Raw genomic sequence first — 57,671 nt, 5'->3', positions numbered from 1 at the left:
TCGACATAATAGTAGTTTTAAACAATTACTGCTTTTAAACTCAGATCAAGGCTTTTTGCCTGATGAATTAATGCGCCGATACTAACATAATCAACACCGGTGGCTGCATAAGACTTGAGGTTATCAAGATTAATTCCACCACTTGCTTCGGTTTCAATAGTTCCATTAATTATTTTCAGGGCCGCTTCAATTTGTTCCGGTGTGAAATTATCCAACATAATTCTATCTACTTTACCGAAATTCACCACTTGCTCTACTTCCTCAATATTTCTGGTTTCTACTTCAATTTTTAGATGCGGATGATATTGTTGTACATAATCGTATGCTCTTTGAATAGCACTCTCAAGCCCTCCTGCATAATCGATATGATTATCTTTTAACATAATCATGTCGTACAATCCCATTCTGTGATTGACTCCTCCACCAATACGTACGGCTTCTTTTTCCAGTAACCTGAAGTTCGGAGTGGTTTTCCGTGTATCCAGAATCCGTGTTTTATAGCCTTCAATAGCTTTTACATACACATTCGTAAGCGTTGCAATTCCACTCATTCGCTGCATACAGTTCAGGGCAAGGCGCTCACATTGTAAGATGGTATGGATATGAGCTTCTACTTCAAAGGCAATTTCACCGTTTCTCATCACTTCTCCATCCATTTTATGCTGTATAAAACGGATAGAAGGATCGGTCATTTCAAAAATTCGTTTTGCCACCGAAACACCGGCAAGAATACCGTCCTGCTTTATTTTCAAAACAGCTTTTCCTTTCGCATCAGCCGGAATAGCAGATAAAGTGGAGTGGTCTCCATTACCAATATCTTCAGCTAAAGCCGATTGAATAAGATGATCTAATTGTTCCTGAAATGTTTGCATAAAACAAAGATAAGAAACCGGATAAAGAGAATGAAGAATTAATAATTAAGAGTTAAGAGTGGGAGAAATAGCCAGCATCGGTTAAATACCCCGCTCATCATTCTAAACTCTACATTTTCAATATCCTTAACTTCCTTCATCCCTAAATGGTTCAATTCGATTAACCAACTTAACTGAAATACGAAGAAAAATTACGAATAAGGGGGCAAGGGGTAAAATCAAAAGAGGCTGTTTCTTAACGAAACAACCTCTTCCGAATATCTCAATGGTAAACACTTTATTGCATCAATTCGAACCCGATTTCCTGTAACACCTGATCACCGGCTTTATTTTTCATAAAAAACTTAGCCCGGTAAGCCCCTATCGAGGTTTCAAGTGTACCCACACAAAACAAAGAGCCATCTTTATTCTCTCCTCTGTGTTTTACATCAAAAGACCTTACTTTATTAGAGTGGAAGAAATCTTTCAAAATCATTTCAGCCTGGCTTTTGCTGTAATTATCGCTTCTACCCGGTAGCGATACATCTACTCTTGCATCGAAATATTCAGAGAGTTTAGATGCATTACCTACTCGCATAGCCGAAATAACATCTTCGATTGAAATAGCTACCTGAAAAGAAAATAACCCTATCGAGATGGCCACCAAGGCCACCCCCAGCAACTTTTTCATGACTTTAACATTTTCTTTTCAAAGGCTAAAAACATGCCAAACTCCAATTCCAACACCTAAATAAATCCATTACATTTGTGTATCAATTAATAAACAATCCAATTCAGTTATGGCAGAAAATAAGGCGATTTTGATCATTATGGACGGTTGGGGATTAGGAAAAGTGCCTCAGGCAGATGCAATTAAGAATGCTCATACCCCTTTTGTTGATAGTTTATATACGAAGTATCCGAATACTACTTTAGTTACCTGTGGAGAAGCAGTGGGGTTACCTGACGGTCAGATGGGAAATAGTGAAGTAGGTCACCTTAACCTGGGAGCTGGAAGAATCGTTTATCAGGAATTGCAAAGAATCAATGTTGCTATCAGAGACGGTGAATTTCAGCAAAATGCACACTTGTTACAAAGTATTGAATACGCTAAGAATAACAATAAGCCGCTCCATCTGATGGGATTACTCAGTGATGGCGGTGTTCACTCACATATCAATCATCTGAAAGCGATTACAAGCCTTTGTGCACAAAAGGGCCTTACTAATGTATTTATACATGTTTTCACCGATGGCAGGGATACAGACCCTAAAAGCGGGTTAGGTTATGTAAAAGACTTAGAAAATCATTTACTGCTTACCACCGGTAAAATCGCTTCTATCACCGGAAGGTATTATGCAATGGACCGCGACAAACGTTGGGAACGGGTAAAACTTGCATACGATGCTATCGTAAACGGAGTAGGTACCCTGTCAACTGATCTTACCGCTTCTATTGAGGAAAATTACCGTCTTGCCGTTACCGACGAGTTTCTAAAACCGATCATTGCTGTAGATCATACCGGCCAGCCATTGGCTACACTGAAAGAAGGCGATGCATTGATTTGCTTTAACTTCAGAACAGACAGATGTCGTGAAATTTCGCAGGTATTAACACAGGAAGCATTTCCTGATTTTGGAATGAAACCGTTACTACTGCATTTCACCACAATGACCGATTACGATGAGAGTTTCAAAAATGTACATATCATTTTTGAAAATGATAACCTCAATAATACATTGGGTGAAGTACTGGCTCAGAACGGTAAAAAACAAATCCGTATAGCTGAAACAGAAAAGTATCCGCACGTATCTTTCTTTTTCAGCGGAGGCAGAGAAACGCCGTTTGAAGGAGAAAGCAGAATTCTGATAAACTCACCAAAAGTAAGTACTTATGACCTGAAGCCAGAAATGAGTGCTTTTGAAATTACGGATGCACTCATTCCTGAAATTGAAAATGAAACAGCAGATTTTATCTGCCTGAACTTTGCCAATGCTGACATGGTAGGCCATACAGGTATATGGGAAGCAGCCATCAAAGCAGTTCAAACAGTAGACACCTGTGTGGAACGAGTAGTAACTGCTGCCATCCAACATGGTTATACCGTATTTCTTACTGCTGATCATGGTAATGCAGACTATATGACGAATGGCGACGGTTCACCGAATACAGCACACACCCTTAATCTGGTTCCTTTGTTTTATATCAATAAAGCAGCATCCGGTACTATTAAACCTGGCAAACTCGGTGATATAGCTCCTTCCATTTTAACAGTAATGGGATTGCCTATTCCTAAAGAAATGACCGGAGAAATATTAGTAGGCTAATAATCAGTCAGTTAAATAACAACAATAGAATTAATTCAAAAGGGGCCCGAAAGGGCTCCTTTTTTAATGCCTTTTTCAGCTAAATGTCATGAATAATTTGTATATTTAAGAACAAGGCATATCTGCATGGATATACAAACCATCATACAAGGATGTTTACGTAATCAACCTGCTGCACAGAAAGAGCTGTATCATCTCTACAGTTCGAAAATGTTGTCGGTATGCTATAGATTTTCAATTAACCGACAGGATGCGGAAGATATGCTTCAGGAAGGTTTCATCCGCGTATTCAGTCAGATTCAAAGTTTTCAAAACAAAGGTTCTTTCGAGGGATGGGTTCGAAGAATTATTGTTCATACCTGTATCAATCATCTCAAGAAAAATAAAAAGTTCAACGACAATCTTCAGATTGAAGCTGCTTCTATGCGTTTAATGGTAGATGATGTTCCGTCTATTTTACAGGCCAAACAGGTTATCGACTGTATCAGAGTATTGCCGATAGGTTACAGAACCGTATTGAATTTATTCGCTATTGAAGGATATAATCATAAAGAGATTGCTGCCATGTTGGATATAGAAGAGAGCACCAGCCGGTCACAATACACCCGCGCGAAGCAGTTGCTGGCAACGATCCTTGAAAAAAGAAATATCATTATTCAAACTAAGAAAAACGGGCAATCACTTAATGTGGCTGTTTCGTCATAAAATTTGATTATGAAAGATGCATCAGGGATTTAACCAAAACGAATTTGAAAACTTTTTAAAAGAACATGCTGATGAGCATCGAATGTATCCTTCCGACAACGTTTGGAAGGGCATTTATCGCCATGTTCATTTGAAAGGCAAATGGCAATTGGGAATTCTGATACTTCTTTTTATTTCCACTATTATAGCTTTTAAACTCCAGACTCACAACCATCCATTCGGAAACAGAATTGTATCTAATCAGTTAGCTGAATATCATCCAAGCATCGGAGGCTGGGAAAATCTTTTTAATAAAACCTCCATCGCCCAATTTATAGAACAGGATTATCGTGATAAACTCCGTGAAGTAAACGCCGAATTGCAGCAACGTAAAGACGCTGCTATTGCAAGGTCTAAAGCCACTTCATCGGGAGAACCGCTGGCCGGTATTTACCTGTCAGGCAATAATACCCCTTATTCAGAAGAAAACATTTCTATACAACAATCGTTAACAACAACTTCCACCAAAATATTAGCGGTAGAAACAGCCGTTGAAAAGAATGTACTATCGCTTAAGAAAGCAGCGATTGTAAACACGCAAGAGCAATTTACCGGCAATAAAATAGCACAGCAGCGAATTGAACCGGTAGTATTAACAGACAAAGAACTGAAAGAAATTACAAAGAAGAATCGCAAAAACAGAATCAGCTGGCAATTATCCGCCATGCCTACCACCTCTTTCAGAAAACTATCAGAGCATAGCAGTAATCGCGGCTATATTCTGAATAACTTTCCCTTCCTGAATAACAATCCGGAGAAACTGGTGAGTCACAGACCGGCTATCGGACTTGAATTAGGCGTACACATGCTGTATAAACTGAACGATCAATTCAGAATCAGAACTGGCCTTCAGGTTAATTATAGTAAATATGATATTAATGCTTACAGCACCGGGCAGGTAGAACCGGTAAGAATATACCTGGAAGGTGCTCCCAGCAGAACTTATTACAGCTATTCAAGTTTACGAAACTTTGGAGGCGAAAAACCTGAACGGGTAACCAACCAATATTTTCAGTTAGCCATCCCGATCGGACTTGAATTTACTTTCTTAAAAAGAGATAATTTCGCTGTTACCGCAGCAGGTTCAATACAACCGAACTATCTGTTAAATGCAAACAGCTATCTCATATCTACCGATTTCAGAAACTACGCCAAAGCACCGGATCTTTTAAGAAAGTTCAATGCTTCAACCAGTGGTGAAGTTTTCGTTTCGTATGAAACAGGATCTACGCGCTGGCAGGTAGGACCGGTAGTACGTTACCAGCTCAACTCTTCATTTATCAAAGAATATCCTATTCGTGAGCACATCATCGAATATGGTTTTAAAATTGCTGTTACTAATATAATCCCATAACTAACTTTGCATTGATAAAGTGTTTTTTTAACTTTAATGGACATAACCATTAAAAATGAAACGATTTATTTATTTAGCCCTTTTGTTATCGTTTATAGCCTGTAAAAATCAACCGGAGAATACAGAAGAAAACAACGAATACCTGCGATTTGAAGATGCACTACAAAGCGATGTAGCACATTTAATGCAATACGGTTCTAATATTTTATATAAAAAATGGGAAAACCAGGTGCTTACTGACAGTATGTTTATTGACACCACCGGTTTTATCGACAAAATAAAAGACCTTTGGCTCGAAGAAATGCAAGCTGAAAACTTTGCTAAACTATTTCAGGAAGTGCCTGTTGTAGATGAAGCAAGCAATCAGATTCACTTTCACTATCTTGCCAAAATCAAAAACTCCAAACTTGCTGAAGTAAAAGTGATTACTGCTCCTAATAAACAACAGGAATATGTTATTACCACTGTAATGTTTGAAATATCAGATGCAGACAAAACACAGAAGGTGATGTGGAAACTGCAGGAGATGATTCAAATTATCACTCAATACAAAAATGGAGATGGAAAAGTGACTGTAGAAGAATTGATTTGGGAACCGTCCTTATTTTTTGAGTAAACAATATGCAACCTTTAGATTTTCAAAATATTCAATCAACCATTCCGACGCATCCCGGAATTTATAAATATTACAACCAGGAGAATGAATTGATTTATGTAGGTAAAGCTAAAAACCTGCGTAAAAGGGTGAGCTCTTACTTCAACAAAACTTTTACTAATTATAAAACACACGAATTAGTAAAACGGATTCACCATATCGAATTTACCATTGTAGACACCGAACAGGATGCATTTTTACTGGAAAATTCGCTGATTAAACAATATCAGCCAAAATATAACATCAATCTTAAAGACGATAAAACTTATCCGTTTATAGTCATTAAGAATGAACATTTCCCAAGAGTATTTTTAACCCGGAATAAAATTCCCGATGGTTCTGAATACCTTGGCCCTTTTACGAGTGTGGGAAATGTAAGGGAAATGATCAACTTCATCAAACAGCAGATTCCGCTGAGAACCTGTAAACTGAATTTGAGTCCGGCTAATATTGCCAAAAAGAAGTATAAAGTCTGTTTAGAATATCATCTGGGCAACTGTAAAGGCCCTTGCGAATCATTGCAAACGGAAGAGGATTATAAAGAAGGACTCTTACAAATCAGAAATATTCTGAAAGGAAACTTACAGCCGGTAATTCATCACTTCAGGCAGGAAATTCAGGAAGCTGTTCAGGATTTAAAATTTGAACGCGCCGCTATTATTCAGAAGAAAATTGATCAGCTGGAAAACTATCAGGCTAAGTCGATAGTAGTTTCCAACAGAAGCCTTACTGCAGACGTATTTTCATTATTGAGGGAAGGTGACCTGGCTTATGTAAACTATCTGATGGTTCAAAACGGTACGATTGTACAAACCCACACCAGCCCATTAGAAACCCATTTAGATGAGTCTGACGAAGAAGTATTAAGCTTCGCCATTGCACAGTTAAGAACTACATTTAATAGCCTGGCAAGAGAAATTATCATTCCTTTTGAAATCGAGTATGCGGAAGAAGGAATAGAACTTACAGTGCCAAAAGGCGGTGACAAAAAAAAATTACTTGATTTGTCACTGAAGAATGTGAACTACTTTATCAATGAAATAAAGAAAAAGAAAATACTATTACTGGAAGGAAAAGATGACTTTCAGATTAAACAAATTTTGTATCAACTACAGCGCGACCTGCAGTTACCGGAAGTGCCGGTACACATAGAGTGTTTTGATAACTCAAACTTTCAGGGCGCGTTTCCGGTTTCTGCGATGGTTTGTTTTAAGAACGGAATTCCCAGTAAAAAAGATTATCGACATTTTAATGTTAAAACAGTAGAAGGCATTAATGACTTTGCGACCATGAAAGAGGTCGTTTACAGAAGGTATAAACGTTTAAAAGATGAAAATGAGCCCTTTCCTCAGTTGGTGATAATTGACGGAGGTAAAGGACAGCTGGGGGCTGCACTGGAAGCGATCAGAGAGTTGGAACTAATAGGTGAAATGACCATTGTCGGACTGGCAAAAAACGAAGAGGAGATATTTTTTCCAGGCGATAAGGAATCATTAAAACTGGACTATAGAAGTGAGAGCCTGAAGCTGATCAGAAGGATCCGTGATGAAGTACACCGTTTTGGGATTACGTTTCACCGTCAGAAAAGAAGTAAAGGAACTTTCAGAAATGAGCTGGAAGAGATCAGCGGAATCGGTGATAAAACAGCGACAGAGTTATTGAAGCGCTTTAAATCGGTTAAAGGAGTACGTGAAGCCACAAAAGAGGCATTGATTGAACTGATAGGGTTATCGAAAGCTTCTATTGTATATGATCACTTTCATGGGGAAAAAAAATAAGGGGCCAGATAGAAATCCGGCCCCGCTTTTAAAATCCAATATCCTATGAAAAACCGATGTAAAAATAACGTTTTAAACAAATTAAACAATACCTGCTACTGGGTATTTTGAGCTAATTTACTTGACATAAATCAATAAAATATAATTAACTAACAATCTGATGTTTACACATAAAAAAAGCCCGCTATATAGCGGGCTTTTAATGTTATATTTTTTAACGGGATTAATATTCCCATAAATCCTGTTCGTAATTAAAGATTTTCTCTTTGATATTTTCGCCTTCTAAAAGAGCGAGAATCGGATCCTTCACATAGCTTCTGATGAAAAGGTCGTTCGGGTTGTTGATAGTAGATTTGATAATTCTGCTAGCGAACATACGTGATTCAAACAGTTCTTCCCAGGTCATTCTTGCACCATAGTTCATACCATTATAAACTTCGTGGCGGGAGAATTCGTTTCTTAAATCAGGGTAGTATACCCAGAACAGCGGAAGAACATCACGGAACGAGCCATCTTCGTTGTAAACTGATTTTAAAGGAGCAATTCCTAAAATTCTAACGTGCATTCTGGACGATTCTTTGTCGAAGATCCAGTCTTCTTTTACCCAATAACGTTCAACTTTATCAGGATCGAAGTCGTCGGTGATAGTGGTATCACGCATTAAACCCAGTGAGCCGTCAGGATCATTAGCATAATCCGGAATCTGGATGCTACGAGGTTTGGAAGTGAGGCTTTCTGCTACTTCTGCTAAAGTTAAAGGAGTAGTAAAGCGGTCATCTACCGGTGAGAAAGCGGTAATACCATTGTTTTTAATAGCATTCAACAGGATGTTGATGAAACGTTGGTTACCTAAATCACTATCAGCTTTATAAACGAATGGAAGATTCATTTTTTCGTGCACATCGATTTCGCGCCAGATTCTTTGCATATAAACGGCATCGTCTTCACGGATGTGTTCATAAGCCAAAGGCACGCGGTCTTTAACGAGGTTGCGTTCGATAGCGTTATCGTTGCGCAAAGATCGTTTGATCTCCGGAATAACTAAACCGGAAGTATCTGCAGTTTGCGCCTGCGCAAAACCAAAGCCCATCAAAAGAGCTGTTGTACACAAACTGTTTCTTATCATTCGATTAAACATTGCTATGTCTTTTAAATGCTATTAGAATTATTTTAATGTGAAGATGATACCAGGCAGTGTTCTGTTTCTGCCATCAGGACCAACTACCACAATTTCTTCGATGAAAACTTTTGAACCCGGACCGGTGCGGCTGATTAAGTTAGCTGCATTACCGCTCCAACGGTTACCCTGGTTTTGAGCTTCTGCGTACAACTGTACCGGGCCACCCTGAACACCAACTTTGTAGCTTACCACTTTAAAAGGTGCTTCAAAATCAGAATCTTCGAGACGGGCAATAACGGCACCCATTGCTTTGAACTCTGCAGAAGGCATATCACCACCTCTTTTACCGCCTACGAATACTGCAGGGTCAGGTAAAGTTTTGATACGCATCGGGAAAGAGTATGTTTTGCCGTTAGCGGTTACTTTAATTTCAGACAATCCCTGTTTCGAAGGAACTGCGATATAGCGATCACCTGAAACTTTCTTTAAAGTACCGTTATCGAACGCTACGCTTACTTTCTCGCTACCGGTGCTACCACCAGAGATGGTTAAAGGATTCTCCACACCAATATACAATACGTTCATTTTTTCTAAGAAAACTGACGCACCTGAAGGAACACCAACTGTGTAAACGATTTCTTTGTTTACAGGTACTTTAGTACCATCAGGTTTAGTATACATAATCGTTACCGGAACTTTATGAACACCCGGAGAACCTGCTTTAAACTTATAGTTAGCAGTACCGTCAGCATTCAGGTTTTGTTTAGCACCATTGATGGTGATTTCAGGCAATGCGGCCTTACTAAATGCTCCGATACCGGCAGTAATTTCAATTTCATCACCTTGTAGTGCGTAAGTAGTGGATGGTTGTGCAATTACTTTAAACTCATCGTATACTACTTTTACCGAACCAACCTGAGCGTGACAATAATCTGCTACCATTGCTTCAGCATTTTTCAAGTCATTCTGAATTTTACTCAGAATAGTTACTGCAGCAACAGTAGGGGTCATTTTGAAATAGGTGGCAGTCCACCCTTTCGCATCATTGGAATAGTTATTGGCAGATTTAGATTGCGGTACATTCACATCAACCGGGAATGATTTGGTCATTTGTTCGATATCTTTCACGTATTGATTGTAGAAAGACTGGTTATCTTTGAATTCATTCGGATCAAAGATACTCATCATATCTGCCTTATATTTCACTAACTGATCGTATAATTCTGTACCTTTTCCCTGATTCTCCATGATCATAGTTGGAGTATTCAGGTCAGATTCTTTATAGCTTTCGGTACCGTCTTCATTGATACGTAAACCTGAACCTTTTTTCATTTCGGTTTTTAGTTCTTCCAGTTTAGCATATAAATCGTCGGTTAATTTTTTTGCAGCTTCAGCTTTAGGTGCCCATTCAGCTGCTTTAGCTTTTGTTTGAGGATCTTCTAATTTGGTTTTAAAAGATTCGTATGTCAACGCATTTTTTTCGTCGATGACGGTGTTAGAGTTATTGATCGCTTTGTCTACCGTTTTGAAAGCGTTCAATACTTCGGCAGATACATTCAGCGCCAACATTGCTGTTAACACTAAATACATCATATTGATCATCTTCTGCCTAGGTTCTTTAGGTAGAGCCATGTATTGTAAGATTTCTTAATGAACAATTTGGTTTTTCACAGTTTAGGTGGAAATGGATTATGAACGTCCTTGCATAGCGTTTAACATATTGCCATAAACAGTATTCAGGCTGGTTAAGTTTTTCGCTAGTTTAGCAATTTGTTCATGAGCTTGTTTAGCATCATCTACGCTGGTTTGCATAGCCTGAGATGCCTGTACAAGATTTCCATAGAAACTGTTCATTGCTTTCAAATGGTTGTTAGTGTCTTGTAATTCTAACTCATAAATAGCATTTAATGAGCCTAAGTTTTTACTTAACACCTGTACCTGCTCGTGGAACTGTTTAGTACTATCTGCAGCCTGGTTAAACTGGCCGATCGTATTTGCAGCGCCCTGATAGCTGGTTTTAAGGGTATCTAATGCCTGAGTAGCTTCTTTAGTTTTAGCAGAGTAGTCGCTGGTTGATTTTAATACATCACCAACATCAGAGATTTTCTCAACGGTAGTGCCTAACTTCTTGAAGCTGTCACTTAATTTAGTCAGGTTTGCAGGAGTAATATCTGCTTCCTGTAACATTTTATCCATTTTATCGAGCGCAGGGTTTCCACCGGCCTGTGCACCACTAATCATTTTAGGTAATGCTTCAGCTACAGATGCCATAGGATCTTCGTGCGGAGGAACGATTGCATAACAAATGAAGATGAACGCCTCTGTTAACAATCCGATTGTTAACATCAGGTTGGCTGCAGGTTGCGTGGTAATTTTCATCCACGCACCAACGATAACAACTGCTGCACCGAGACAAACGATAACATTTAATATTCTGTCGGTTCTTTTTGAGCTACCAGCCATAAATTAATTTTTTGTTGTTTAGATATTAGTTTTAAAAGGGCTAAGACGTTTTTTAAAGACGTTCGTTTTAGTTTTTCATATATAATTATTTACCCATTGGCGGTAAATCGATAACACAGCGGAAACCAATATAAGATTTAGCAGTATCCATGTATTCGTACGCACGTGCACTGGTTTGCAGCATAAATCCTGCATCTTTCCAGCTACCACCGCGAATTACTTTACGTTTCATACGTGGAGGGTCAGCTTTTGTAGCGTTGTAGCGAATATCCGGGTTCATATCATGCTGGAAGTTGTAAGCTCCTTCGTAGTAAAGAGAACTTGTCCACTCAGCAACGTTACCTGCCATACAATATAAACCGAAGTCATTAGGCCAGTAAGCATCTGCTTTTACAGTGTAGAAACCACCGTCTTCAGGATAGTTACCTCTGCCTGGTTTGAAGTTTGCCAATAAACAACCTTCTCTGTTTCTTAAATAATATCCACCCCAAGGGAACATAGACTGAGAACGGCCGCCTCTTGCAGCGTATTCCCACTCAGCTTCTGTTGGTAAACGGAAATCACTTTCTGTTACCTGATTTTTAGACTCTCTGAAAGAGTTCATATAGTTTGTTCTCCATTCTGCGAAAGCAGTAGCCTGCTTCCAGGTTACCCCAACAACCGGATAATTACCATAAGCGGGGTGAGCAAAATAGCGCTTGGTCATTGGCTCGTTGTAAGAATAAGAGAAGTCTCTCATCCACACTAACGTATCTGGATAAATAGCGATATCATCTTTTGAAATAAACTGAGAAGCAGATTTTCCGGCGTTTTCACGCTTAGAAGCTTCCTTCAGGTCGAAAGTTTCGGAGTGATAAATCAAAGCTGCTGCGTTAATTCCTTTTTTACCGAAAATGCGGCTTTCAGGAGACAACATCATTTGATCAACTTTCTCAATGGTAGACTTATCGTCCCATTTAATAGTTTTAGCTTTCGGCCAGTCAATTACAAAAACACCGTCCACTTCTTTACCATATTGTAATAAAGTGGCAGCAATGGAGTCTCTCACCCAGTAAACGAACTGGCGGTACTCATTATTCGTAATTTCTGTAGCGTCCATCCAAAATCCATTGATTGACACTTGTTTGTTGCGAGCAGTGTAGGCATAGTTTACATCTTCGTCGCTTGGTCCCATATGAAAGGTACCAGGTGGGATATACACCATGCCCGGAGGCTTGGCCATTTGATATCTGTTGCCTGGAGCCACCCCATGCAGTTGACCATCGTTAGGAAGGGTACTTCCTTTCGACGACTTGCCTAATTTACCACAACCTGTAGCAACTACCAGCATACAAAGTGTTGCTAAGACGGATAGGTTTTTCATAAACATTTTATTAAAGGGTATTGGGCAAAAATACTGTTTTACCAACTTCATCACAAGTTTAGAATTTATTAATAAAGCTATATTTCGTATTGCTTCTTCCTATTAGAACGGACATTAATCGAATATTATTGTATGAATATTCTCAAAATATTTTAGCCGATTCTAGTGTTTGAATGAAGCTATCCACTTGATTTACAGGTTTTTGGCATGAATAATCTTTACACAAATAAATATTTGATTTTTCTCCGCCCGGTTTACCTGCCAACAAAGGGTATGCCTCCACAGCTCCACTCGCCGACTGCATTACCCGATAAGGGATGCAATGTTCCAAAACAGACGCCCTCACCACTGCAAAATCCTCGCCAACAACCGCTATTTCGGCAACGCCGAAATACAGGCTCTGAATCAGATCGGCCCATACCCCAAACGAGGTAGGGTAACGGTTTGCCATTTGATGCATCAGCATCGCGTTGACATAAGCCTGTTCTCTCCAGGCTGAATGATCGAACAAAATACCAAGCGCATACAAGCACTCACTGATGACTGCATTTCCTGAAGGGGTTGCTCCGTCATATATCTCTTTTTTACGCACAATCACATCATTTTGATCTTTTGCGGTAAAAAAGAAAAAGCCGGTTTCAGGTTCAACAAAATCAGCTTGCAGTTTTTCAACGATCAACGAAGCCGTTTCGAGATATTTCAGGTTTCCTGAAACTTCCTGCAGTTTAATGAATGCTTTTGTTAAATAAGCGTAATCATCTAAAAAAGCAGTGAATTTTCTGGAACCGTCTTTATAAGTATGCCACCACTGGCCCTGATAAAAAAATGTTTTGAGCATCCAATCGGCATGTTTTTCTGCCAATTCGATATAATCTTTTCTGTTCAACGCTGCAGCTGCATTACTCAATGCCGTATTCATGAGTGCATTCCACCCCATTAATAATTTATCATCAATGGCGGGTTTGATACGATGCGAGCGATACGCATAAAGCTTTGCCTTCGCAATATCGAGCTGCCGGTAAAACTCATCCGGTTCCATTTCATACAATGCAGCAAAATCAGCATCGTCTTCTTTGATAGTGAGAATATTCTTCTCTTCCCAATTGCCTCTCTCGGTAACGCTGAAATATTCCATCCACATACCGGCCTCTGCTCCCAGTACTTCAAAAATCTCATTCGCATCCCATACATAAAACTTTCCTTCTACTCCTTCGCTGTCAGCATCTATTGCAGCATAATATCCGCCTTCGGGTGCTTTCATCTCTTTTTCTACGAATGCAATAGTTTCTTCTATAATTCTTTTGTAGGCGATATTCTTCGTAAGTTGATAAGCTGTTGAATAAGCATTAATCAATAATGCATTATCATATAACATCTTTTCAAAGTGCGGAACCAGCCATTCTTTGTCTGTACTATATCGTGCGAAACCACCTCCTACCTGGTCGTAAATTCCCCCTTTCATCATCTTATCCAAACTCAAACAAGCTTGTTTCAATGCTGTTTCATCTTTGGTAAAATGATGATAATGCAATAGGTACTGGATCGAAAATGTTTGGGGAAATTTGGGAGCCTGGCCGAAGCCACCTTCTTCATCGTCGGCTTGTGCAAGAATATTATTTGCCATGAGATCGATTTTTTCTTTTGAAAAAATAGCATCTGCAGCGGGCAGGTTGCTTCTTTGCATTAAACCGAAACTGTTCGCCTGTTGTAAATGTTGCGTTAATTGAGCTGCCTGGTGCAGTACATCTTCCTTTTTCTCCTGATAAGTTCTGTAAACTCCTTCTAATACCTGCGTCCAGGACGGGCGATTATAGATTGATTTAGGCGGGAAATAAGTACCTCCGTAAAAAGGTTGTTTTTGAGGAGTCAGGAATACATTCAAAGGCCATCCTCCTTGTCCGTTCATTGCCTGCAATGCATCCATATAAATATGGTCCAGATCAGGACGTTCTTCTCTATCAATTTTGATATTGACGAAATGCTCATTCATATATTGAGCAATGGCTTCGTCTTCGAAGCTTTCCCTTTCCATTACATGACACCAATGACAGGCAGCATAACCGATACTCACCAATATAGGTTTGTCTTCTGTTAATGCTTTTTGCAAAGCTTCTTCACCCCAAGGATACCAATCCACAGGATTTTTGGCATGCTGTAATAAGTATGGACTAGTTTCACCAATTAATCGGTTTGTAAAATCACCCATAAATCAATCATATCAAATAAACGCGAGTAGAAATGTTTCGATAAATATACTATTTTGGTGAAAACAGAAAGATGTTAGTAAATATACTATTAAGATATGATTTTTATTTGAGACAACAAAATTTCACAATTACTTCGCTTTGATCACTGTTCCCAGGAAATTATCCAGTGCGGCCACCATTGAAGGTACTTGTGGCTGAGGGGCTTTGATCTCGAGTGTTAAGCCCGATTCTTCCACCGCTTTTGCCGTATTACTTCCGAAGGCACCGATTTTTGTTCCATTTTGTTGAAAATCAGGCAAATTATCAAACAAGCTCTTTACTCCGCTCGGGGTAAAGAAACAAATTACATCGTAATTTTTGTCAGACAACAGTTCCTTCACATCAGTACTCACCGTACGATACATAAATGGAGTAGCGAACTCACAATTATGCGTCTTCAACCAGTTGATAATTTCATTATCCTGCTGGTTTTCAGAACAGGTGTACAGGAATTTTTCATTTTCCTTATGTTTACTGATTGCATCAAACATACTTTTGTTTGATCCGTCAGAACCATAAAACACCTTACGTTTTCTATAAAGGATAAACTTTTGAAGGTATAGGGCGACAGCCTCTGTAATACAGAAGTATTTTGTGTCTTGCGAAACCGTCACTTTCAACTCTTCACAAGTTCTGAAAAAATGGTCAATTGCATTTCGGCTCGTAAAGATCACAGCAGAGTAGCTAGAGATGTCAATTTTTTGCTTTCTGAATTCCTTTCCGGGAATTCCTTCCAATTGAATGAAAGGTTGAAAGTCTAATTCAACACTATACTTCCTCGCTAGTTCGAAATACGGCGATTTGTCAGATTCAGGTCTAGGCTGCGTAATCAAAACATGCTTAATTACACCTATCTCTTTTTTTCCCGCAATTGCTTTTTTAGCACCGTTTTTAACCATATTTTTTAAGTATGGATTTACAACAATTAATAACTTCTATCTACATAATCCAATAACACCTTTCCTATTACTAATAAGGGTGCTATTTCGAAGGCGCAAAGGTAAATAAAAAAATGGAAGCGACCCACCTTAATTTCGTTTCCTATTGATTTATAAGAAATTATAAATCTGTAGAGCAACAATATCAGGAAAATAAGGCTGATAATTGTTACCACCACCGGAATTAACGTAGGAATTGGAAAAGCCATCAGCACTATTACCGGAAGTAATATGATACCGATGATTTTGTTGACAAGGAAAATTATGAATATATAAATATCAGTAATAGCCGATATATTAAATATCCACCCGATTGTTTTGAGTAAGATATATTGGCCGATTATCAGCATTGCAATCATTGCGCAGTAATAAGCAATCAGGATCCACTCGTTTTCATCGGTAGCGATGTTATAGTATTCTGAAAGAAACAACAGAAACACGCCTCCTACAAATATAAACAAAATATTCAATAATAATGAAGGTAGCGGTGTATGTTGTAATTGATCTCTGATTTGCTGCGGGCGCAGATTCGAACGAAAAAACACATTGAACAACCAGGCTACATATTTTCCGAATATGAGTTTGATCAATCCATAAAACAATACTAATCCTGCAATTACATAGAAGTAAGCATCTTTATCATCACGCTGATATTCGTGCATGCTGATTTTGCTCGCTTTTTTTCCGAATGGAAATAGTGGATCTGTGCTTAATTGTTCTTTTAAGCGTTGATAATTTAACGTTACTTTGACAGGTTGCTCAACCATAATAGCAGCAATATCGATGCTGTCTTTGATAGCTTGTTTTTGTGCAGCGGTTAAAACGGGAACTGTTCTTTGAGGAGGGGACACCGGAACTGTTACCGCAGGAACAGTATCAGGTTGTATTTCCTGTGCCAAAACTAATTGGCCCAATGTGCTCAAAAAAAGTATTAGTATCCAGTTTTTCATCATGATTTTGCAAAAGTAAGTGCTTCTTACGATTCTTTACATTTCTAAAAATAATTAACGTATCCGAGGTGGATTTTAGCCTGCCGGATGTCAAAATTCTGGTCTTTTCTTTTACCTGCAGCCAACGCCATCTGTATAACACCGGCTCTTGTTTCGAGATAAATACCCATTCCACCGCTTAACATCTGATCTGAAAACACAGCGCCCACCTGTGCACTTTTTACCCAACCGGCATCAGTAAAGCCAAATAAATAAGCATTTCGACCTATCAGATACCTGTATTCAAAAGTAGCCACTGCATAACCAGACACATAAATGCTTTCTTCATCAAACCCTCTTAACAATTTAAATCCGCCGATCTGAAATAGCTCATTCCGGTAAATCTGTGGCGATTGATACCAACCGGCTTTTGTTGATAATTTAATCGTACTCGCTTTTCCTACCGGAAGATATTTATCTATGATGCCGGTTAATCGAAACTGATAAGATTTCAACTGTACGGTATCATATAAACTCGTATAATCAAAAGAAGGGTCTTTTATTTGTGCAATTGCAGCGTTTTGTTTCACTTGTTTTAATCCTGCACTTCCACTTAACATCCACCACATCCCTTTTCTGGGATTCCGGAGATAATCTGTTCCATTATATTCATGTGCCAGACCAATGTTTGTAGAGCGAACATCCAATTGAGGAGGCAATGCTTTCGTGGATTTGATCAGGTTGGTATCCAGGCCGATAATATTGGATGTGTTTTGTTGCACAAAAAAAGTACCGACCTGCCTTTTTCCCATTGCATATTTTAATCCTGCATTCAATTGAATGGTAAGAAAACTACTGTCTTTTTTAAAAAGCTGAAAGCCTGCGCTCACCCCCCAGTTGGTTTTAAATATGTAAGGCTGATCAAAAATTATTTGCAAGCGGGGTGATTTCGGCTGTAATTGCTGCCAGGTTAAACCGATAGATTCTCCACCGCCAAATTCGTTTTTAAGAAGAATATTAGCTTCACCGGTAATCAATAATTTCTGGCGTAATACTTCGTCTGTTGCCGGTAATAACCCGATCAGAAAATCAAACTGTGAAACCTTACGTTCTTTCAGGTTTAACTGCAGAATAGCACCGGTTCCTGTTAATTGTATCTGAGGAGGAGCTGCCTGTTCTATAAAGTCGAGCGTATTCAGTTTATTACTGATTTCACGCATTCTGGACGGTTGAAAAAGTGTTCCCTTTTCTATTTGCAGGTATTTAGAGATGAAATGATGATTCAATGTTGCCGGGCCAACATTAATAATACTGTCGAAGCTATACATGGGGCCCGCTTCTATTTTCAACGGCAGCACAGGATCTGGCAAAAGCTGAACGTTATGAAACTCTACTTTCGCAAATGGATAACCTAATTCGGATAAATAGTTCAGCAGGTGATTTTGAAAAGAATCCAGTTCAGTGACTGATACCGTTTTTGTTTTTTTCCACTGGTAATTTTTTAACAGGAGCTGAGCGATACTGTCTGGCTGCAATTGCAATTCATTATACTGTTTGCCTATCCAGCAGCCGGCGAATACAGTATCATTTTTAAGCACCCACTGATCTACCGAAGCCTCCCAATATCCTTTTGCCTGCAGCTGATTGACAAGCACTGGAAATTGCGCAATAACTGCATCAACGGTTTCAAAAGCTTTCGGAAATGACGTTATAATAGCCAATGCATCACCGGTAGCTTCAGCCTGAATCACTAAACGTGTTTGCGCCGCAACTTTCATCACCAACAGGCTAAATATGGTTATTATAAAAAACCTTTTCGTCATTTACGTGTTGTTACAAGATATTGCAATTTTACGAAATTCGTTTCGTGTGACTATAACGCCAGAAACAGTCCTTCACTTGTATCTTCCAGAACTTAATTCTTAAAACTGTAATTTTACACAAACTTACAACATCTCTCTATGGCAGGTATCTATTTACATATTCCCTTTTGCAAACAGGCTTGCCATTATTGCAACTTTCACTTTTCAACGTCTCTGAAACAGAAACCGGCATTTGTGGAAGCCTTGTTAAAAGAAATTGAGCTCAGAAAAGATTACCTGCAGCAGGAGGTAGTAAAAACGGTTTATTTCGGCGGCGGTACACCATCTTTATTATCAACGGAAGAGTTAACGGCTATTCTTGACCAACTTCATCGACACTTTACAATAACGGCAGACGCTGAAATCACTTTAGAAACCAATCCTGACAATATTCAACAGGGCCGGCTACAGGACTGGAAAAAACTAGGAATCAACCGATTAAGCATTGGCATTCAATCTTTTTTTGAAGAAGATCTGCAATGGATGAACCGTGCGCACAATGCTGCGGAAGCTTTGAAAGCGGTGGAACTGGCCCGGTCAACCGGCTTTGAAAACCTAACTGTAGATTTAATTTACGGAACACCGACTTTGAGTGAAGCGCATTGGAAATGGAATGTTGACCGGCTCATTGAATGGAAGATTCCTCATATATCCTGTTATGCCTTAACAGTTGAACCGAAAACCGCACTGGATCATCTTATTCATACTGGAAAATTCCCCAATGTTGATCCTCAAAAACAGGCTGATCATTTTCTTCTTTTAATGAAATGGCTAAAAACTGCCGGATACGAACACTATGAAATTTCGAATTTCGCTTTACCAGGGCACAGAAGCAAACACAACAGTGCTTACTGGCAGAGTGAACACTATATCGGGCTAGGGCCAAGTGCACATTCTTTTAATACAATCAGCAGACAATGGAATATAGCCAACAATGCTATTTATATAAAAGAAGTAAAAAACGGGGGCATCTATTGGGAAAAAGAAACGCTTACACATAAAGATGTAGCGAACGAATATATCATGACCGCTTTAAGAACAACGGAAGGTATTCACTATAAAAAGATAGCATCTTTGCTAACAACTGAAGAAATGAACTCATTCACACAGCTATTGTTAAGTTCTAAATGGAAACAATACTTTATTCAATCAACGGAGCGTATTGCCTTAACAGACGACGGCAAATTGTTTGCAGACGCAATTTCTTCTGATTTATTCTTTGAGTAGTAAGTACTAAAAAAGTATTAAGAAAAGATAAAACATAAATAAAAAGGAAGCCCGTAACAAGGCTCCCTTTTTATTTATATCAAGTGATTTTCAATATTCTTAAACCCGTACTTTGGCAATAATTTTTCAAACAATATCTGATAAATACTGTGCGCGATGGGCATACCGGCACCGATAGAATGATTGATTGTTTCAATTGCTTTAGCTGCATAATAACCTTCGGCCACCATATTCATTTCTAATTGAATTGCACTTACAGAGTAACCTTTTCCGATCATATTGCCGAAACTTCTGTTTCTGCTATGCAGTGAGTAACAGGTTACCAATAAGTCACCCATATATACCGAAGCCGTATAATTGTTATTTAGTTGAGCCTGTTCTTTCTTTTCTTTGTAGATATCCAGAAAGCGGCTCATTTCATTCGCACAGTTGGCGATGTAAACGCTTAAAAAATTATCCCCATATTCAAGTGCATGTGCGATGCCAGCTCCTAATGCATAAATATTTTTAAGAATAGCGGCATATTGTACACCATCAACATCGTGATTAATGACAGTAGAGATATATTCATTTTTAAAAAAAGAAGCTATTTCTTTTGTTTTTTCTTCACCAGTTCCGGAGAAGGTAAGGTAAGAAAGCCTCTCAGCTGCTACTTCTTCAGCATGGCAGGGTCCCATTAAAGTAAAATATTGCTCTGCCCGTACGTGGAAGTGTTCAGCGAGATAATGATTCAGCAACTGGTTGGAGGAAGGCATCAAACCTTTCATTGCAGAAAGGATGAGTTTATTATTAAAAGAGCTTTTATCCAGCATTTTTAATGCATCTTCCATATATGCCGAAGGAGTTGCAAGAATGATGACATCTGACGCATTCACCACTTGTTGAATATCGACATCAAGTTCAACGAGGCTGGTATCAAAATAAACCGAGCTAAGATAATTCGGGTTATGGTGGCGTTTTTTAATATGCTGCAAAACTTCTTCTTTTCTCACCCACCAGTGAATATTCAATTCGTTATCTGTAAGAATTTTTGCAATAGCCGTAGCCCAGGTTCCGTTTCCAATAATTCCAAATTTCATAATGCAGCATTTGTTCAAAAATATGGAATTGTGACGAATCGTCGTCAAATTAGTTGATTACTAATAGATTTCGTGTATGAGAAGACAAAATAGTGCTCATTAAAAAGAAAAAGGCTACCCTTTTCAGGAGCAGCCTTTTTCATGATATATTCGAAAGAAATCGGAAAAAAAATCGTTTATATCCGGTGCTTATTTACTTTTAAGCAACTCATCTTTCTTTACAACTTTTACTTTTCTACCATCTTCCAGTTCTTTACTTACTACAGAGTAAGGGCCGGAAACGATTTGCTCACCTACTTCCAATCCGCTTAATAATTCAAAATAGTTAATATCCTGAATACCTACTTTTACGGTTTTTCTTTTCACTACACCGTCAGCTCCTACCACAAACACTACTTCTTCATTTTTAGAAGCCTGCGCATCTACTTTTTGATTGGCATTATCAGTTACAGTGGTAGTATCAGTATTTTTCTTTTGTCTTGAAGTAACAGCGTTAATCGGAACGCTTAGCACATCATTTTTAACAGTAGTCTGGATATCAGCACTGGCATTCATACCCGGTCTGAAAGGGAACTTCTTAGGTTTAGAAGGATCTAACAAATCCTGATAGCTTTCAGGAATCATACGGATATGTACTTTATAGTTAGAAACATCATTTGTAGTAGTAGTGGCGGTAGCAATAGAAGCGCTCATACTGGTAGAAGCAATTTTTGTAACAATACCTTTAAACTTCCTGTTACTGTAAGCATCTACTTCGATTACTGCAGAGTCGCCCAGGGAGACTTTCGGAATATCATTTTCACCTACTTCTACCTGAAGTTCAATAGCACTCATGTCTGCGATTCTCATCATTTCGGTACCGGCCATCATAGAGGCACCTACTACGCGCTCACCTTTTTTAACACTCATTAAAGAGATGATACCACTCATAGGAGCAACAACGGTTGTTCTGCTTAAATCTTTATCTGCTCTTTCCAGGCTAGCCTGTGAGCTTAAGATACTGGCTTCATCGCTTTTAATTCTCTGCAAAAGAGCATCATAATTTGACTGTGCATTGTGTAAGCCGTTTTCAGCCTGATCAAACTCTGATCTTGAGATAACTTTATCGTCTAACAATTTCTTTTGACGATCATAAGTAATTTTAGCAAGGTCTAAAGCTGATTTCAAACTTACCAATTGAGCTTTTGTATTTTCTAACATCGCTCTGCTTTGGCTTACGACAGCTGCTGCCTGATTTCTCTGAGTAGAATAGATGTCAGCATATATTCTTACCAAAGGAGCTCCTTTACGAACAGAATCTCCTTCTTCATACATTAATTCAACGATTTCTCCTGAGATATCCGGAGATACCTTTACTTCAATTTCAGGATAAATTTTACCGCTCGCGTTCACGGTTTCAATGATGGTTCTTTTTTCAACTTTTTCAGTACTTACTTCCACGCCTTCGTCTTTACCGATCACGCCTGCAGACTTCAATGCGATTAGTATGATACATAACAAGATCAACGAAATGATCAGTATCCATATTTTTTTTCTCATTAGTATACTTTTAAAAAATGTTCTCGATTATAATTTAATACCGCTACCCTTATAAAACTCCAGCACTTTCATTTTAAATACGTAATCATACTGGGCAGTTAATTTATCAATAGTAGCTCTGAATAAGTTAGTTTGGTTAGTGATCAGTTCAAGTGTTTGCAACATTCCGTTTTCATATCTTTTAGAAGCGAAGTCATACACTTTTTGAGCTGCCTGAACAGATTTTTCAGATGCCTGATATTTTTGTAAAGCAGAATATGCTTCGGCGTAGGCTCTGTAAATAGTTTGTTTCAAATCGAGGTCATCAGCTTTTTGCTGTAACAAAGTATTTTCAAGGTTGAGTTGCTGACGTGATCTGTTAGCTCTTAATTGTCCGCCGCTGAAGATCGGTATACTCAAACTTAAACCGACGCTTTGACGGAAGTTCTGGTTTACCTGATCGAAATACCCTTGTTTTCTGGTAATCGGCACATTGGTAGTTGGGTTAAACGGAACCACATTGTATTCTGTACCCCCTACTGACACTCTTCCTATTGGGTTTACATTCGGAATAGAATTCACACCAATCACTTCGAATGCCTGGTTATTGGTACTGGATCCTAAAGAACCGAACATACTTACAGAAGGTAACATCTGAGCACGTGCTGCTTTCAAAGTTGATTTAGCTGCAGCCACTCTGAATTCGTTTACCTTTTGCAGCGGCATGGCCTCTCTTGCCAATGAGTATACGTATTCTGGTTGTAAGCTAAGAAGTGATTCAACCGGAATATTTGCAACATCCGGATTATCAATATCGAAAGGAATTGCAGCATCCATATTTAACAATGCTTTCAACTGCAATACCGATTGAATTTCCATCATTTCGGCAGAAACCAAAGTAGAACTGTCTCTCGCCAGCTGCGCTTCAAGTTCGGCAGCATTTAATTCAGGAACAGCTCCGGCTGCTACCAGTTTTCTGGTATTTTCCAGTTGTGCGGTCGTTAATTCAATCTGTACTTTACTGGCGTGTACCTGTTCTTTATTAACTAATGCCTGTAAATACGCCGCAGCCACATTCAGAGACACATCATTTTTAAGCTTTTCCACTGACTTCTGGGCGGCAGCAGCTTCAAATTTACTGGCGTCAATATTATTGTTGAGGGCAAACCAGTTAAAAAGATTTACACTCGATTGCAAAGAATAGCTACTGGTCCAGAACCCCTGGGTAATCAGGTTAAAGGTAGTAGGATCCTGGTTACGACCGGCGCTGTAACCGTAGTTTGCTCCGGCACTTAAACTTGGAAACCGGGATTCTTTTATCTGCTTTAAATTTACCCCAGCCATACGAGCCTGAATATCAGACTGTTTGATCGAGATATTGTTTTCCAATGCGTAGTCAACAGTTTGCTGTAATGACCAGGTATTCTGCGCGGAAGCTTGTATGCTCAAAACTGCGATAAAACCTGCAAAAGCGATTTTTTTGAATTTTTTCATGCTTCTTTTTATATACGTTGCAGCTCGTGCTGCAAAATTATTTCTACTTGGTTCTGGCGGCAGTGATTTTATCTAATGCCTGTGATATGTCTGCAATTAAATAAGAATCTTCTTCTAATCCAACATACATCCGTACCATTTTATGCTGGAGATTATTTTTATCAAAACTACCTTTGGGCAAAGAGGCACAAGATGGCATTACCAAGCTTTCATGACCTCCCCAACTCACTGCTATTAATATATGTCGCAGACTTTCACAAAATATTACTATTTCTTCGTCTGAATTTACATTTAATACAAAACTAAATAATCCACCGACACCTTTCATTTGTTTTTTTGCCAATAAATGCTGTGGATTCTCAATAGAAAACGGATATATGACTTTTTCAATAAGCGAATGAGACTCTAGATAAGTTCGTACAGATTGGGCTGTTTTTTCAACGCGTTCAAGTCGCATGGGCAAAGTTCTTAATCCTCTGATTAATAACCAAGCATTTTGTGGGGAAATCACGTTACCGGTGCATAACATTTCACTTTCAAATATCTTTTTTATCATTTCTTTAGTGCCACTGAGCACTCCGGCTACCACATCACTATGCCCGCCGATATATTTTGTAGCAGATTGAATGGAGATATCGATTCCTAATTTAACCGGCTGTTGGTAGAGGGGGGTAGAAAACGAGTTATCACAAATAGTTACAATTCCTTTTTTCTTTGCCAGTGTTGCTATAGCGGCCAGGTCCTGTACTTCACCGCTCCAGCCGTTGGGAGATTCCAAATAGATGATCGTAGTATTTGGCTGGATGGTTTCCTCAAAGTTTTCAATCCGGGTACCATCGATATAGGTGGTATTAACTCCAAATCTGGGTAGAATATGATTAAAAAGGTGTTTTGCCCAGGAGTATGGATTATTCACCGAAATAATATGATCACCCGTTTTAACATTTGCCATTACTGAATTATAGATGGCGGATGCTCCTGAGTTTAAAACCAGACAATCTTCTGCACCATCTAAAGCGGCTAATTTTTTTCGAAGAATATCTACTGTCGGGTTTAATCCCCTGGAATATAAGTAAGCACTGTACTCGTCTTCAAAAACTGCCGATAAATCGGATATTTTATTAAAGGCAAAATTACTTGTCTGAATAATCGGCGGCGCAACAGCATTGTAATACATCGAGCGCTCTTCACCTAGTTCATTAATTATGTAAGATATCGACTGATCCATCCACCACTAATTTTTCTTTTTAAAGGCTTGAGTTATAAAATAAAGTACAACAAAACCGGCTAACACAGCTAATCCGGTCATGGCTGTTTTTGTTTCACTGATCATAATGCTGATCGCAATAAATGCATAGGCTGCGATAAAAAGGGCAGGAATAAAGGGATAGAATTTCATCTTATAAATCCCTGGTGTTTCCTCATTCATTTTTCTTTTTCTCAGCAGGAAGATGGCACCGGCACTTAATGCCATTCCGAAACAATCCAGGAACATGGTAAATCCTAAAATCTTATCGAATGTTTTTGCATAAAATAATACTACCATGCAAATGGCTGTAAAAGTGGTCAGAGAAACGAAAAGTACTCCCCGTTTTTCCCATCTTTTCTTGAACACGGCAGGTAAAACGCCATCCTCGCTCATTGCAAACATTACCCTTGGGTTACTTAATAATACAACATTTACGTAAGCCAATACAGACAATACCAGCAAGCCGCTGAATATTATTCCTCCCTGTTCACCAAACATTTTAGAAATTACCACGGTGGCAATTTCACCGGTATTCTTAAGTTCATTAAATCCGACTACTTTATAATAGCTAAGGTTTACCAACATGTATAAAACAATAATGATGATAATACCTGAAACGATTCCTATCGGAATATTTTTCTTAGGGTTTTCTATCTCACTACCGAAGTTGATCGTTTGCTGATAACCGCCATAAGTAAAAGATACTGCCATCAGGGTAATTCCAAAAGACTTCACATAATCCATCCATCCCCACTCTCCGTTTTCTGCAAATTTTATAATAGGTTCTGAATCTGTAAATGTAGACGGCATAAATAAAGCACCAATCAGCATTAGTACCATTCCAAGCTTGATAATCATCAATACATTCTGTGTTTTCGAGCTCATGCGTAATCCAAAGAGATTGACTACATAAAAAAGCAAAACGGCAGCAATTGCAATAACAACTTTTACCGTATCTGAAGCTGGTTCATTAAATAATATTTTGCTGACATAACCACTTCCAATCAACGCTACACCTGCCAGCGAAGCCGCGTTTGAAACAAGTACAAGACAGTTTACAGAAAATGCTAAAGCCGGATGATAAGCGTAAGAAAAAATGCGGTAATAACCGCCTGTGATAGGATAGCGCGAGCCGATTTCTGCGTAAGTTAATGCCCCGCATAAGGCAATGATACCGGCAAAAATCCATGCGCCAAAATAAACCCCGGGAGTTAATGCATCTTTCGCAGCTACGGATGCAGTTCGGAAGATACCCATTCCGACCACCAACCCCACTACGATCATAGTCAAGTCAAATAAGCTTAGTTTAGAAGTCTTCATTCTGGGAAGATAATTAAACTTAGCTTAACTTTAATCAACTGCTTTAAAATAGATGTATGCTGAAGAGATTTTTTTTGACAGGTACTTTTTTCACCGTTTTCCTATCCTTTTCCTATAGTCAGGATAGTCTCCGTGTGCAAGAACTGGACTATGTTATAGTAGATATTTTTCATCCGAAAAAACAAACCAACAAGACTATTTTTCCTGCCCTACTCCCTACTGCACAAATCACCAATACCCTTAATATTATTCCGGGTGTGCGTATGGAGGAGAGATCGCCGGGCTCATACAGGATCAATCTTCGCGGTAGCAGCCAGCGGGCACCTTTCGGTATCAGAAATGTTAAGTTCTATCTCAATGGAATTCCATTTACAGAGCCGGGAGGTAATACTTACCTGAATCAGTTAAATATGCGATTTGTATCTGATATCAACGTTTTTAAAGGACCAGTACTATCAGAATACGGAGCCGGAACAGGTGGAGTTGTGAGTTTGCAAACCATCAAAAATGCACCTGATTACCTGCAGGCAGAGGGAGGCATAGGTAGTTTTGGAGAATGGAACAGCATATTATCAGCAAATCTGAGCAGTCAGGGTCAGCATCATTATATAGCTGTATCCAAAGAACAATCCAAAGGGTATCGTCATCATTCGTCAATGGAGAGGAGCAATTTTATATGGGTTCCCAGGTTTGACTTAGGGCAGCATCAGCTTTCTGCACTTGTTCTTTATTCAGATTTATGGTACCAGACACCGGGAGGCCTTACACTTACACAATATGAAACTGATAGAAAGGCATCAAGGCCGGTCGCCGGAATTTTTCCGGGTGCTGCTGATGCGCAGGCAGCTATTGACCAAAAAAATATTCTTCTGGGAATTACTCATCGTTATCTTATCAATACCAGCTGGAGTTTAACCTCTTCAGTATATACCAGCAAATTATCACTCGAAAATCCGACTTTCAGGAATTATGAAATCAGGCAGGAGCCACATTCCGGAACCCGAATAGCGCTGTTAGGGAATGTAAAAAGTATAAAAATTAATACAGGATTAGAGTATCAGGCCGGAAATTATCACATCCAGACATTTACCAATCAGAATGGCAGACCCGGTATACTCGAAACCAATGATCAGGTTAACAACAAAACCGGATTTATTTATGCAAATCTTCGGGTACCTGTTTCAACCCGGGTGGAGTTAGAAGGCGGATACAGTGCTAACTTTTACGAAACCGCTATCACGCGTCTCAGTAATCCCGGTACAGCCTCCTCCAAAACAGACTTACCGATAGAACATCTGCCTAAGTTCAGACTAAAGTATAATAACAATGAAAAGTCATTGGAGGTAAATCTTATTGCCTCAAAAGGCTACTCTCCTCCGAGCTCGAGTGAGGTATTGCCATCTAACACGGTCATCAACACTCTATTAAGACCAGAAATCGGTTGGAACTATGAATTACAGAGTTTATATAATATAAGTAGTAACATTTTTACTGAACTGAGTTTATATTATAAAGAATCGATGAATACCATTGTTCAAAGAAGAGATGAAGACAATGCCGATTACTTTATGAATGCCGGCAAAACCGCTCAAATAGGAATTGAAGGAGCTATTTCTTACAATCAGCCGCTGGGGAACGAAAATGAACTGGAAGTAAAGACTACCTTTAATTATGCCGATTTTACTTTTAAAGACTATAAAGTAGTGAACGACGATTTCTCTGATAAAAAAATGCCGGGCAATATGCGCTGGACAGTTCATGCATCCGGAACTTTCAAAATGCCCAGGTGGGCTGAAGTAACACTATCGTTCGGATACTATGACAGAATGTATCTGAATGACGCTAATACCTTTGCTTCAGCGCCTTACAGAATCATGAACCTTCAGGTATACCGTAAGCTTGATTTAGATAACCGTCAAAAACATCAAATACAGGTTCGTGCCGGTATCAATAATCTGTTAAATGATTTTTACAGTCTCGGATTTGATTTTAATGCTGCAGGCAACAGATTTTATAATGCTGCTCCCGGAATTAATTACTTTGGAAGTATTGCGTATCGTTTATCTTTATAATTATTTCAATGGCTAAGGATATAGCCGTATCAGTCAGAAAAATATGGCTATTCCGTTGATAGTTACCATTCCTTTTATCTAACTTTTATGAGAATAAATATACTTATCCTCTGTTTACTATTTAATCTGACCTTATTGGCTCAAGACAGCACTGTTACTAAAGAATTACAGGAAGCAGTCGTGACAACTACAAAGTTTGAGCAAAAACAGAGTTTGATTGGCAAATCTACAATTATCATCACCAAGGAAATGCTGGAGCGTTCTGCGGGTAGTACTGTTTTTGAAGTATTACATCAACAAGCTGGTATTTTTGTGGGAGGCAGTAACAATAATTTAGGAACGAATCAGGAGATATACCTGAGAGGAGCCGCAACCGGGAATACACTGATTCTGATTGACGGCATACCTGTATACGATGCCTCCATGATTAATGGAGCATCAGATCCGTTAATGCTTAACCTTGCATTAATTGAGCGAATAGAAGTAGTAAAAGGAAGCTTGTCTACTATCTATGGCAGTGATGCTGTTGCCGGAGTAGTAAACTTTATCACCAAAAAAACATCCGGTAGAAAAATTGAGAGCCACAGTTTCGTGAAAGCAGGGTCATACGGAACCATTCAACTGGGTTCTGCTCTTCAGGGTAAAATAAATAAAACATTCTATCAGATAGGATACCAACATATAAAGTCAGATGGTTTTTCAACCGCCTACGATAGTACACATTGCCGCACCTTTGATCGCGATGGTTTTGAGCAAAATGCTTTTGAAGCTCAGCTAAGTCATCAGGTAAATAATGACTTTAAGATAGGATTCATCGGAAAACTAAATTTCAATACACTCGATGCTGACAATGGAGCATTTACTGACGACCGTGATTATATAGTAAACCATCGCCATAAGCAATTGTTAATGTATGGTGACTGGAATAATAAATTAGGTAACAGTAAGTTTAACTTTCAATATCAGCAGTTAAACAGAACTTATAACGATGATTCTACTCACACGAGTGGTTTTGGAAAGTTTGCACACAATGAATATTTATCAAAGGTCTTTTTTGCAGAATGGTATCAGAATTTCAGAATTAATGATCGTCTTCAGCTCTTAGGAGGTGTTGATTTCCGTCATCATATTACCGATCAATCAACACTCAGTATTAGTGATTGGGGAAGCTTTCCTTCCAGAATCAATAAAGACAGTGCGCGCATTGATCAATTTGCAGTTTACTTGTCTGCGTTATGGACACCATTTACTAATCTGACAATTGAAATAGGTGGACGATACAATACATTTAACCGTTACGATGATGCCTGGACCTATTCGTTCAACCCAAGTTATAATTTTGCCAAACACTATAAAGTATTTGTGAATATTGGTTCTGCGTTTAAAACACCGTCGTTATATCATATTTATTCTCCCTACTACAATCCGGCAATCGGACTCAAACCCGAATCCTCATATAATCAGGAAATTGGTTTCGGATATGAAAAAGCGGGACTCAGAGTGCAGGCGGCTTTATTCCGGAGAAAAATAAACGATAATATCGTATTCAGTAATAATTATTACATGAACATCGATCAGCAAAAAGATCACGGTGTAGAACTCGAAGCGCAGTACAACACAGGAAAGTGGCGCTTGAATGCCAATTATACCCACCTCAATGGTAAGGTATCGAATAGTGACACTACCTATTTTAATCTGTTCAGAAGACCTAAAAATGCTATACACGCCAGTATAGGTTATCAGTTTACAGAGAAGTTGTTTATGCAAACGCAGTTAAATAGTATAGGTAACCGCTGGGAATATGTATATGGGGCAGACCCGGTTTTGATGAAACGTTATTTCACCATTAATTGGTCGGCACAATACCAGATTAACCGTTCTATCCGAACATTTATTGAACTTAAAAATCTTACCGACAGACACTATTTTGACATATTAGGCTATCAAACCAGAAGATTCAATTTCATGGCCGGCACTTTGTTTCGTTTATAAATATGAAATCTGCTATGGATTTGCTGTAGTAATGATAGAATTTTATACTTTCGTGCTCAATTAAACCTTTATGCTATGGAATGGTCAATAGATGCATTTCTTACAGTAACTTTCACCCTTTTTGCGATCATTGATATAATCGGTTCAATTCCTTTATTGATCACACTAAAAGAGAAAATGGGAGGGATCAACGAGCTGAAAGCCACTGTAATTTCGGGTGGTTTGATGATTGTGTTTCTCTTTACGGGTGATAAGTTCTTAAAAATACTAGGTTTAGATGTAAACTCATTTGCCGTTGCCGGCGCCATTGTGATTTTCATACTGGGACTGGAAATGATTCTCGGGATTGAGTTCTTTAAAGGCGACTCATCAGATCCCAAATCGGGCAGTCTGGTACCGATTGCATTTCCGTTGATTGCCGGTTCGGGAACATTAACTACTATAATCTCCTTACCTGCCAATTATAGTAAGCTGGTAATATTTTTAGGTATCCTGGCAAACCTTATTTTTGTATTTATCGTACTAAAATCGTTAAACAGAATTGCAAAATTATTAGGTCCGGGCGGATTAAGTGCTGTAAGAAAGTTTTTTGGTGTAATTTTGCTGGCTATTGCTGTAAAAATGTTCGCCACCAACGTGGGCGTTTTAATCAAATAATATTCTTGGCCTCGTAGTACAATGGATAGTATGAGAGTTTCCGGAGCTCCAGATCCAGGTTCGATTCCTGGCGAGGCCACTTTTAAAACCGGTCACCCACTTAAACTTCCGACAACCGGAATACCTCTCCCTGCCAAGATTGTTATTAATCACCCAATTTATAGTACTATTCTTCTTAATGTGAATAGTGTTACTACGTACAGGCTACCAGCTCAAAGGAATCTTTACTATTTCCAAAAAGATTCCACATGAAATCTCTCTGATGGAAAGTTTATTCAAAAAAGTCAAAACACTTACTTCATCCGACATTCTTATCATAATTTAATTTTTATAGATAGAAATATATACTAGATTTATTATCTAAATAATGGCTATGCAACAGAATATAGAACAGCTAATTCCGCACAGGGATCCTTTTTTGTTCGTTGATGAAGTTGAATCAGCAACTAAAGAAACCATTATCGGTTCAAAAACATTTGATGATAGCAACAGCTGGCTCAAGGGTAATTTTCCAGACTTCAGCTTCATACCCGGAACGATCATTATTGAATCTATGGCTCAATGCGGTGGAGCAGGAGTAAAATTGTTAGGTATTACAGATGGAATTTTCGGTTTAGTAAGTATAGACGACGCGCAAATATTTGAGGGCGTAACATTTGGACAAACCATAAAGTTTGTTATTAAGAATCTTCGATTAAGTGATAAAATCATCAAACAAGCCGGGGAAGCCTTCGTAGATAATAAAAAGGTTTTACAAGCCAGTTGGATGTGTGTCAAACTTTCTTCATAATCTCATTTTAAATAGTATAAAAAAAGTAGGGGCTGTCGCACCTACTTTTTTTATCACCTGTTGACAGCTTCAAACAAAAAATCATCTTCAATCCAAATTTCTACAGCTTTCGTATAATATATAGACACGTGCTTGCAAATGTCTATATCTATTTGTACAGATAGATCGATTCACCCGATGTGTTTACATAAGGATGAGTCAACTGGGGCTAATCGTATTAGCTCGTTAAAAACCGCTATGAGGGATTTATTCGAGTAAGCGGAATATAAATTCACAGTATAAAGGGTTACGATTACTAACACTATGGCAGGGGTGGGAAGGAAAATAGTGTTATCTAAAAAAATGATTAAAAGAGTAATAAAAAATAGCATAAACCTGGTAATATTCACTACGAGTTACGAAAGTGAGCGAAATTGCGTGCGTGTATATTTCAATCTAGAGAGAGATAATATTTACAGTTTTTCCAGCAGCTCAAATCATTTCTGAACTTTTTTGCTTAAAAGATGCAAAAAAATAGAAAGCTTCATAGAAGCTTTCTATTTTAATTGGTTGCCTAGAAAAGTTTTTGAATAGGATAGAAGACAATGTTCTATTTTAAAGAACCTGATAGTACTTTTAAACTACCATCAATTGGTTCTGCAATTTTCAGACCTAAAATTTTTGCAATCAAAGGATAAATATCCACATTTTCGAAGCTCTTCAATTTTACTCCTTCTTTAAAGGCTGGTCCCCATGCAACAAAAATTGCATGCATATCTTCTATTGTGGCCGGATAACCATGGTGTCCAATGCCCGGCTTACGATTTGAAAACACATAGGGCCATTCAGGAACCAATAAGATATCCCCTATTCTGCTAAACCTGTCGTCTTTGTCTGAATAATGATATACCTTTGGCATATCTTTCTTCAAATATGTTTTATAATGTTTCTCCTGCTTCTTTAACTGCTGATAAAGCGGTTGAATATCTTTTTTATCCTTTGCATGTATTACAGTCATGGTTCCGGAAGACGGAATCACAAATTTCGCTGTATCAATAACAGAAGGAATAGGAATAGGGTTCTCACGATCCACAGCTGTCATACCATGATCAGATACAAATACAAAATTCACAGGTAGTTTTGTAGACATCACCATATCATTTAATACCTGCAAAATACTATCTACTCTTTTTACTGCCTGTTTTGTTTCAATAGCATCAGGACCATATCTGTGTCCGGCATGATCAACATCAGATAAATAAAAAGTAATAAAATGCGGTCTTCTTTCTTCTGGCAGGGATAACCAATCTCTTACTACATCAATTCTCTTCCCCACATCCATTCTGTCGTTGAATTCATACCAATAAGTAGATTGTATTCCTTTAACCGGTGCTTCCGAACCTACCCAGAACAAGTTAGCACTAATCATACTTTGCTGCTCGGCTAATACCCATAAAGGAACACCACCATACCATTTACTATCCATCACCTTTTTTCTATTGCCCATTGAATATGTATCTCCATCAGCAGGATTATACATTGAATTATTCACTAAACCATGATGTGACGGATACAGGCCGGTAGCTATTGTATAGTGATTAGGAAAGGTAACAGTCGGAAATGAAGGAATCATTGATTTTGAAGTAACACCTTTTGAAATCATTTTTTCTAAAAAAGGAGCATCATATTTATGAATATAGTCATGACGAAATCCGTCGGCCGAAATCAAAATAACATAAGGCTGTTTGATTGAAGCAACACTATTTTTGGTAGCTTCATTTATTTTCTGCAAAGTATCCGGTAAATTGCCAACAGGTCTGGCAGATAAATTATTGCCGGCGAGAATAGCCTTATATACAAGTGCCGGCTGATCAGTAGATAACACATCAGCACCTTGTTTAAACAAATCACTATAAACCCTCTCACCACGGGCTAAAGCCTGTCGGTCAAGGTTGCCCATTGTTCCCAGGATACAAGAAATTTTCCTTTCATGTAATAGCGCATACACACTGCTATCAGGTGCGCTTGTTCCTACAAATGCAATCATATTTCGTTCGGGAATACCAGCACCGGTTAAACGTGCTAAATCCTCAGCTCCTCTTACAGAAACGGAAAGCATCAACGTTGAATCAATATTAAAGACTTCTATTGCCTGATTTGCATTATAAGTAATAATTACTGAATAAGCAGATGCCTTACACTTTTGAACCATTTCAATTACTTTACGGAAAGGCACTCCTCGTTTTACATCCAGGTTAAAAATAACTTTATCTTTTCCCCATCTTAGCACTTCTTCCAAAGTCGGAATTCTATAAGAAGTTACCTTTCCATCATTATCTTTCAAATAAAACTGCTTTAATTCAGCTAAAGTATAATCAGACACCAGGCCTGAACCAGTGGTCGTTCTATCTAAACGGTTATCATGCATCATCACTAATACTGAATCTTTTGACAAAGCAATATCCGTTTCAACAATCAATGGAAGGCTATTCATATTCTTTTCGAATGTTTCAATAGCATTTTCAGGGTACCCACTTACCGGCCCCCCTCTGTGAGCACTGATTAAAGGAGTTTTACCTGGTGCATAACTTAAAAAGCTCTTTAGCTCATTTACATCATTAAACTTTATCCCGGTTACATTTTGAGAAAAAGAAAATACATGTAAAATAATAAGGGATAAAAAAAGAGGAATATTTTTTTTCATAATTATGCAATTGAATTAATTCAACTTAGTAAAGTTGTAACAATATCATTCACTACAAAGATATCTTCCGGTAATGATGCTATTGATTCACTTTTTTATTAATAACTTTTTAGTAATTTATCTTTGATGATATTATATCCTCGTTTTAATAAAACTGGTTCGGATTATAACGAATTTGTTTCAAAAAAAAGGAGCGATATTTGATATAACTGGTATTAAAAATACGTAATTGTCATGTCAGAACTGAGTTCACTCTTTGTAAAGATCAAAATAACCAAAGAAAATCTTGAAAACTTTTTTACCCAAACACCTGAGAAATCAGCGCTTTCGGATGAGTGGATGAACTGGTGGAATAGTCGAAAAATGTACTCTCCTGAAAAACTGCAAAACATTCCTTTTTACAATACTACCAATAATCGCATTATTATTGAGGAATTAATAAATCATAAGCAAACGGGAACAGTTGAATATTTCGATCCGGCTTCCGAAACATGGATATTATCTACAGTCTTCTTCAGTGAAAACTATTATGAAATATTACCAATACTTTCATGGCTTGAGAAAATCACGCCCTTCTTAAAGGAACAGGAAAATGGATATGCTATGATTTATGATTATTATTGGGATGGTATTGATGTAATGGTATATGCTGACCTTGCTTTTAATTCGTTCAAACTATCTCCGATTACTAACACTTCTGAAATTAATGCAACAATTCTTAAAGAAGTAAACCATACACTCGAACGAACAATAGAAAAACTATCGAAAGAGTATAAAGATTAGAATATTTCAGCATAAAAATCTGCAGCGGAGTGTTTAACCTGTACTATAAACCAAAAAAATCTCACTGCAGTTTCTGCTATTTTCTAGATAAATCTGTAATTAATAGTGGATTATCCAGTTTCATGTTTTCTATGAACTTACCAATATAATCCTGCGAAAGATTTTCTTTAATAAGATCTGTTTCCTTTTGCGTAATACCCACCAATTGTATAAAAGATAATTCACCGTGTGGCGTCTCAATTTTTCCAAGCTCCGGATCTAAAGTTGTTACAAAACCAACAATCTGTGTATCGGTTTCTAATCTTATAGGCCCGTTAGCCGGTATAAACTGATTCTCCTCAAACCATCTCCCGCTACTATAAACATATCTTGCCAGATTATTAAAAACATGCATCGCCCAACCAGGATCACCATTGTCCCCAATAAATGGTTTTAACCGAAAAGTAAATTCAAAACCCCACTTACTGAATTCTCCCCCCGCTTTTTCGGGCGCATAATACAGCTCACTCATTCCATAACTCACCAGATGCAAATGTTCTGATTGCTGCTTACTATCATATACACTGATGCCGTCTATTGGATCAGTTCCACCGGCCATATAGTGAATTCCACAAAGCGGTCCATAATGTCTCGGTTCTATTCCCTGGTAAATATTGTTCAGTCTTTGATCAATAAAATCCCAACCTACCGCATCTTCTTCGCCAAACTTAATTTTGTATTGTTCCTCTGTCATCATTTTTAATAGTTTTAGGATAATGAATATTCACAAAAATTAATCCAATTAACTATTAACAGAATAACAAACGGTAAAATCAATCTGATGGCAAAGTATAAAAGAGCGGATATTAAATATCCGCTCTTTACTTTTACTTTATTCTGATTAATCCGGATACGGCCATAGTAGACATTGTACCGTCTTTTGTTCTCACATATACCCGAAGCGTATAGTTACTTGAAGCTGGAAGTATTCTCAACTGTAAATTCAGGTTACCTGAAAAAGAAGACGTATTCGGATAAGTAGAAGCAATCATTTCAGTCGTTACACTGTTGTTACGGGTTTGCGCGGAAGCAGCCTGCGTCCAGTTGTCAAAATGAATGCTGTCAACAAGCTGTCCTGAGTTAGTATACCAGGCAACATCTAAAACACCTGGTTCTGTTTTTGTTAAAGAGCCACCGAAAGTTACCTGGGCAACATCGGTCGGGTTGAAAGGATTTACCTGAGATAATAATCCAAGGCTGGTGATTTCGATTGTTGGAAGAGCTTCCTCCAATGTTTCTTTAATGAAATCATTATTCTTTGTGCAAGATGAAAACAATAATACTGTTATTGCACTTATCAATATATTAGCGCGCATAATCTCCATTTTAATTTTCAGAACTAAAAAATATAACGTACACCCAACTGCATGCTCCAGGTACTACCATAAATAGTTTGGTAAGGTTGTGTGAATAATTTACCACCTGTTTGTTGCATACGATATACAGGCTCACCATTTGCATTATACGATCTGAAAGCGATCGGTTGTGTAGTAGTGGTAGACTGTCTGATGCTCCAGTATTTATTTAATAAGTTACCAAAGTTCAGGAAGTCTGCTGTAAGTTGTAATGTATGACGGCCACCATTTTTACGTTTGATAAAGAACTCTTGCATAATTCTGGCAGAGATATCATTGATCCATGGTGCAACTGCGCCATTTCTTTCAGCGTATTTACCACGATTTTTATTCAAATACGGTGTATTATTAATAAACTGCTCGAACGCAGCCGCTTGTTGTTCTGCTGTGAAATTATAAGTTACACCATTTACATTCTGTGAATATGCTTCAAAATTTAAATCAGCTGCTTTATTAGGAATGTATAACAAGTCTTGGTTAATACCATCTCCGTTAATATCTCCGTTTACGCGGTAGGTAATATTTCCTGATGGAGCACCTTCATAAATTAATGAGATAGTAGTTGATGCATGGTTAGCATATTCCAGTCTGTACGACAACATACTGATCACTCTGTGTCTTGCCAAAGAGGCTGAAGGATGTAATTCCATTGAGTTTGCGCCATTGATAGTTGCAGTAGAGTTCCAGATCTGAAATGCCTGAGAACCAGAGTTACCGCCTACGTCTTTTGCACCGGTATAGGTGTAAGCAACTGAACCATACAAACCTTTTGTAAAGTCTTTTGACAACTGAGCTGTTAATGCATATGAGTATCCTTTGTTCGTATTTTCCAGAACGATAGCAGAAGAGATATTAGGATAAATAGATCTGTCTACAGCAGCATTTGACATATAACGAGGTCTGTTATCCGGACCATTCAATACACCCGTAGGATCTTTCAGGTTAGCATTACGCATACGAACCGCATTAATATCTTTACTGATAATACCATCAAATGTGAAACGGTAACCTTTTCCTAAATATTTCTCAACTCCGATATTTGTTCTGAAAATCATCGGAAATTTGAAATTCTGATCAATCAAAACAATGTTACTTGGAATGGTTGTACCCGCTACAGGAGGGAACAAAGAAGAGTATGCATCTAAGTCAGGATTGAATCGAATATTATTCAACAATGCTGCTTCATCAGGGTTGCTGTTTCTTAATGCAACACTATTTTGATACATACCTGAGTTAGTCGGCATATTTGTTAACCAAACAAATGGAGCTAACCCACTGAAAATACCTGTACTTGCACGGATAATAAATGATTTATCTCCCAATACATCATATCTTAATCCTGCTCTTGGTGACAACAGAATTCTTGCATTTGGCCATTGACCATTGTAATGTTTTAAATTACCATTTTTATCAGGGAATGTTAACGCTGTAATCGCTGGATTTTCCAATGCCTTCTCGGTAAATACCGGTCTTTCTGCACGTAACCCTAAAGTCACTTTCATTTTATCATTTACCCTGATTTCATCCTGAAGGTATAATGCGGCCTGACCATATTTAACTTCTGCCGAATAAACGGCTTTTTGTCCTGCCACCATTGAATAAGCATAAGAATAGTACAAAGGAGCCTGATCAGTAACAAAGTCATTCAAAGAACCATAGATATAATAACTTTGTGCACCTGGCATAAACATGTTTCCTACCATCTGGTGTTCATAACTGAAACCACCGGTTAATGTATGATTACCTGCATAATAAGTAAAGTTATCAGTAATATTCCACACTTTGTTAATTACATCATTATTATAACTATATGGCTCATAACCGAAGCTCATATAGTTTCTTGGTGTAGCACCGCCGTCAAATATTTCAACAAACGGAAAAGGAGAGCTATTGGTAATACGCGTATCTCTGATTCTGCTGGCAGTAAACAATAAACTGTTAGAGAATCTTCTGAAGTTACTGTTCAATTCTAAAGTTCCAGAACGAACAATTCTCTTAAACCCGTATACAGAGTTTTCAAAAACCATTGACTGATTACCAATTCTACCATTTGGCAAACTTGAAATCAGGTTGGTGCTTCCAGGTAAAGAGAAACCACCACCACCAATAATAGAACTGCTGTTGATAGAAGAAGGATCTTCCGTACTTACGAAGTCATTATATTTGGCAGTCAGCTTATGTCTGTTATTGATATTCCAGTCAACCTTCAATAGATATTTATAGTTATTTCTTTTAGCAACCGGAAAGTTAGAGTAAGCTCCGGTTTCATAGCCATACTTCTCTTTTAAGAAGTTTGACAACTTTGCCATTGAGTCTAATGGAGTATTTGAAATATTACCTACTGCTCCCGGAGTTCCCAATGGATTCCAGTTGGTAATTCTTGTTCCTGAATTCATTTCATATTCTCCGTTCATGAAGAAGAATACCTTGTCTTTAATAATCGGCCCACCTAATGTCATACCGATTGATTTTTTAGAAGAAGCTACTGCTGTTCTTTCTAATTTTACATCACCTGATTTTAAACCAGAGAAAGTATGATCTCTATAGAAGAAGAAAGCAGACCCTTTCAACTCGTTTGTACCGCTTTTGGTAACAGCATTGATACCGGCTCCGGTGAAACCAGACTGTCTTACGTCAACAGGCGCAATGTTCACAGAAACCTGATCAAATGCGTCTAAAGAAATAGGTGAAGAACCACCACCCGGTAAAGGGTTAGTATTTAAACCGAAGCTGTTATTCAGGTTAGCACCGTCAATTTTCAGGTTGTTATAATAACCGCTTCTTCCCGCGAAAGAAGAACCGCCATTTGACTGAGGTGTTAATGAAATAAAGTCGGAAATACTTCTGTTGAATGATGGTAAGGTAGCTAATTGGGTAGAATTAATAGTAGTAGAAGCACCACTTCTTTCAACCAGTTGTTTACGGCTGGCTGTTACTACAGCCTGTTGCATACCTGCTGTTGCATCAACAAAACCTGCAACGATTTCATAAGGATCACCTAATGTAAGACTAAACCCTTCGATAATGATGGTTTTTAAACCAACAAAAGAAGCTTCAAATTTGTAAGGGCCACCGATACGAAGACCGATTAATGTAAAGGTACCACCTTTACCTGAAATCGTTTCATATTTGGTTCCTGAAGGTTCGTGCACAACCTGAATACTTGCACCATCTAAACCGATACCATTCGGGTCTTTAACCACACCGGTAACAGTACTGGTGGTTACCTGCGCATTCAGAGCAGCAGGTATAATTACCAGCATTAAATAGAAAAGAATCTTGCGGAAAAACATAACTAATTTATCTTTTAGAGTGTCGGGATATGTGTTTGTTGATATTTTTATCTGCGTCTTTGCGACTCTGTGATACCTGGTAATAATATTCCGTCAGGTGCATCCATTTTTAATCCCATCAGATGAGCGATTAAAGGAGCAATATCCATCAGGGTCATTTCTGGTATTACTACGTTTTTATTAATGCCGGCTCCATATGCTACAAAACCGGTCTGAATATTCTTGAAATCTGGAAAATAACCATGTGCACCACCTCTTGTCGCACGAATTAAATCACCGCTCATACTACCCGAAATAGAAACCCCTTCTGCTGCTGCAATTGCTAATACCGCATTTGGATCTGCTCCTACTTTCAACAGTTCATCTTTTTCTACCAGTCTGAACAAACGTTTTTGTGATGCAGGTAATTCATTGAACATCTTTCTGATATCATCTACGATTTTTGTATTTTTCTTGTCTTTAACATGCAGAAAAGCTGAGCCGCCGCCTGAATGAAACAAAGCTTCCCATTGGCGCTGATTACCATTCTGTTTGATATAGCCTTTTTTTGCCAGCAGAACATTCGGAGAAAAAGAAGTATTTGTATTTACAAAACCGTGATCACCGGTTACTATAATGGTAGTACTATCTTTAATACCCGCCATTTCAATGGCTTCCAAAACATTGCTTAAAGCATGATCGGCTGCTGCTAAAGCTTTATTCACTGCATCTCCTTCACGACCAACACCATGTTGCGCATGATCAGCACTCACAATATGGAGCGTAGTAAAATTTGGCTTATAAGTTCTGATCAGATAAGCAGCAATTCTGCTGAAGTTTTCATCGATTGCAAGATTGTTCAGTGATACTTTATGATATACTAACCTTCCGGTTACTTCTCTTTCAATTTCACTAAACAAAGACTCCGGTCTGATATGCGGATTTACTGATTGTGTTCCGTTTTTATCATCTACCCAATCTTCAGGAACGAGATATTCAGCAGGAGCACCTACCGAAACAGGCCATGAAACAACTGCAGAAGTTTTACCAGCAGCTTTTACGGCATCCCATAAAGTAGCTACCTTAATATGCTTTTCTTCTCTGTACCATTTGTTAGTAGAACCGGTATCCGAAAAAATAGTATTGTAGTATACTCCATGGTTCGCAGGAGTTGCACCTGTAATAATAGTAGTATGTGATGGATAGGTTACTGTTGGAAAAACACCGGTTACACCTTGTGCATAAGCACCGTTATTTTTCATGTATTGAAGATTCGGCATTGGCCACGAAGCATCCATGTAAAATTCAGGGCGTAAACCGTCAACACTGATCAGAACTACATATTTTGCTTTTGCATCTGTTTGTGCATTCAGCTGTAGTAAACTAAAAATGGAGAAGAAAAGGCAATAAGAAGCCTTCGAAAAAAGAGTTGCTTTTTTTCGCATAAACAATTATTTGTCTGGTGATAGATATTGGTAGGTTTAACTGATAACACGAAGGTAGTACCAGACAATAAATAACTTGATAACCAAAAAATTAAGGAATCATTACATGTAAGTTAGTAATGTAAGAATCTTACATGAAAGAGCAATTAAGCAGTTGATGTATATATTATCAATGTCAGAATCTTACATTAACGAAGTATTTCAGCTACCAGCTGACGTGTTGTGCCGGTCAGGTCGGCAATGTCTTTATAAGTTAGATTTTTACTTAACAATACTTTTCTACTCTCATCTACAGTAATCGGAATATTCAGATTCTCAAATAGTCTGTTGATACGCTCCCTGGGCTCAAACTGTCTGATTGCCGATAAAATTGATTCTGTTTTATGCCATCTGTGTACTATTTGTTTTATAAATATTTCTGTAGCAATATGGTCGTGTAATACATGGTATACAAAAAAATCTCTGTTAAAGGCATATAGTTTTGTTGGAATAACAACCTTACAGTATTCCTTGAATGGTTTATTAAGGAACGATACATTTCCGAATATTTCTCCCTGAGTTACTAATTCGTAAATATAATCTTCATCTTTTGATGATCGTCCACCCAATTTAACAACACCTGATTCTATTTCATAGATATCTGTATATTGCTGTTCAACGTCATAAATAATTTTTCCTTTAGCAGCTTTTATACTTTTTACATTTTCCTGAAACCCGGGAATATCTTTAGTACTTAAATAGGCATACAAACTATTCAGTGCTGTATTTTGGTGAAGAAAGTCAAACATAGGGGTAATATTTACAATTAAAAAAACAGCGTATCGTAAAAAGAAAAAAAGCCTTGATGCATTTTTGCATGACAAGGCTTTTAATAATATTATTGAAAGATTATAAAGAACATCCTTCTACACCATTTGCAATTTTAGATGCATATGGAGCTAACAAATTACAGTCAATACCAGAATTCTGTCTCAAATCTAACACAGCACCACCTGCTTCAGCAGCACCCGGCGTAGTATCCAACAAAGCACCTGCTGCCATTAACTCTGCAAGAACAGTGATATCCGTTACACCTGTCTGACGCATATTAATACGGTATAAAGAAGTAAAGTTTTTAATAGTAGCCATCCCTGCATCCCCAAAAGGAACACTACGCAAGATGATTTCTTTTAATCCTTTATTACCTGCCAAAGGACTGATATCAGTAAGTGTAGTTACTGTATTAGCATTAAAATACGTTAATGTAGTATAAGCTGAAACAGGAGCTAAAGTAGTTACTTTAGTATTGTTGATTCTCAGATAAGTTACTTTTTTCAGGTCTTTGATCGGCGTTAAGTTTACCACACTGGTAAAACCGAGGTGCAGATAAGAAAGATTTTCAGCGTGTTCCAGGCCGGTTAAATCAGCAATCGGAACTAATGCATCTACTCTGTCATTTTCCGCATCCAGATTCAGCGTATCTAATTTTAAAATGTCATCTTTTGTAATATCTGCGGCTGCATCTAACTTTAACTTCAATCTGATCTGAGCAGCTAACTTTGCATCAGGAACATTGATAATTACAGGAGTTTCTTCTTTTTCATCATCTTTATCTTTATTACAACCTGTAACACCCATTACTGTTGCGCTCAATACTAAACAGCTGGTAAATGCAAATAATAATTTTTTCATTCGGTTTTACTTTAAAGTATATTTATAAAGAATGGGATAGTCAGGATAACCTGCTTTCTCACTCAGGGTATAATAATTGTTATGAGGGTCAAAGCATACAGCTTCGCCCTGCACTTCACCGGCATAAGGCACTTTTACAGGGGTACGTTCCAACAACTGAACCATTGATTCACCCGGTTGACGCTCCCAATAAAAAATCTCCTGCCTGTTTTTAATTAAAATCTTATTTCCATCGGCAGAACAGGTAGCAGCAGAAGCTTGTCTGAACGAAAAGTTGCCGGCTTTATAGCAACTTGCTCCGGATTCATTTACTTTCTGTGGATAAGGTAGTACGTAAAGAATAGAAACCACATCTCTTTTGGTGATCAGGAAAATGTCTTTTGTTTCAGAATCTACCAACATTGCCTCGGTATCATGACTTCCGTCCGGATAAGAAAAGACAATACGATCTACCGGTATATTAGTAATTCTATTCATTTTTCCAACATGCTCCGGAAGTAGTTCTGGTTCTTCAAAACGATAGATTGAATAACTGCCTTTCTTTTGATCATTGTCACCTGTATCGGAAATATAGATATAAGAAATTCCATCTACCGGGCCTTTTGCCACTTCAATGTCTTCCCAATCCATATTTACTGTACCGTCTACCTGATAAGTAGCTACAATTTCTCCTGTTTCGGCATTAATTAAATAAATAGCATTGGTATGTCCTGAATCATTATGAGCCCATATATAACCAGGGTTGACCACACTCCAGGCAATTCCTGAAGCTTCTGTCATTTGAACATAGCCTTGTGAAGAAGGAGTAGTGTTGTACAAATCACTGAATGGCATATTAAAAGTGCCATAACTGGTAGTAAACGGAGTATGTTTACTCCAGTTATAGCCTTCCGTAACTTCTTCAGTACTACTTCCGCCTTTTTTACTACAAGCCTGCAACACAGAAACTGTAGCCAGTAAAAAAAGTGTTCGAAGTATTAATGTCATTTATCTGATTTTTTATTTTGTGCCAAATGCACCGAAAAATTCTTTAGGAGCCGGTGCAGTAAATGTTAACTTTCCATCTAACGATACATAACTGCTATGAACCGCTCCGAAATCAACTTTACCACCGGTTAATGCTGCAGAAGTAGCTTTTAAATGGAAGTCAGCGTTTGCCGGAATAGGTGTAACATTTCTTGCTAAAGGATCATTAGCAATTGTCTCATTTCCACTGAATACGAAAGTAGAAGGGTCATAGTTCACGAAATCAGGATTGTTTGCTTTTGGAGCACCGGTAACATCTGTATCAGGAATCGGAGCTGAAGGGTCATTACCGATTAAACCAACTGAAGATGTTTTATCAGTTGGATAAAACTCATCAACAATTGTCTGTACAGCACCATAATACCAGTTATGACCATAAAACGTTTTTTCCATATTTGGTCTTGTTTCACCTGCAACCAGTCTTAAACCGAAACGGTTATTCACTAACAGGTTATTGTAACATTTACCATATGAATTAGACTCATAATTTAAACCGGCACCTCTACCCGCTTCTGCTCTACGGTAACCTGAGTTCAAAATAGTATTGTTGTAGAAGTTTGTTTCTAATTTAGCACGTTCACCAGGACCAGTATCAGCTGATTTCAAACCGTTCGTTGCCAGGTTATAAAACAGGTTAAAACCGAAATCGCCACTGGTACCTGCTTTGATATTTACTGCATCACCACCAGTACCACCGGTTACTTCAAATACATTGTATGCCATTAAGGTTTTACCACCATTGATACGAATAGCATCATCAGGAGTAAATGCAATTCTTGAATTTAATAATACAAAAATTCCATCCTGGCGCATATCTCTCTGACGAATATAGTATAATGCATAACTTGCATCACCTGCTTTCAGTTCACCACCGCCACCGGTTAATGGTTGTGCCATTGCGTTTTCTTCACGTACCGGACCACCTGCGTGTAAGATATCAGCATACTTGATAACCAGGTCACCTGCAACGTTTGTTCCGATAATACCACCCCAAAGCTGGCCAATACCTGTATTTTTGGGAGAAGCTAATAACGCAGCTGAAGGTTTAAATACAACTCTTTTATCCGCTTCACCTAATACATAAAGCGAACCTTTTACGTCAATAAACCATGCTTCATCAAATTTTCCTTCCTGAAATTCAAATGTTACACCAGCAGGAATAGTTACTGATTTCCCTTCCGGAACAATCAGGTCGCCGGTTACTTCATATGTTTTTCCAGCTTCTAAAGTAATAGCAGAAAGATCACCTGAGATACCGCCAACGATCACTTCACCGCCACCGTCATCACCGCCATCATCATCATCTTTGTCTTTACTACACGCTGTACCTAATACAACACCTGTAAACATTACAAGCATTGCTAATAACTTTCTTGTCTTTGATAAATTAATTGAAACCATATTCGTTCTTATTGATTTAGTTAATTTTATATCGAACTCCTAACCTGTAAGACTGTCCGTAAATATCTCTTCTTACATTTGCCAAATTGTGTGGGTCCGTCTGATATGGATAAGCATCGTCAGGTACCGCTAAAGGTCTTTTAATGTATAATTCGTAAGGTGTATTGAATATATTGTTCATTTTACCAAATACTACCCACTTGGAACCTATGCCTTTTTCGATTGAAAAGTCCATCTGAGTCATCGGTCGCATGAACTGATCAGCACCATGATAAGGAGAAACCACTGCTATACGTTCACCGGTATAATTAAATACCAACTGTGCATCGAGTCTTCTCTTCTGATCTTTCCACAAAAGGCTGACATTACCAATATGTTTCGATTGCCCCTGTAAAGCCCTGGTTTCATCTACCAGCGTAGCAGAACCATCAGCATTGAGAATAATCTTATTGGTGGTAATTTCTGATAAAGTGAATGTGTAGTTAAGTCTTACTCCAAAACGATTAAAGTATTTGGTATAATCCGCTTCTACACCAAAGTTGGTAGCATCGTTAAAATTCTGAGGTAAAATTCTGTCTGTCTGTGGACTGCTGTTTCCTGCTGTTACCTGCGGAAAGCCGTACTCGATCGGATCTTTTATTTTCTTATAGAAAACACCGACTAAAATCTGATCAACTCCTGAAGGGAAATACTCGTAGCGTAAATCTACACTCTGTCCGTAAGAAGGTCTCAGGTCAGCATTCCCCCTTTCATCATAAAAGTTATCACCACCACCATTACTTCTGATTACCGGTACAATTTCATAGAATCCCGGACGGCTGATACCTCTGAAGTAAGTGGCTTTCAAAAATGCTTTATTGGTAAGCGCGTGTTTAATACTTAATGAAGGAAACAGGTCTGTGTAACTATTTTCTTTCTTTAATTCAACCGAGTTTGAAGAAGCTGCCAGCGGATCAATTTCATATCCCTGGCGTGTATGTTCAACTCTTACACCTGCGGTAATATTAGTTTTATTAATCTGCCAGTTTGTATTAATATAAGCTGCATAAACATCTTCCAATGCATCATAGATCAGGTTACTACGGTCACCGCTTCCGAGCGGATTCGCCATTGAAGTAAAACGAACTTCGTCGAAATCATTCCATTCAACACCTTTGTACTGACCGAATATCTGTGAATAGTTATAATAGATAAAGTTATTATCTCTGCGTTTATTACGCCCCATACCTCCAAACTGAATCTCAGTTTTATCATTAATCAGAAAAGGACGGTATTTGAAGTTCAGGTAAACAGACAGGTCAGTATCTTTATTTTCTTCCCATGTACGTGAGTTTCCTTGACCCTGAAAATAAACAATTTCGTTTCTTCTGATACCATCTGAAGAATTTACAGTACCAGTGGTAGCAAACACACCATCATCAGGACGATCGTTGTGCGCTAAGGCATAAACTGCAGACCAATCAAAAGTTAAATTACCAGCCAGCTTATGCTCACCTCTTAAATCAGCCACACTCACCGTCTGAAAGATATTGCTGAATCTTTTTACAGGATATTCTGAATAAGTAGCCGTACTTACAAAGTTTTCTCTTCTCACCTGGTCACGTACTCTGAATTCATTCAGCATGTACTGGCCACCATATAAGCTGATCTTATTATTTTCATTAAACACATAATCTAATTTCACGTGAAGTGCCGCTCTTTGTAGCTGAGAACTCGTTTGACGATCAATTAACCTTCTCATGAACAAAGGATTTCCTTCTCTCGGAGCAGGAGTTGGATCGTAGAAGTAGTTGGTTACCGGTCTATAAGAATTCTGAAAACTTCCACCAACCATTAATCCCAGTTTATCATTCAAGAATCTATCTCCATATGTTAAGTTCCCAAAAACATCAGGTAAAGCCTGCACATTTTTGATCATCATATTTTCTACAGGAAAATCATCAGGTCTGGCTCTGTATGTAGAACCGAATCTTTCTCTAGGAGAATTACGTTGTAATTTCGAACGGTCATAAGTGGCAAAATCTCTGTTGAAATTTTCCTGATTATAACCGATTTGCAAATCGCCTTCTAACACTCTTCTTGAAGGTGCAGACTTCATCACCATATTCACTGTACCGCCAATCGCATCAGCCTCCATATTTGCTGTGAGCGACTTATATACCTCAAGCCTTTCAAGAAATACTGCCGGGAAGATATCCAAAGGAACAAATCTGTTTTCATTATCCGGAGAAGGGATTTTAATACCATTCACAAGCGTATTATTGTATCTTTTATCCATACCTCTTACGATCGCATATTGTGGATCGCCACTGGCATTTCTTTCAATAGACAAACCCGATACACGCTGAATCACATTTGCTACGGTAATATCCGGAGATAATTCAATTTGCTTGGCAGATACGACATTGATCACTGATTGAGATTCACGCTCAATCTTTCTCGCCTGATAATCGCTTCCCGCATTGCCCGATCTTACAGTTACAGTAGACAGCGTATTACCAGAAACGGTGAGTTTATAGTTCTTTGTAAGCTCTTCAACATCCGACACTACAATCTCTTCAGTAATTTCATTATATCCAACATAACTGACAACAATTCTATATTTTCCTACAGGAATACCGTTAATACGATACGCACCATTTAAGCCAACAACAGCATTGGCACTAAATCCTTTAGAATTATCAGTTTGATTTATTTTTACTGAGGCGCCGGTTAACCATTCGCTGTTTACAGCATCCGTAACCTGGCCTGATAAAGAAGATGTTTGAGCAATAACAGCAGATGATAATAAAATCAAAAACGGTAGTAATAGTAATCTGTAGTTCAAAATAAATATTTACTTGTCTGATAAATTATGCAGAGTAGACATTCATATTGATCATTCCAAACGGGTAATGAAAAGCAAGCGTTGGTATATTCAGCGATACCATCTTTTCTGCATTTTTACAGGCGCAAAATAAATTTCACAATGTTACCACAACGTTACTTACAGATTAACTTAATGTAATCAATGAAGGATTCTAACAAAAGAGCGTGTTATACATTAGCATGTATTCACATATCACAATATAGGAGCTGATTTGGAAATATGGATATTATTTTGTATCTTATTAGTAGAATTTATACGCAATCGTTTTCGCATTCGTAATAATTACTTAATAATCTTCATTTGATTTTACAGATATATATACTTACGCAGATTATACACAACAAGGTAAACAAACTTTCAAAACATGCAGGAAATGAAATCATCTATTCCATCTCCCACATGTGATGATTTCAAGAATAAGGTTTTACTAATAAATGAATCGTTCTCGAAATTTTTATTAATATCGTCCCAGATAAATCAGTCTTTTCTTTAATAACTCAGGCTGATCTGTTTGTATAATATTTGCACCGTTTTTCAGCAATTCATCAAACGCCTCCACTTTACCCTTTGTTACCTTTTCATCTACTTTCCCTAAAGCATTCATCCAAACTCTTGTTCCTTTCGATTTTACAAATTCTGAAACAGCCCTGGTGTAATGAGATTCATCCAGGTGTGCAGCTTCAGGTTTTACTTCATTCAGGTATTTTTTCACTTCAGCTTCACTATGTGTACGTAATAAAGTTTTAAACTCTTTATTATCTTTCTTCAACATTTCCACGTGTTTCGGATCACCTGTAAAAACGATGCAGGATGAAATGGATCCGGTTTCTTTTACCGTTTGGATAATTTTATCGATACAAATTGCTGATTTTATATCCAGATCGATCAATATTTTTCCTTTCATTAAAAGGAGTGCTTCCTCCAATGTCGGAATTTGCTGATCCGTCAATTGCCCTTTATGCGTCAACTTCAGTTTTCTGATCTCATCAAAAGTGAAACTGTCTACATTCCCTTTACCATTAGTAGTACGGTCTACTGTTTTATCATGAATCACTACCAGCTGATGATCTTTGGTACATCTTACATCTAACTCTACTATATCAATTTCCATATCAATAGCATGTTGAAACGATAAGAGTGAATTTTCAGGTGCATTCAAATGAGCACCTCTATGTGCAGCAATCATCACCTTATCGCTATTAGCATTTACTAATTTTTCGTTTAGCTGTTTTATCCTTTCCGGATCTTTTTGCTGAGCAGATACATTCAGAACGATGCCACATATAAAAGCTATTAATAAAAAAATATTCTTTCTCATTACTTTCTTCTTTTTAAACGATTAATAATATCCTTGATTTTGCTCTTCACTATCCGAACCTCTTGGGCTTAACCGGTCGATATGACTTTGCGGAATCGGGCGAACAATATGAAAATCTCTGATATTGCCTGCTTCCGGATTATATTTTCTTACGCGCTCCACCAGCTTTTCACATCTCACAAGATCTTCCCATCTATTCAGCTCACCAATCATTTCCCGTCCTCTTTCATCAAGCATATAGTCTACAAAGTTTGAACTAATATCAGCAGAAGTTATCTCCATTTCAGCAACTGTAGATTTATATCTGTCAGCATAATCTCCGCCTTCAAACGTCCAGTACTGAGTGGTTTTAGATTCTCCTTCTTTATAAGCTGCACGTTTTCTTACCTGGTTGATATAGTAAGCTGCATTAGCATAGTCTTCCTTTCTTCCATAGGCCTCTGCCAGAATCAACAATGTTTCGGCATAACGCATCATTACCCAGTTACGGCTGCCTCTTGTTTCGTTGGTAGTAGGCCGAAGAGGATCCAGCCATTTTCTTAAACCCGGAAAGATGAAATTCATTGAAACCGGGCGATAAGTATTGAATGGCAGATATACGGCAAATCGTTTATTCTCCTGTATAGCAGCCTGTAATTCAGTTTCTGTATTGTAGTATACTGGTGAAAAATAAATAGCAGTATCGCCTATATTCACATTTATCGTATTACCTGCGGTAGTTACGATTCCGTTCGATGCGGCATTGGCAATATATCCCCATACAAATGATTTCACAAATCTTGAATCATATTTACGTGTTGCGCCATATAATCCGTCATATACAAAAGGAGTAGGTCTTAAACGGCGATAAGGTCTGCCGTATTCCACCGAACGTTTTAGAATTTTGGTATTCACGGCATCATATTGTGGTACGTGGTAAAGGTGCATTTGATTACCATTATCATTATCCAATACGTTCTCAGTAAACTGTACCGCAAAAATCACTTCATTATTTACCTGATTCTGTATATTGAATAATTGTGCAAAATCATCTACCAGATTAAAATTGCCCAACTGTTGATCTACAATCAGTTTTGAATATTTAATAACACTATCCATATCAGAAGCCTGCGTTCCTCTTATTTCTCTTTGTGTTTGAGAAACGGCACTTCCTCTTGAAAGGTATACTTTCGACAGCAAATGTGCGGCGGCGGCTTTATAAGCTCGTCCTCTTGCCACACCTCCTGCCGGTAAGTTAGCATATGAGTAGTTCAGGTCATTGAGTATTGCATTATAAACATCTTTCACCGCAGCTCTCTTAAAATCAGTTTTAGCTTTATCATACGATTCCAGTACCAGCGGAATATTTCCGAACTGTTGTACGAGGTCAAAATAATACATAGCTCTCAGAAACTTTGCCTCTGCTTCCATTTCTACCTTTCTGGCTGCACGCATTTCTACCTTTGGTAAGTAATCAATTGTTACGTTACACTCTGCAATACCTTTATAGTGATAATCCCAAAAATTATTCAACTTTCCTACCTGAGAAGACAGTGTTGCAAGATATTGGTTAAAAGCGGTGTTGCCATCCGAACCCAAAGCGAACAAATCTGTTCCAGCGTCATTTAAGGTAAGCATATATTCGCTATATACACCAAGTCTCAGTGTATTATAAGCAGCTACCAGCGCGCCTTCAATACCTTCTTCTGTTTCATATAATTGATAAGAAACCTGTGATATTACTTTCTCTTCAAGAAACTTCTGACATGAAGTAATCATTATTGTAAAAGAGAAAATCAGTATATATTTAGATAGATGATTTCGCATAACTTAATGTTTATTATTTTTTAAAATGCAATATTCAGCCCCAGTAAAAATGAAGTCACACTCGGGTTATCAAAACCTGCCGCACCTTCAGGATCTGTTCCCGGAAAGTTTGTAATCAGGAATGGGTTTTGAATACTTGCATATACCCTCAACTTATTAAACAGGTTAGACGATGGCTTTGGTACGGTGTAACCTACTGTGATATTTTGTACTCTTACATATGAGCCACTGTAATAATTCAGCGTACTCAGATAATTAACACTGGCGGTACCTAATAATGGTCTTGGGTATAATTTACTGGCATGCGTTGGCGTCCAGTAATCGAATGCAGGTTGATTATATCTTCCGTCAAAACGCATATCCAAATCATGATTTACCGTTTGCCCGAACATCCCCACTAAAAAGATATTTGCATCAAAATTTTTGTAGCGGAAATTGTGCGCCCAACTCGCAGTCCATTTTGGAGCTAATTGTCCGATGATATATCTGTCGTTTGCATCTATTTTGTAGTCACCGTTTTTATCTAACGGACGAATATCTCCCGGCTTAAAAGTTGAACCGTTTGCATTGTACTTTGCCATTTCAGCTAAGTCTTCAGCTGTATTTTGCCAGATACCATTATTTCCTAAATCGTAATATACATTCACCGGCTTACCGATAAACCATTGCGCCCCGATATCATCTACTTTTCCATTGTACAGCTCAACGATTTCTTCTTTGTTAGCGGCAAAAATCCAATCGGTACTCCATTCAAAATTTTTCTTCTGAACATTTACAGTTCTAACTGTCAATTCCAATCCTTTGTTTCTCGTTTTACCTACATTCGATAAAATATAGCTGAAGCCCGATACAATCGGCAATTGTCTGTTTAACAACAAATCATGTGTATTCTGAAGATATCCTTCAATGCTACCTGACACTCTTCCTCTGAATAGAGAGAAGTCGATACCCGCATTATACTGGCCGGTGGTTTCCCATGTCAGATTCGGATTAATCATTTCGGTTGGAGAAAACCCTAAAGTACTTGACCCTCCAAATACATAGCGTACAGTAGTGAGTTTGCCCCAGGTAGTATAAGGACTAATACCTGAGTTACCGGTTCTACCCCAACCAACACGTAGTTTCAAATCATCAATTACTCTTGAATCAATAAGAAAGTTTTCTTCTTTAATACGCCATGCTAATGCCACCGAAGGGAATGCTACCCATTTTTTCCCTACAGCTAATCTTGACGATCCATCATATCTTGTTGAAACCGTAGCCAGGTATTTTCCTCTGAAACTATAGTTTAATCTTCCCATAAACGATGCTAAATTCCACTTAGAAAGATTACTGCTAACACCGTTAATCGTCAATGCACTTCCAACATTATAGTATAACTGTTGATCATAAGGTAAATCCTTAACGGAAATACCTGCTGATTCGTTCTGTTCAGACTGAATGGATTGTACTGCCGTAAAAAAAATATTATGATCTCCTCCAAATGTTTTGTTGTAGCTCAAAACATTTTCAAGAATATAGCTAAACATTTTTGAAGTACTGTTGGAGGCTGATGACGGAGCTTCACCACCGGCATTTGCTGTGTTGGAAGCATCAAAGTTTAATGACTGAAATAGTCTGTAATCTAACCCGAGATTACTTCTCAACTTAAAGTTATTGAGGAATGACACTTCTAAATAATAGTTACCCAAAAATCTGTCAACATTTCTAACTCTTTTTGAATGGTCAAAATTCGTTAATGGATTGGGAGTACGTGTATTGTTGGTCGGAAACAATGCTAAAGTAGTTCCGTCTTCTTCATAAGGAGATGCCAGCGGATTAAAACTTTTCAGTCCATAACCGTCAAACACACTCCAACCGGCATTCTGAGTGGACCTTGAAAATACAGTTTCTGTACCTACACGTATATTATCAGTAATTGCTTGTCTTGCATTTAACCTGATAGAATAACGCTTAAAATCCTGATCTCTCACAACACCTTTATTATAAAAGTAATCACCTGAAATAAGAAACTGAGTAGGTTCATTTCCACCACGTACACTGATCTGATGATCTTGCAATAAACCTTCACGAAGTCCATAACCAATCCAGTCTGTGCTGATCAATTTTGAAGCATCATATTCACCACTCTCCCACGCACGTTCCATATTGGCACGCATGTAAGGAGTAGCCACCAATTGCTCATTTTTAAAATCAAGTTCTCTGTTGGGTTTCGCATCATATTGACCTCCCAGTGAATTGCGTTGTGCTTCTCTGGAATATTCAACGAAAGAGGCTGCGTCCATCAACTCAGGCATTTTCCTGTTTTTCTGCGGACCGATGAAGCTATTGTATTCTACTACGGTTTTACCTTTAAATCCTTTTTTGGTAGTAATGATAATTACCCCGTTCGCGCCACGATTGCCATATATAGCTGTAGCAGAAGCATCTTTTAAAATCTCCATCGATTCAATATCGTTTGGAGTTAACTGGTTAATAGCATCTTCAATCGGAATTCCATCTACTACATACAAAGGAGAATTATTCGCAGTTATTGACCTGTTACCGCGTACTCTGATCTGCATGTTTCCACCAGGCTGCCACGACTGAGTCTGAACAACCAAACCGGCAACACGTCCCTGTAATAATTGTACAGGATCAGAAACCGGAAACTCAGCAATCTTATCAGATTTCACAGTACTGATTGAACCGGTTACATCTCTTTTTTTTACCGTACCATATCCGATTACCACTACTTCAGATAAAGACTTGTCTTCATTCTTCAATGTCACTGAAACTGAAATATTACCATTCGCGGCTACTTTGTATCCAGACAAAGTATCTTTCAGATAACCAATGGCACCTACAATAATTTTATATCCGTCACCGGCAGGAACATTTTCAAAAGCGAAGAATCCACTTTCATCAGCATACTGTTCTTTTTTAAAGTTTGTTTTCTGGTTGAGTACTTCTACCGATGCATGAGCAATCGGTTTATTAGCAGTGTCTCTAACATTTCCGGCAATTCTACCATTGCCATTTTGTTGAGCTTGCAGAGTTGCCATGCTTCCCGTTAGCATGGTAGTGATCAGCAAAATTCGTAATCTGATTTTCATGATATATTACTAAAGTTTAAACAAAGCATTCCCTTCTACCCGCTCAACGCCGGTAGTAAATAATAAAATCCCACTAAATTTTGTTAATCTATGGCTGTGTTATATAATAGCCATTATCTGTTTTATCAATTTGAAATCCGTTAAGTTTTGCCAACAACTGCAAAAACTCATATACCGATTCTTTTCTTGAATCGAAACGTCCTGTATATGTCATGTTCTGAGGAAACAATTCGTTATGATATATTATATCTATTTTTTCTTTTTTCTTTAACTGGTCAAGAACCGTTTTTAAAGGAGTCTGATTAAATATCAGCTCTGATAAATGTTGTTCTGTAACCGGTGATGTTTTCTTTTCAACTTGTTGCAGAACACTTTTAAATGTTTTCTTGCTTACTTTTCCGGTTGACAAACGATAAGAAAACTCCTGCATTGGCATTAAAAAAACCATATGACTATCATTACTATCCAGCACATTTCTAACAGCTACTTTACCACTATATAACTTTACATTTACACCGGAAAACTCTTCATCTACCAGAAACCTGGTTCCCAGAGCGGTAGTAGAGATATTTCCTGCATACACTGTAAATGCTTTCTCTGTATCTTTACTCACGTCGAACATCGCTTTTCCTTTCAGTATAACCGGTCTGCTATCAACAGGAAAGGGGTGCTCATACCGTATTGAGCTGTTTGCATACAAATTAACCACGCTTGAATCGGGTAACAAATACACCTGCTCTTCATTAGTAGTATTTTCAATAATAATCTTCTTTGCCAGAATGATCGTCGTTTTACCGGCACCATCACGATTAGTATCGGCAACTACCTGGTGATCTTCATCAAAGCCTATTTTCCATATGCCCAATGCCAATAACATCAGTATACCTGCAGCAACAGAAACCCTGCTCAGCCTGTTAAAATAATTTCGTTTATTTACAGGGTGATTAATAAAAATTCTTTGCGCATCCGCTACCTCCTGCTCATACTCTTCTAAAAACAATAACCAGTTTTCTTCATTCATATAAGAAGCCAATGCTTCCGGATGATTTGCAAAGTATTTTTTTACTAAACTAACTTCTTCAACAGAACAGGTTCCATCAAAGAACCTTTGTATTATTTCTTTACTCGGCTCTAGCATTTAATTATAATTCGTTTGAGGAAACATTATCCCTTACCAGGTAATAATTTGTTAACAATGAGGAAAGCAGGAACTAAAAAAGGATAAAGAAAAGGACTTCCATTTTCTTCTTCAGTTGTTTTACAGCCTTGTACAAATGAGACTCTACTGTTTTTGAAGAGATTTGCATTAAAGCAGCTATTTCTTTATAACTATAACCTTCAATACGGTTAAGTTTAAAAACCTTTCGCATCACAGGCGGCAGCCCTTCTATTGCTTTTATTGCAGTATGCAGGTTTTCTTTATTATGCATATCTACCACCGGGGCGGTAGTAGTATTTTCAATATGCTCGTCAATTTCAGAAACATATCTGAACTTTTCTTTACGCAGCAGATCAATCACAGAACTTTTTGCAATCCTGAAAAGCTGAACGGTTATCGGGTAGTCTTGAGAAATATTTTCTCTCTTCTCCCAAAGTTTAGAAAAAGCAATCTGAGTTACTTCTTCCGATAGAAAAGTGGATCTTGTATACTGAAAAATATACTTTTGCAATGGCACATGGTACTGCTCATACAATTCTGTAAAAGCCGCTTCATCACCTTCTTTTATCTTTTGAATAAAATTTTCCATTTATACAAAATTCAAATATACCAGTACTAATATTGTCTTCTTTATATTTTCGCATTACCAATCTGTTAAATAATTATATTAACTAATTTTCGCGTATTCAATTAGCGATTGTTACATAAAAAACGTCCACCACTGTATAGTGGTGGACGTTTTTACTATTTCATATTATTATCAGCGTGCAATTACAAATGGAATCATCGCTTTTTTCTGATCAGACTCAAACAGTAAATAATACTGCCCGCTGGCCAACTCAGTAGTTTGAATAGGTATTACATGCGTACCCTGTAAAAACCCTTGTTGATTAACAATCGACTTTACCAGAGAGCCGCTTGTACTGTAAATCCTTACACTGACATTCTCCCTTACTCTTATTGAAAACTGCAACTGAGATTGAGTAATTGCAGGATTAGGATAAAGTTTTAGTTGATACAACCTGATCGTTGATTCTTTTTCTTCCGGTTTAACATAGTTGAGTATATTGTCATCCACTTTATAAATAGCCGGAGTTCCGTTTAAAATAATATTCGTAGTACTGATATTTTCCTCTACTCCATTCCAGCTATATTTTTTAACAGCTACCGGCATTTTTATGGCCGCCGGGAAGTTATAAGTGGTATATGCTTCTTCAGACTGATCTCTGGTAGTTTTTGCCCACAATACAAATGCTGTATTATTTAATGAATTTTTGAATGCGGCTCCGTCAATAGTATTGGGCAATTGCATAGCATTGGTCAGTGCTTCATCATAAGTGTAATCTAATAACTGTTGTGCAATAACAGTGAGCCCCTGGCCGGCATCTGTTTTTGTAGCCAGGTACTGACCTGCATTTCCTAAAGGGCCCTTTCCCATAATATTAGAATACATACCCATATACTGAAACTGATCATTCGATTCGTTCCAGTTTTTGTTTTCTGCAACATTGAAAATATAATGTTGAAGAATATTATTTTTCTGACAGGCCACCTGTACTTTCATGGTGAAATTCAGATGAGCAATATCAGAACCTATATAATTTTCAGTTTGTTTCCGGGAAATATTATTTTCCGAACAGATAAAATATTTTTCAGGATAAGTATTTCCGTCAAAGCCGTATAATTGCAAAACACTGTCCATAGTGTTTTTATCTTTAATA

The 57,671-nt window shown here is 37.9% G+C and carries 43 protein-coding genes and 1 tRNA gene (2 of these 44 only partly in view); 12 read left to right on the top strand and 32 right to left on the bottom strand.

What is annotated here, in order from left to right; genetic code table 11:
* From D9O48_RS01510 to D9O48_RS01500, 3 genes are all read right to left on the bottom strand, one after another.
* Positions 1-7, bottom strand: partial view of a translation initiation factor gene (locus D9O48_RS01510; protein WP_126969881.1) — the 5' portion only. It extends 338 nt beyond the left edge of the window; only the first 7 of its 345 coding nucleotides appear in the window; the start codon lies at positions 5-7; its stop codon lies off the left edge, out of view.
* A gap of 10 nt (positions 8-17) precedes the next feature.
* Positions 18-872 (bottom strand): carboxylating nicotinate-nucleotide diphosphorylase, encoded by an 855-nt coding sequence (gene nadC / locus D9O48_RS01505; protein WP_126969879.1) that lies wholly within the window; start codon positions 870-872, stop codon positions 18-20.
* A gap of 277 nt (positions 873-1,149) precedes the next feature.
* Positions 1,150-1,542, bottom strand: a complete 393-nt coding sequence (locus D9O48_RS01500) for a DUF4783 domain-containing protein (RefSeq protein WP_126969877.1) — start codon at positions 1,540-1,542, stop codon at positions 1,150-1,152.
* 109 nt (positions 1,543-1,651) lie between these two features.
* Here D9O48_RS01500 and gpmI point away from each other — a divergent pair, with 109 nt between their 5' ends.
* The 5 genes from gpmI to uvrC all read left to right on the top strand — a co-directional run bounded on the left by gpmI (position 1,652) and on the right by uvrC (position 7,709).
* Positions 1,652-3,178, top strand: coding sequence for a 2,3-bisphosphoglycerate-independent phosphoglycerate mutase (gene gpmI, locus D9O48_RS01495; protein WP_126969875.1), 1,527 nt, complete (start codon positions 1,652-1,654; stop codon positions 3,176-3,178).
* Positions 3,179-3,304: 126 nt separating this feature from the next.
* Positions 3,305-3,883 (top strand): RNA polymerase sigma factor, encoded by a 579-nt coding sequence (locus D9O48_RS01490; protein WP_126969873.1) that lies wholly within the window; start codon positions 3,305-3,307, stop codon positions 3,881-3,883.
* A 16-nt stretch (positions 3,884-3,899) separates the two neighbouring features.
* On the top strand, positions 3,900-5,276 hold the full coding sequence (locus D9O48_RS01485; protein WP_126969871.1) for an outer membrane beta-barrel protein: 1,377 nt from the start codon (positions 3,900-3,902) through the stop codon (positions 5,274-5,276).
* A gap of 55 nt (positions 5,277-5,331) precedes the next feature.
* On the top strand, positions 5,332-5,892 hold the full coding sequence (locus D9O48_RS01480) for a hypothetical protein (protein WP_126969869.1): 561 nt from the start codon (positions 5,332-5,334) through the stop codon (positions 5,890-5,892).
* 5 nt (positions 5,893-5,897) lie between these two features.
* Entirely contained in the window at positions 5,898-7,709 is a 1,812-nt protein-coding gene (uvrC, locus tag D9O48_RS01475; protein ID WP_126969867.1) for an excinuclease ABC subunit UvrC, read from the top strand.
* Positions 7,710-7,932: 223 nt separating this feature from the next.
* On the opposite strand, the gene porN is transcribed toward uvrC, so the two are convergent.
* The 8 genes from porN to D9O48_RS01435 all read right to left on the bottom strand — a co-directional run bounded on the left by porN (position 7,933) and on the right by D9O48_RS01435 (position 18,591).
* Positions 7,933-8,847, bottom strand: coding sequence for a type IX secretion system ring subunit PorN/GldN (gene porN / locus D9O48_RS01470; RefSeq protein ID WP_126969865.1), 915 nt, complete (start codon positions 8,845-8,847; stop codon positions 7,933-7,935).
* A 27-nt stretch (positions 8,848-8,874) separates the two neighbouring features.
* Positions 8,875-10,461 carry a type IX secretion system motor protein PorM/GldM gene (porM, locus tag D9O48_RS01465; protein ID WP_126969863.1) on the bottom strand — a complete coding sequence of 529 codons (1,587 nt, stop codon included), beginning with the start codon at positions 10,459-10,461 and terminating at the stop codon, positions 8,875-8,877.
* A 57-nt stretch (positions 10,462-10,518) separates the two neighbouring features.
* Positions 10,519-11,292 carry a type IX secretion system motor protein PorL/GldL gene (gene porL / locus D9O48_RS01460; RefSeq protein WP_126969861.1) on the bottom strand — a complete coding sequence of 258 codons (774 nt, stop codon included), beginning with the start codon at positions 11,290-11,292 and terminating at the stop codon, positions 10,519-10,521.
* Between the two features lie 85 nt (positions 11,293-11,377).
* Entirely contained in the window at positions 11,378-12,655 is a 1,278-nt protein-coding gene (gene porK, locus D9O48_RS01455) for a T9SS ring complex lipoprotein PorK/GldK (RefSeq protein ID WP_126969859.1), read from the bottom strand.
* A gap of 142 nt (positions 12,656-12,797) precedes the next feature.
* The gene (locus D9O48_RS01450) at positions 12,798-14,861 is read right to left on the bottom strand and encodes a thioredoxin domain-containing protein (RefSeq protein ID WP_126969857.1); all 2,064 of its coding nucleotides are present in this window, start codon (positions 14,859-14,861) and stop codon (positions 12,798-12,800) included.
* 129 nt (positions 14,862-14,990) lie between these two features.
* Entirely contained in the window at positions 14,991-15,800 is an 810-nt protein-coding gene (locus D9O48_RS01445) for a uroporphyrinogen-III synthase (RefSeq protein ID WP_126969855.1), read from the bottom strand.
* Between the two features lie 26 nt (positions 15,801-15,826).
* Positions 15,827-16,792 (bottom strand): DUF4271 domain-containing protein, encoded by a 966-nt coding sequence (locus tag D9O48_RS01440; RefSeq protein WP_126969853.1) that lies wholly within the window; start codon positions 16,790-16,792, stop codon positions 15,827-15,829.
* A gap of 41 nt (positions 16,793-16,833) precedes the next feature.
* Positions 16,834-18,591 carry a BamA/TamA family outer membrane protein gene (locus D9O48_RS01435; RefSeq protein WP_126969851.1) on the bottom strand — a complete coding sequence of 586 codons (1,758 nt, stop codon included), beginning with the start codon at positions 18,589-18,591 and terminating at the stop codon, positions 16,834-16,836.
* 138 nt (positions 18,592-18,729) lie between these two features.
* Here D9O48_RS01435 and hemW point away from each other — a divergent pair, with 138 nt between their 5' ends.
* Complete coding sequence (hemW, locus tag D9O48_RS01430; RefSeq protein WP_126969849.1) at positions 18,730-19,857, top strand: radical SAM family heme chaperone HemW; 1,128 nt, start codon at positions 18,730-18,732, stop codon at positions 19,855-19,857.
* A gap of 74 nt (positions 19,858-19,931) precedes the next feature.
* Here the strand turns inward: hemW and D9O48_RS01425 are convergent, their stop codons facing one another.
* The 5 genes from D9O48_RS01425 to D9O48_RS01405 form a co-directional block, all read right to left on the bottom strand.
* On the bottom strand, positions 19,932-20,936 hold the full coding sequence (locus D9O48_RS01425) for an NAD(P)H-dependent glycerol-3-phosphate dehydrogenase (RefSeq protein ID WP_126969847.1): 1,005 nt from the start codon (positions 20,934-20,936) through the stop codon (positions 19,932-19,934).
* Between the two features lie 189 nt (positions 20,937-21,125).
* Positions 21,126-22,475 carry an efflux RND transporter periplasmic adaptor subunit gene (locus tag D9O48_RS01420; protein WP_126969845.1) on the bottom strand — a complete coding sequence of 450 codons (1,350 nt, stop codon included), beginning with the start codon at positions 22,473-22,475 and terminating at the stop codon, positions 21,126-21,128.
* A 27-nt stretch (positions 22,476-22,502) separates the two neighbouring features.
* Positions 22,503-23,948, bottom strand: coding sequence for a TolC family protein (locus D9O48_RS01415; RefSeq protein WP_126969843.1), 1,446 nt, complete (start codon positions 23,946-23,948; stop codon positions 22,503-22,505).
* A gap of 43 nt (positions 23,949-23,991) precedes the next feature.
* Positions 23,992-25,176, bottom strand: coding sequence for a trans-sulfuration enzyme family protein (locus D9O48_RS01410; protein WP_126969841.1), 1,185 nt, complete (start codon positions 25,174-25,176; stop codon positions 23,992-23,994).
* Positions 25,177-25,182: 6 nt separating this feature from the next.
* On the bottom strand, positions 25,183-26,517 hold the full coding sequence (locus tag D9O48_RS01405; protein WP_126969839.1) for an APC family permease: 1,335 nt from the start codon (positions 26,515-26,517) through the stop codon (positions 25,183-25,185).
* Between the two features lie 56 nt (positions 26,518-26,573).
* On the opposite strand from D9O48_RS01405, the gene D9O48_RS01400 reads away from it, so the two are divergent.
* The 5 genes from D9O48_RS01400 (at position 26,574) to D9O48_RS01380 (ending at position 32,028) form a co-directional block, all read left to right on the top strand.
* Positions 26,574-28,589 (top strand): TonB-dependent receptor, encoded by a 2,016-nt coding sequence (locus tag D9O48_RS01400; RefSeq protein WP_126969838.1) that lies wholly within the window; start codon positions 26,574-26,576, stop codon positions 28,587-28,589.
* A gap of 87 nt (positions 28,590-28,676) precedes the next feature.
* A complete protein-coding gene (locus D9O48_RS01395) occupies positions 28,677-30,581 on the top strand; it encodes a TonB-dependent receptor plug domain-containing protein (protein ID WP_126969836.1) in 1,905 nt (634 codons plus the stop codon).
* A 75-nt stretch (positions 30,582-30,656) separates the two neighbouring features.
* Positions 30,657-31,238: a MarC family protein gene (locus tag D9O48_RS01390; RefSeq protein WP_126969834.1), complete on the top strand. Its 582-nt coding sequence runs from the start codon at positions 30,657-30,659 to the stop codon at positions 31,236-31,238.
* A 7-nt stretch (positions 31,239-31,245) separates the two neighbouring features.
* A tRNA-Arg gene (locus D9O48_RS01385) sits at positions 31,246-31,317 on the top strand.
* Positions 31,318-31,611: 294 nt separating this feature from the next.
* Positions 31,612-32,028, top strand: a complete 417-nt coding sequence (locus D9O48_RS01380; protein WP_126969832.1) for a 3-hydroxyacyl-ACP dehydratase FabZ family protein — start codon at positions 31,612-31,614, stop codon at positions 32,026-32,028.
* Between the two features lie 589 nt (positions 32,029-32,617).
* Here D9O48_RS01380 and D9O48_RS18900 read toward each other — a convergent pair.
* Positions 32,618-34,711, bottom strand: a complete 2,094-nt coding sequence (locus D9O48_RS18900) for an alkaline phosphatase family protein (protein ID WP_199750473.1) — start codon at positions 34,709-34,711, stop codon at positions 32,618-32,620.
* 234 nt (positions 34,712-34,945) lie between these two features.
* On the opposite strand from D9O48_RS18900, the gene D9O48_RS01370 reads away from it, so the two are divergent.
* Entirely contained in the window at positions 34,946-35,494 is a 549-nt protein-coding gene (locus D9O48_RS01370) for a hypothetical protein (protein ID WP_126969830.1), read from the top strand.
* A gap of 76 nt (positions 35,495-35,570) precedes the next feature.
* On the opposite strand, the gene D9O48_RS01365 is transcribed toward D9O48_RS01370, so the two are convergent.
* From D9O48_RS01365 to D9O48_RS01295, 15 genes are all read right to left on the bottom strand, one after another.
* A complete protein-coding gene (locus tag D9O48_RS01365) occupies positions 35,571-36,230 on the bottom strand; it encodes a suppressor of fused domain protein (protein ID WP_233589139.1) in 660 nt (219 codons plus the stop codon).
* Positions 36,231-36,360: 130 nt separating this feature from the next.
* Positions 36,361-36,849 (bottom strand): hypothetical protein, encoded by a 489-nt coding sequence (locus D9O48_RS01360; protein ID WP_126969828.1) that lies wholly within the window; start codon positions 36,847-36,849, stop codon positions 36,361-36,363.
* A 23-nt stretch (positions 36,850-36,872) separates the two neighbouring features.
* Positions 36,873-40,181 (bottom strand): TonB-dependent receptor, encoded by a 3,309-nt coding sequence (locus tag D9O48_RS01355; protein ID WP_126969826.1) that lies wholly within the window; start codon positions 40,179-40,181, stop codon positions 36,873-36,875.
* A 47-nt stretch (positions 40,182-40,228) separates the two neighbouring features.
* Complete coding sequence (locus tag D9O48_RS01350) at positions 40,229-41,605, bottom strand: alkaline phosphatase family protein (protein ID WP_126969824.1); 1,377 nt, start codon at positions 41,603-41,605, stop codon at positions 40,229-40,231.
* Positions 41,606-41,793: 188 nt separating this feature from the next.
* A complete protein-coding gene (locus tag D9O48_RS01345) occupies positions 41,794-42,393 on the bottom strand; it encodes a Crp/Fnr family transcriptional regulator (RefSeq protein ID WP_126969822.1) in 600 nt (199 codons plus the stop codon).
* A gap of 100 nt (positions 42,394-42,493) precedes the next feature.
* On the bottom strand, positions 42,494-43,276 hold the full coding sequence (locus tag D9O48_RS01340; protein WP_126969820.1) for a leucine-rich repeat domain-containing protein: 783 nt from the start codon (positions 43,274-43,276) through the stop codon (positions 42,494-42,496).
* A 6-nt stretch (positions 43,277-43,282) separates the two neighbouring features.
* Positions 43,283-44,263, bottom strand: a complete 981-nt coding sequence (locus D9O48_RS01335; RefSeq protein WP_126969818.1) for a hypothetical protein — start codon at positions 44,261-44,263, stop codon at positions 43,283-43,285.
* A gap of 12 nt (positions 44,264-44,275) precedes the next feature.
* Positions 44,276-45,703 carry a hypothetical protein gene (locus D9O48_RS01330; protein WP_126969816.1) on the bottom strand — a complete coding sequence of 476 codons (1,428 nt, stop codon included), beginning with the start codon at positions 45,701-45,703 and terminating at the stop codon, positions 44,276-44,278.
* A gap of 16 nt (positions 45,704-45,719) precedes the next feature.
* A complete protein-coding gene (locus D9O48_RS01325; protein ID WP_126969814.1) occupies positions 45,720-48,530 on the bottom strand; it encodes a TonB-dependent receptor in 2,811 nt (936 codons plus the stop codon).
* Between the two features lie 499 nt (positions 48,531-49,029).
* A complete protein-coding gene (locus D9O48_RS01320; protein WP_126969812.1) occupies positions 49,030-49,890 on the bottom strand; it encodes a glycerophosphodiester phosphodiesterase family protein in 861 nt (286 codons plus the stop codon).
* Positions 49,891-49,911: 21 nt separating this feature from the next.
* Positions 49,912-51,696 (bottom strand): RagB/SusD family nutrient uptake outer membrane protein, encoded by a 1,785-nt coding sequence (locus D9O48_RS01315; protein WP_126969810.1) that lies wholly within the window; start codon positions 51,694-51,696, stop codon positions 49,912-49,914.
* A 20-nt stretch (positions 51,697-51,716) separates the two neighbouring features.
* A complete protein-coding gene (locus D9O48_RS01310) occupies positions 51,717-54,791 on the bottom strand; it encodes a SusC/RagA family TonB-linked outer membrane protein (RefSeq protein WP_126969808.1) in 3,075 nt (1,024 codons plus the stop codon).
* Positions 54,792-54,879: 88 nt separating this feature from the next.
* Complete coding sequence (locus D9O48_RS01305; protein WP_126969806.1) at positions 54,880-55,929, bottom strand: FecR family protein; 1,050 nt, start codon at positions 55,927-55,929, stop codon at positions 54,880-54,882.
* A 73-nt stretch (positions 55,930-56,002) separates the two neighbouring features.
* Positions 56,003-56,539 carry an RNA polymerase sigma factor gene (locus D9O48_RS01300; protein ID WP_126969804.1) on the bottom strand — a complete coding sequence of 179 codons (537 nt, stop codon included), beginning with the start codon at positions 56,537-56,539 and terminating at the stop codon, positions 56,003-56,005.
* Positions 56,540-56,710: 171 nt separating this feature from the next.
* A protein-coding gene (locus D9O48_RS01295; protein WP_126969802.1) for a T9SS type A sorting domain-containing protein crosses the window boundary here: on the bottom strand, positions 56,711-57,671 show its 3' portion. It continues 941 nt past the right edge of the window; 961 of the gene's 1,902 nt are visible here — the last part of the coding sequence; the start codon falls outside the window, past its right edge; the stop codon is at positions 56,711-56,713.

The sequence above is a fragment of the Gynurincola endophyticus genome (assembly GCF_003991195.1).
GTDB lineage: Bacteria > Bacteroidota > Bacteroidia > Chitinophagales > Chitinophagaceae > Gynurincola > Gynurincola endophyticus.
The sequence above is the reverse complement of the archived record's forward strand: the minus strand, read 5'-3'. Positions and strand labels throughout refer to the sequence as shown.

Bases quoted from the DNA above. Each gene is read 5' to 3' on its own strand.
- D9O48_RS01340 (WP_126969820.1), bottom strand. From the start codon at position 43,276: ATGAAAAAATTATTATTTGCATTTACCAGCTGTTTAGTATTGAGCGCA.
- porK (WP_126969859.1), bottom strand. From the start codon at position 12,655: ATGAAAAACCTATCCGTCTTAGCAACACTTTGTATGCTGGTAGTTGCT.
- D9O48_RS01410 (WP_126969841.1), bottom strand. From the start codon at position 25,176: ATGGATCAGTCGATATCTTACATAATTAATGAACTAGGTGAAGAGCGC.
- D9O48_RS01425 (WP_126969847.1), bottom strand. From the start codon at position 20,936: ATGAAATTTGGAATTATTGGAAACGGAACCTGGGCTACGGCTATTGCA.
- uvrC (WP_126969867.1), top strand. From the start codon at position 5,898: ATGCAACCTTTAGATTTTCAAAATATTCAATCAACCATTCCGACGCAT.
- D9O48_RS01345 (WP_126969822.1), bottom strand. From the start codon at position 42,393: ATGTTTGACTTTCTTCACCAAAATACAGCACTGAATAGTTTGTATGCC.
- D9O48_RS01355 (WP_126969826.1), bottom strand. From the start codon at position 40,181: ATGTTTTTCCGCAAGATTCTTTTCTATTTAATGCTGGTAATTATACCT.
- D9O48_RS01305 (WP_126969806.1), bottom strand. From the start codon at position 55,929: ATGCTAGAGCCGAGTAAAGAAATAATACAAAGGTTCTTTGATGGAACC.
- porL (WP_126969861.1), bottom strand. From the start codon at position 11,292: ATGGCTGGTAGCTCAAAAAGAACCGACAGAATATTAAATGTTATCGTT.
- D9O48_RS01480 (WP_126969869.1), top strand. From the start codon at position 5,332: ATGAAACGATTTATTTATTTAGCCCTTTTGTTATCGTTTATAGCCTGT.
- D9O48_RS01365 (WP_233589139.1), bottom strand. From the start codon at position 36,230: ATGATGACAGAGGAACAATACAAAATTAAGTTTGGCGAAGAAGATGCG.
- D9O48_RS01400 (WP_126969838.1), top strand. From the start codon at position 26,574: ATGCTGAAGAGATTTTTTTTGACAGGTACTTTTTTCACCGTTTTCCTA.
- D9O48_RS01380 (WP_126969832.1), top strand. From the start codon at position 31,612: ATGCAACAGAATATAGAACAGCTAATTCCGCACAGGGATCCTTTTTTG.
- D9O48_RS01420 (WP_126969845.1), bottom strand. From the start codon at position 22,475: ATGAGAAAAAAAATATGGATACTGATCATTTCGTTGATCTTGTTATGT.
- D9O48_RS01450 (WP_126969857.1), bottom strand. From the start codon at position 14,861: ATGGGTGATTTTACAAACCGATTAATTGGTGAAACTAGTCCATACTTA.
- D9O48_RS01395 (WP_126969836.1), top strand. From the start codon at position 28,677: ATGAGAATAAATATACTTATCCTCTGTTTACTATTTAATCTGACCTTA.
- gpmI (WP_126969875.1), top strand. From the start codon at position 1,652: ATGGCAGAAAATAAGGCGATTTTGATCATTATGGACGGTTGGGGATTA.
- D9O48_RS01390 (WP_126969834.1), top strand. From the start codon at position 30,657: ATGGAATGGTCAATAGATGCATTTCTTACAGTAACTTTCACCCTTTTT.
- porM (WP_126969863.1), bottom strand. From the start codon at position 10,461: ATGGCTCTACCTAAAGAACCTAGGCAGAAGATGATCAATATGATGTAT.
- D9O48_RS01310 (WP_126969808.1), bottom strand. From the start codon at position 54,791: ATGAAAATCAGATTACGAATTTTGCTGATCACTACCATGCTAACGGGA.
- D9O48_RS01485 (WP_126969871.1), top strand. From the start codon at position 3,900: ATGCATCAGGGATTTAACCAAAACGAATTTGAAAACTTTTTAAAAGAA.
- D9O48_RS01445 (WP_126969855.1), bottom strand. From the start codon at position 15,800: ATGGTTAAAAACGGTGCTAAAAAAGCAATTGCGGGAAAAAAAGAGATA.
- D9O48_RS01415 (WP_126969843.1), bottom strand. From the start codon at position 23,948: ATGAAAAAATTCAAAAAAATCGCTTTTGCAGGTTTTATCGCAGTTTTG.
- D9O48_RS01330 (WP_126969816.1), bottom strand. From the start codon at position 45,703: ATGGTTTCAATTAATTTATCAAAGACAAGAAAGTTATTAGCAATGCTT.
- D9O48_RS01490 (WP_126969873.1), top strand. From the start codon at position 3,305: ATGGATATACAAACCATCATACAAGGATGTTTACGTAATCAACCTGCT.
- D9O48_RS01435 (WP_126969851.1), bottom strand. From the start codon at position 18,591: ATGACGAAAAGGTTTTTTATAATAACCATATTTAGCCTGTTGGTGATG.
- D9O48_RS01360 (WP_126969828.1), bottom strand. From the start codon at position 36,849: ATGCGCGCTAATATATTGATAAGTGCAATAACAGTATTATTGTTTTCA.
- D9O48_RS18900 (WP_199750473.1), bottom strand. From the start codon at position 34,711: ATGAAAAAAAATATTCCTCTTTTTTTATCCCTTATTATTTTACATGTA.
- D9O48_RS01315 (WP_126969810.1), bottom strand. From the start codon at position 51,696: ATGCGAAATCATCTATCTAAATATATACTGATTTTCTCTTTTACAATA.
- D9O48_RS01500 (WP_126969877.1), bottom strand. From the start codon at position 1,542: ATGAAAAAGTTGCTGGGGGTGGCCTTGGTGGCCATCTCGATAGGGTTA.
- D9O48_RS01405 (WP_126969839.1), bottom strand. From the start codon at position 26,517: ATGAAGACTTCTAAACTAAGCTTATTTGACTTGACTATGATCGTAGTG.
- D9O48_RS01350 (WP_126969824.1), bottom strand. From the start codon at position 41,605: ATGCGAAAAAAAGCAACTCTTTTTTCGAAGGCTTCTTATTGCCTTTTC.
- D9O48_RS01440 (WP_126969853.1), bottom strand. From the start codon at position 16,792: ATGATGAAAAACTGGATACTAATACTTTTTTTGAGCACATTGGGCCAA.
- porN (WP_126969865.1), bottom strand. From the start codon at position 8,847: ATGTTTAATCGAATGATAAGAAACAGTTTGTGTACAACAGCTCTTTTG.
- D9O48_RS01300 (WP_126969804.1), bottom strand. From the start codon at position 56,539: ATGGAAAATTTTATTCAAAAGATAAAAGAAGGTGATGAAGCGGCTTTT.
- nadC (WP_126969879.1), bottom strand. From the start codon at position 872: ATGCAAACATTTCAGGAACAATTAGATCATCTTATTCAATCGGCTTTA.
- D9O48_RS01370 (WP_126969830.1), top strand. From the start codon at position 34,946: ATGTCAGAACTGAGTTCACTCTTTGTAAAGATCAAAATAACCAAAGAA.
- hemW (WP_126969849.1), top strand. From the start codon at position 18,730: ATGGCAGGTATCTATTTACATATTCCCTTTTGCAAACAGGCTTGCCAT.
- D9O48_RS01320 (WP_126969812.1), bottom strand. From the start codon at position 49,890: ATGAGAAAGAATATTTTTTTATTAATAGCTTTTATATGTGGCATCGTT.
- D9O48_RS01335 (WP_126969818.1), bottom strand. From the start codon at position 44,263: ATGACATTAATACTTCGAACACTTTTTTTACTGGCTACAGTTTCTGTG.